The organism is Psychroserpens luteus (assembly GCF_015319355.1).
Lineage (GTDB): Bacteria > Bacteroidota > Bacteroidia > Flavobacteriales > Flavobacteriaceae > Psychroserpens > Psychroserpens luteus.
On sequence record NZ_JADILU010000006.1, the window covers coordinates 57672 to 115342 of the forward strand.

At 31.7% G+C, this 57671-nt stretch carries 50 protein-coding genes (2 of these 50 cut by a window edge); 40 read left to right on the plus strand and 10 right to left on the minus strand.

Annotated features, from left to right (window positions below):
• A protein-coding gene (locus IM744_RS14330) for a T9SS type A sorting domain-containing protein (protein ID WP_194508846.1) crosses the window boundary here: on the minus strand, positions 1-2308 show its beginning. Its footprint begins 2810 nt before the window's first position; only the first 2308 of its 5118 coding nucleotides appear in the window; it begins with the start codon at positions 2306-2308; its stop codon lies off the left edge, out of view.
• A 240-nt stretch (positions 2309-2548) separates the two neighbouring features.
• The gene (locus IM744_RS14335) at positions 2549-6091 is read right to left on the minus strand and encodes a T9SS type A sorting domain-containing protein (protein ID WP_194508847.1); all 3543 of its coding nucleotides are present in this window, start codon (positions 6089-6091) and stop codon (positions 2549-2551) included.
• Between the two features lie 329 nt (positions 6092-6420).
• Between IM744_RS14335 and wecB (IM744_RS14340) the strand changes: the two genes are divergently transcribed.
• The 40 genes from wecB (IM744_RS14340) (at position 6421) to IM744_RS14535 (ending at position 48620) form a co-directional block, all read left to right on the plus strand.
• Entirely contained in the window at positions 6421-7518 is a 1098-nt protein-coding gene (wecB, locus tag IM744_RS14340) for a non-hydrolyzing UDP-N-acetylglucosamine 2-epimerase (protein WP_194508848.1), read from the plus strand.
• 146 nt (positions 7519-7664) lie between these two features.
• Positions 7665-8855, plus strand: a complete 1191-nt coding sequence (locus IM744_RS14345; protein WP_194508849.1) for a UDP-N-acetylglucosamine 4,6-dehydratase — start codon at positions 7665-7667, stop codon at positions 8853-8855.
• Positions 8855-9997, plus strand: coding sequence for a LegC family aminotransferase (locus IM744_RS14350; RefSeq protein ID WP_194508850.1), 1143 nt, complete (start codon positions 8855-8857; stop codon positions 9995-9997). Before IM744_RS14345 ends, IM744_RS14350 begins: the two co-directional genes overlap by 1 nt.
• Positions 9987-10610 (plus strand): acetyltransferase, encoded by a 624-nt coding sequence (locus IM744_RS14355; protein WP_194508851.1) that lies wholly within the window; start codon positions 9987-9989, stop codon positions 10608-10610. Before IM744_RS14350 ends, IM744_RS14355 begins: the two co-directional genes overlap by 11 nt.
• Before the next feature lies 1 nt (position 10611).
• A complete protein-coding gene (neuB, locus tag IM744_RS14360; RefSeq protein ID WP_194508852.1) occupies positions 10612-11634 on the plus strand; it encodes an N-acetylneuraminate synthase in 1023 nt (340 codons plus the stop codon).
• Positions 11631-12734 carry a UDP-N-acetylglucosamine 2-epimerase gene (gene neuC, locus IM744_RS14365; RefSeq protein WP_194508853.1) on the plus strand — a complete coding sequence of 368 codons (1104 nt, stop codon included), beginning with the start codon at positions 11631-11633 and terminating at the stop codon, positions 12732-12734. The genes neuB and neuC overlap by 4 nt, the downstream gene beginning before the upstream one ends.
• Complete coding sequence (locus IM744_RS14370) at positions 12727-13773, plus strand: nucleotidyltransferase family protein (protein ID WP_194508854.1); 1047 nt, start codon at positions 12727-12729, stop codon at positions 13771-13773. Before neuC ends, IM744_RS14370 begins: the two co-directional genes overlap by 8 nt.
• A complete protein-coding gene (locus tag IM744_RS14375) occupies positions 13773-14465 on the plus strand; it encodes an acylneuraminate cytidylyltransferase family protein (RefSeq protein WP_241738336.1) in 693 nt (230 codons plus the stop codon). Before IM744_RS14370 ends, IM744_RS14375 begins: the two co-directional genes overlap by 1 nt.
• Before the next feature lie 500 nt (positions 14466-14965).
• On the plus strand, positions 14966-16015 hold the full coding sequence (rfbB, locus tag IM744_RS14380) for a dTDP-glucose 4,6-dehydratase (protein WP_194508855.1): 1050 nt from the start codon (positions 14966-14968) through the stop codon (positions 16013-16015).
• A 3-nt stretch (positions 16016-16018) separates the two neighbouring features.
• A complete protein-coding gene (rfbA, locus tag IM744_RS14385) occupies positions 16019-16897 on the plus strand; it encodes a glucose-1-phosphate thymidylyltransferase RfbA (RefSeq protein WP_194508856.1) in 879 nt (292 codons plus the stop codon).
• A 3-nt stretch (positions 16898-16900) separates the two neighbouring features.
• Positions 16901-17449, plus strand: coding sequence for a dTDP-4-dehydrorhamnose 3,5-epimerase (gene rfbC / locus IM744_RS14390; protein WP_194508857.1), 549 nt, complete (start codon positions 16901-16903; stop codon positions 17447-17449).
• Between the two features lie 253 nt (positions 17450-17702).
• Positions 17703-19103, plus strand: coding sequence for a nucleotide sugar dehydrogenase (locus tag IM744_RS14395; RefSeq protein ID WP_194508858.1), 1401 nt, complete (start codon positions 17703-17705; stop codon positions 19101-19103).
• Between the two features lie 159 nt (positions 19104-19262).
• Positions 19263-19439, plus strand: a complete 177-nt coding sequence (locus IM744_RS14400) for an NAD-dependent epimerase/dehydratase family protein (protein ID WP_206694502.1) — start codon at positions 19263-19265, stop codon at positions 19437-19439.
• A gap of 166 nt (positions 19440-19605) precedes the next feature.
• Positions 19606-21339 (plus strand): ABC transporter ATP-binding protein, encoded by a 1734-nt coding sequence (locus IM744_RS14405; RefSeq protein WP_194508859.1) that lies wholly within the window; start codon positions 19606-19608, stop codon positions 21337-21339.
• Positions 21340-21365: 26 nt separating this feature from the next.
• Positions 21366-21944 (plus strand): acyltransferase, encoded by a 579-nt coding sequence (locus IM744_RS14410; RefSeq protein ID WP_194508860.1) that lies wholly within the window; start codon positions 21366-21368, stop codon positions 21942-21944.
• Positions 21945-21946: 2 nt separating this feature from the next.
• Positions 21947-22672: a sulfotransferase family 2 domain-containing protein gene (locus IM744_RS14415; protein WP_194508861.1), complete on the plus strand. Its 726-nt coding sequence runs from the start codon at positions 21947-21949 to the stop codon at positions 22670-22672.
• Complete coding sequence (locus IM744_RS14420) at positions 22669-23592, plus strand: glycosyltransferase family 2 protein (RefSeq protein ID WP_194508862.1); 924 nt, start codon at positions 22669-22671, stop codon at positions 23590-23592. Before IM744_RS14415 ends, IM744_RS14420 begins: the two co-directional genes overlap by 4 nt.
• A 4-nt stretch (positions 23593-23596) precedes the next feature.
• Positions 23597-24571: a glycosyltransferase family 2 protein gene (locus IM744_RS14425; RefSeq protein WP_194508863.1), complete on the plus strand. Its 975-nt coding sequence runs from the start codon at positions 23597-23599 to the stop codon at positions 24569-24571.
• Positions 24564-25520, plus strand: coding sequence for a glycosyltransferase family 2 protein (locus IM744_RS14430; protein ID WP_194508864.1), 957 nt, complete (start codon positions 24564-24566; stop codon positions 25518-25520). Before IM744_RS14425 ends, IM744_RS14430 begins: the two co-directional genes overlap by 8 nt.
• Before the next feature lie 81 nt (positions 25521-25601).
• Positions 25602-26192, plus strand: coding sequence for an acyltransferase (locus IM744_RS14435; protein ID WP_206694503.1), 591 nt, complete (start codon positions 25602-25604; stop codon positions 26190-26192).
• Positions 26183-27073 carry a glycosyltransferase family 2 protein gene (locus IM744_RS14440; RefSeq protein WP_194508866.1) on the plus strand — a complete coding sequence of 297 codons (891 nt, stop codon included), beginning with the start codon at positions 26183-26185 and terminating at the stop codon, positions 27071-27073. The genes IM744_RS14435 and IM744_RS14440 overlap by 10 nt, the downstream gene beginning before the upstream one ends.
• On the plus strand, positions 27070-27819 hold the full coding sequence (locus tag IM744_RS20705) for an acyltransferase (protein ID WP_241738337.1): 750 nt from the start codon (positions 27070-27072) through the stop codon (positions 27817-27819). The genes IM744_RS14440 and IM744_RS20705 overlap by 4 nt, the downstream gene beginning before the upstream one ends.
• The gene (locus IM744_RS14450) at positions 27816-28502 is read left to right on the plus strand and encodes a CatB-related O-acetyltransferase (protein ID WP_194508867.1); all 687 of its coding nucleotides are present in this window, start codon (positions 27816-27818) and stop codon (positions 28500-28502) included. The genes IM744_RS20705 and IM744_RS14450 overlap by 4 nt, the downstream gene beginning before the upstream one ends.
• A 126-nt stretch (positions 28503-28628) precedes the next feature.
• Positions 28629-29615: a glycosyltransferase family 2 protein gene (locus IM744_RS14455; RefSeq protein WP_194508868.1), complete on the plus strand. Its 987-nt coding sequence runs from the start codon at positions 28629-28631 to the stop codon at positions 29613-29615.
• Entirely contained in the window at positions 29612-30727 is a 1116-nt protein-coding gene (gene wecB / locus IM744_RS14460; protein WP_194508869.1) for a non-hydrolyzing UDP-N-acetylglucosamine 2-epimerase, read from the plus strand. The genes IM744_RS14455 and wecB (IM744_RS14460) overlap by 4 nt, the downstream gene beginning before the upstream one ends.
• Before the next feature lie 17 nt (positions 30728-30744).
• The gene (locus IM744_RS14465) at positions 30745-31953 is read left to right on the plus strand and encodes a glycosyltransferase family protein (protein WP_194508870.1); all 1209 of its coding nucleotides are present in this window, start codon (positions 30745-30747) and stop codon (positions 31951-31953) included.
• Entirely contained in the window at positions 31943-33394 is a 1452-nt protein-coding gene (locus IM744_RS14470; RefSeq protein WP_194508871.1) for an MBOAT family O-acyltransferase, read from the plus strand. Before IM744_RS14465 ends, IM744_RS14470 begins: the two co-directional genes overlap by 11 nt.
• Positions 33395-33398: 4 nt before the next feature.
• Positions 33399-34328, plus strand: a complete 930-nt coding sequence (locus IM744_RS14475; protein ID WP_194508872.1) for a hypothetical protein — start codon at positions 33399-33401, stop codon at positions 34326-34328.
• Positions 34329-34653: 325 nt separating this feature from the next.
• Positions 34654-35649 carry an acyltransferase family protein gene (locus tag IM744_RS14480; protein ID WP_194508873.1) on the plus strand — a complete coding sequence of 332 codons (996 nt, stop codon included), beginning with the start codon at positions 34654-34656 and terminating at the stop codon, positions 35647-35649.
• A 7-nt stretch (positions 35650-35656) separates the two neighbouring features.
• Positions 35657-36943 (plus strand): glycosyltransferase family protein, encoded by a 1287-nt coding sequence (locus IM744_RS14485; protein ID WP_194508874.1) that lies wholly within the window; start codon positions 35657-35659, stop codon positions 36941-36943.
• A complete protein-coding gene (locus IM744_RS14490) occupies positions 36940-38112 on the plus strand; it encodes a glycosyltransferase family 4 protein (protein WP_194508875.1) in 1173 nt (390 codons plus the stop codon). Before IM744_RS14485 ends, IM744_RS14490 begins: the two co-directional genes overlap by 4 nt.
• Positions 38102-39253: a glycosyltransferase family 4 protein gene (locus IM744_RS14495; RefSeq protein ID WP_194508876.1), complete on the plus strand. Its 1152-nt coding sequence runs from the start codon at positions 38102-38104 to the stop codon at positions 39251-39253. Before IM744_RS14490 ends, IM744_RS14495 begins: the two co-directional genes overlap by 11 nt.
• Positions 39246-40679 (plus strand): hypothetical protein, encoded by a 1434-nt coding sequence (locus IM744_RS14500; RefSeq protein ID WP_194508877.1) that lies wholly within the window; start codon positions 39246-39248, stop codon positions 40677-40679. Before IM744_RS14495 ends, IM744_RS14500 begins: the two co-directional genes overlap by 8 nt.
• A complete protein-coding gene (locus IM744_RS14505; protein WP_194508878.1) occupies positions 40676-41668 on the plus strand; it encodes a glycosyltransferase family 4 protein in 993 nt (330 codons plus the stop codon). Before IM744_RS14500 ends, IM744_RS14505 begins: the two co-directional genes overlap by 4 nt.
• The gene (locus IM744_RS14510) at positions 41661-42800 is read left to right on the plus strand and encodes a glycosyltransferase (RefSeq protein ID WP_194508879.1); all 1140 of its coding nucleotides are present in this window, start codon (positions 41661-41663) and stop codon (positions 42798-42800) included. The genes IM744_RS14505 and IM744_RS14510 overlap by 8 nt, the downstream gene beginning before the upstream one ends.
• Before the next feature lie 8 nt (positions 42801-42808).
• Complete coding sequence (locus tag IM744_RS14515) at positions 42809-43354, plus strand: WcaF family extracellular polysaccharide biosynthesis acetyltransferase (RefSeq protein WP_194508880.1); 546 nt, start codon at positions 42809-42811, stop codon at positions 43352-43354.
• A 2-nt stretch (positions 43355-43356) separates the two neighbouring features.
• Complete coding sequence (locus IM744_RS14520; RefSeq protein WP_194508881.1) at positions 43357-44112, plus strand: glycosyltransferase family 2 protein; 756 nt, start codon at positions 43357-43359, stop codon at positions 44110-44112.
• 199 nt (positions 44113-44311) lie between these two features.
• The gene (locus IM744_RS14525; RefSeq protein ID WP_194508882.1) at positions 44312-45430 is read left to right on the plus strand and encodes an MraY family glycosyltransferase; all 1119 of its coding nucleotides are present in this window, start codon (positions 44312-44314) and stop codon (positions 45428-45430) included.
• A gap of 85 nt (positions 45431-45515) precedes the next feature.
• Positions 45516-46274: a polysaccharide biosynthesis/export family protein gene (locus tag IM744_RS14530; protein ID WP_194508883.1), complete on the plus strand. Its 759-nt coding sequence runs from the start codon at positions 45516-45518 to the stop codon at positions 46272-46274.
• Positions 46275-48620, plus strand: coding sequence for a GumC family protein (locus IM744_RS14535; protein WP_194508884.1), 2346 nt, complete (start codon positions 46275-46277; stop codon positions 48618-48620).
• On the opposite strand, the gene rpe is transcribed toward IM744_RS14535, so the two are convergent.
• The 8 genes from rpe to IM744_RS14575 form a co-directional block, all read right to left on the minus strand.
• Positions 48621-49283, minus strand: a complete 663-nt coding sequence (gene rpe / locus IM744_RS14540; RefSeq protein WP_194508885.1) for a ribulose-phosphate 3-epimerase — start codon at positions 49281-49283, stop codon at positions 48621-48623.
• 236 nt (positions 49284-49519) lie between these two features.
• A complete protein-coding gene (locus IM744_RS14545) occupies positions 49520-50383 on the minus strand; it encodes a sigma-70 family RNA polymerase sigma factor (RefSeq protein ID WP_194508886.1) in 864 nt (287 codons plus the stop codon).
• Between the two features lie 91 nt (positions 50384-50474).
• Positions 50475-50849 carry a hypothetical protein gene (locus IM744_RS14550; RefSeq protein ID WP_194508887.1) on the minus strand — a complete coding sequence of 125 codons (375 nt, stop codon included), beginning with the start codon at positions 50847-50849 and terminating at the stop codon, positions 50475-50477.
• 302 nt (positions 50850-51151) lie between these two features.
• On the minus strand, positions 51152-52600 hold the full coding sequence (locus IM744_RS14555) for a glycosyltransferase (protein WP_194508888.1): 1449 nt from the start codon (positions 52598-52600) through the stop codon (positions 51152-51154).
• A 227-nt stretch (positions 52601-52827) separates the two neighbouring features.
• Positions 52828-54027, minus strand: coding sequence for a glutamate-5-semialdehyde dehydrogenase (locus IM744_RS14560; RefSeq protein WP_194508889.1), 1200 nt, complete (start codon positions 54025-54027; stop codon positions 52828-52830).
• Positions 54028-54047: 20 nt separating this feature from the next.
• Positions 54048-54827, minus strand: coding sequence for a glutamate 5-kinase (proB, locus tag IM744_RS14565; RefSeq protein WP_194508890.1), 780 nt, complete (start codon positions 54825-54827; stop codon positions 54048-54050).
• Positions 54828-54830: 3 nt separating this feature from the next.
• On the minus strand, positions 54831-55637 hold the full coding sequence (gene proC, locus IM744_RS14570) for a pyrroline-5-carboxylate reductase (RefSeq protein ID WP_194508891.1): 807 nt from the start codon (positions 55635-55637) through the stop codon (positions 54831-54833).
• A 527-nt stretch (positions 55638-56164) separates the two neighbouring features.
• Positions 56165-57671, minus strand: the 3' portion of a protein-coding gene (locus IM744_RS14575; protein WP_194508892.1) for a polyribonucleotide nucleotidyltransferase. The gene runs 749 nt beyond the window's last position; 1507 of the gene's 2256 nt are visible here — the last part of the coding sequence; the start codon falls outside the window, past its right edge; the stop codon is at positions 56165-56167.

Sequence of the window (57671 nt, forward strand, 5' to 3'; positions counted from 1 at the left end):
CAATATCAAAAGTATTACTGTTTATAGTAGGATACAAATCATCATCAGCAGTTATCACTAATGCAGTACCAATTGCTGTGTGTGTTAAACCTGTAAATGTTGCAACACCATCAACAGGAGTTGCTGTTACAGGATTTCCTGTTAGTGTACCAGTAGAGGTTATTTCTATATCTAAATCGTAACTCGTGTCAATATTACCATTTATGTCAACAGCAGAGACAGTCACATCTGGTGTCATTATAGCATTAACAAAGGTGTTAGAAGGTTGTTGAGAAAAAACCAGTTCGGTTACATAAACATCTACAATAATATCATTACTAACAATATCGCCTAGTAAGAATGGATCCGCAAAACCAGAACCACTAATATTAGCAGCAAAACCATTTGAAGCAGAATCAATTTGAAACTGAATGACACTACTATCTACAATGTTTGTAGTATTTAAGTAAAACCCTAAAACAAATTCTAAAGACGTTCCATCTGTAATAGAGATAGGTGTCCCAAAGTCTAAAATAATCTCTGTATCTGTAATTGTTGTAGTTGGTGTGTAATCGACTAAATTCTCATCATATACAGTGATACCTTGGATGTGGTCTGACCAACCTGCGGTGTTATTTGGTCCAGGTACAAAACGCATCGTGGTAATGTTTGTAGGGAGTCCATCAGCTGTTCCTAGATCTACTACTTCAAATCCAAAAGCATCAAATGCAGTACCACTTGTAGTGCTACTTGCAGCAGTAATAGTTGTTGTTCCTAATTGAAATGTTGGGTCATAGACTTCAGTGTCTGAGTCATTTGGTGCTACACCTGCAGCAACTACAACATCATCTACAACAACACCACGTCCATAATTTCCAATTGCATCAAAAGCAATATAATAATCTGAACTTGGGTTAGGTAGTAAAACAGATTCTTGTGTCCAAGACCCTATTGAACTAGTAAATTCTTGTCCTGGAATAATTGTCCAAGTACCACCAGCAGACGTTTTATAATAAACTCTAAGTTCATCTTGATCACCACTCCAATCTACTTGAGCATGCCAAAAGGATAAAGTTGGGTTAGAAACACCAGATAAATTTAAAGCAGGAGAGATTAATTTAGTTTGGTCACCACCTGTATTATAAAACTGGGCATTGAATGATCCTGTGTTTGCAGAAAGCACATTGCTGTCTCCATCTGTATATATCCAATCTGTTGCTCCAGTTTCATATTCTTGAGACCAACAAGATGGTAATGCACCACCTTCAAACCCTTCAGTAAAAGGAAAAGAATTTACAGTTGTACAAGGTGTCATTGCATCTGCGCTTAAACCAATAGAATATTCTGTATTATCATAAGAGTAAGCTCTGTAATAATATGTTGTTCCTTCTGTTAATCCAGTATGATTAAAAACTGGGTCAGGATCTGCACCAAGACCAACGACTAAAATTTCATCATCACCAAAGAAATTCCCTACTGTTGGAGTTCCTGTTGGTGTATCAAAATTATTATCGGTATTAAATACGATTACGACATTATCTCCAGTAGCATTATTTCCTGGATCATTATCATCATAAGTTAAATCTATTTGTGTAGAAGAACTTGCATTTGCTGCTAAAGCATCTGGGTTTGCTGGACCAGAAACTACAATTGATTCAACTAAAACATCATCCATCCATAATAATCCAGCTCTAGTACTACTAAATTCAAAGCTTAGACCAAAAAAATTATTGAACGTATAATCATTATTTATTCCAGTACCTTGAGATACCAAATTATCAAAACCTCCATCTGTATCAATAAGTAATTCCCAATTACCTGCTGCTGTTCTTATAACTTTAATTCCTACTGTGTCATTTGCATCCCAATTAAATGTTGACGTTACAATAGCTCCATCTGCAGATCCATTAGTTACTTTCCATAAAGTTAAAATATCTGAAGTACCTGTTAGATTAACTCCAACAGCATAACCGTCAACTGAATTTGAGTTTATATTGAATTCATTAGCTGCGAGATATATCCAAAATTTATTTCCCCCAGAAGGATCCCAGTTTCCATTGGCTAAATTAAACTGCCAAGATGTATCTTGGTTTGCTATATCTAATGCTGAGGTATTATATGCAATATAACTAGATCCAGAAGTACCTGAAAGGTTATGTTTTAAAGATCTACTTCCTGTAATTGGATTAGTACTAGAATTTATCCAGTGAAATGCGCTTCCTTGTCCCCAACCGGATAAGTCTCCATCTTCAAAATCATCATCAATGACCTGCCCAAACCCTAAATTTCCTATTAAAAGAAGTACTAAAAATGCGTAAAAATGTTTCATGTGAAGAGGTAATATATAGTTAGTCGATTAAAATGTAAATATCTTGTTCGTTTTTATCTAATTAAAGGAGGCAAATATAGTAAAAGAAATTAATTAAGGTGTTTGCTCATATTAAGTTAGTATTAAGTCTGTTTTTTCAAATAATTAATACTAGTCTACATATTAACTCGTTATGATTTTACATAAAAAAAAGGCACACTTAAATAAGTGTGCCTTTTTTTAATATTTGTAATTATTAATCTAGTTAACAATCACTTTTTGCGATTTTTGAGATATCCCATTATTTAATTTTACAACATAAATTCCTGTTGTAAATCCAGAAATATCAATTTGATTAGAATTACTTCCAGAATCTAATTTTGATGTTAAGATCATGCGACCTTGAATGTCATAGATTTCAATCGTCGTATCATTATCAAGTGCTCCTTTTACGAATAATGTTTTAGGAGATTTCGTTGTATAAATTTGAATGGTTTCAAAGTTTTCTTCTGAAGTTGATAATGCTTCCGCAGAAAATCTAAGGAAAAACCGTCCTGTTCCTGATAAAACTGTATTAGGAGTGAAAATATAATTTGATGTGTTTAATAAAGTAAATGTATTCGTTACAGTATCTTCTAAATACACATCAACACCTTCTGGAATATTATGTTCTGAAATACTAATTGTCAATTGCTCACCTTGATTAGCATTAACTCCTAAAGGAATAGTCACGTCATTGATAGCATTGTAATTAACAGATTGTGCTCCTAAATTTAATCCAGCATTGTTTGATACTAAATGAGAAAAGATAGCAAATTCTGGTGCTTCACTTTGATAGAGACCAGAATCGTATCCAGAATCCATACCAAGTGTTGCATTATCATTAAAATATAGGTCTGTGTTAAATAGTGCATTCTCACGTGATAACTGAAGTTTTACATGAGCAAGATTATTAGTGCCATTTCTACCTACAATAAAGTCATCTGTTGTACCAATAGAACGAGAGTTAACATCAAAAGTAATTTCGCCACCACCAACTTTAGAAGCTACAAGGAATCCTTGACCTGGTGTTATTTTAGCAGTTGGGTTGGCATCAGAATAAGCTTGATTCCATATTGTAAACCCATCTAAAGCAGAGCCATCATAACCATAGACTCCAGAGTTTGTAATGCTAAACTCACTATTGTTATCAGATAAAAAATCTGAAAGTTTAATATATGAAGAGAACGGGTTACCTACCAAATTAAAATCGCTAGCACTTCCAACTGTTATTAGAGTTGTAACTGTTGACGTTAGTACATCACCTGTAAATTCAAAATTTGATCCAATAGCAGCAGTAGAAGCTGTTCTATATCCAATCCCAGCAGTAAGAGGCGTAGCATCGTCTGCAGTTGTAAAATTCGTATAAGTATTTGCATTATTATTAAATGGGCCAAATAAGTATGATGGGACTCCATCAATATTTCCTGACGGTAAATCTGAATTAGCAGTCCTAAATGCTAAAAATGTTTGACTAGGATTAGTAACAGGAGCAGCAATTAAATCATTTGCGCCAGTAGGAGAACCAGGATTTGCAAATTGGTTAACGTGACGATTGTAACTTACCTCACCTTGAACATCATTTGAAATTAATGAAGAGTAACTTGTAGAAACCGAATTCATCTCTAAAGTTCCTTTATTTATAATACTTGCATTAGTAACTAAAGATTGACCAGCAGATATTGATGTTGTACCTAGTGTATTAACATAGAAATTATTAGCTTGAATATTAGTTCCTATGATGTAAGTACCATCATATACATATACGTTATCTGTTCCTGTAGTATTAGAAGGTGGGTTTGGAGACCAACCATTATCTGCATAAAGTAAGCCATCAAAAAGACTAACTAAGCTAAAGTTGTCAAATCCAGAATAACCATCCAGACCATTATCTCTAATGCTTACTTCTAAGCCAATTGTGTTAACTGAATTTGGAATATCTAACCAAACCGTACCTTGACCATCTGTCGCTGTGAAATTTCCGTCTAGTAAAAACACATCTGCTTGAGCTACACCGTCATAAATAAGTGTGTATTTAGCATCATCATTATTGGCATTGTATCCAATTACTTGCCAGTCAAATGATAATTTGATATCAGCGTAAGCACTTATATCTATTGTAGTAAACGTTAATGTTGCAAAACCTGTAGTACCATTACCTTCATCATTTAAATCATTTTCTCCAAAAATATTATTTGAGAATGAATTATAATTTAATGGAGAAGCGCTAGCAATATCAATAACATCATAGTAACCATCAACTCCCCAACCATTATCAAACAAAGGCATAACATTTGATTCATAAGTCCATTCTGGAGTAGATCCATCAAAATCTTGAGAAGCGATTGTGATTAACGGTCCTTCTACTGTGAAAGCACTACTTGCTGCAGGAGATAGACTGCCTCCATAAACTAATAAGGTAGCTACGCTTTCTTTTTCGGTAAATACAATAGTGTTTAATGTTGCAAAACCATTAGTTATTGGATACATGATTAATGCTGGATCTAATGATCCTGCTGCGAGTACGTTTATGGTTCCATTAAAATCTAAATCCTGTACCTCATTTGCATCGGCAGCTTTAACAGTAGGAAAAGGTTTCATTATCTCAAACTGGTAGGTGTCTGTTGGACTTTGAATAAAAACATATTGTGTCGCAGTAACTTCAATTCTATTGTCATCACCTGCTATTGGTGTTTGAGCTCCTCCAGCATCATAAGCATTAAAAATTGAGCCACTTGTTTCATCTGCAACCGCAGAATTTATTATGATTTGAAATTGTTCATTATCAACAATCGTAGGCACATTAAATGTAGCATAGACGTCAAATGTTTTTGAACTATTATCTAGAGCAGAAAGTCCTGTGATTCCACTAAATATTGTGTTATCTGTAATAGTTGTGACTTCGGAAATGTTAGTTGATCCATCAAAAATCGCCATTGCAGCAAATAATGAACTATTATTTACTCCTAATTCTAAATCTGTTAGGATTGTAGGAAGAGCATCAGCATCTGATAATGTATTCCCACCATCTTGAATCGTAAATTCACCAATTTTAATAGCATTACCTGTAGTAAGACCAGAAGTTGCAGTAAAACCTGAGTATGCTATATTATCTGTTGGGTCAAAAGATGTCGCTATAATATTTGAATCTGTACTGTTAGCTGACGTTGAAGTAATGTTACCAATTAATCTAACTGCTGGAATTGCAATTCCAAAAGCACTCCAAGCGCTACGACCTTGCATACGTAGCCATCCTGCGTTTGTTGAAGAATTCCATGCATATAATCTAAATGTAATCGTTCCTGAAGCACCTGAGTTGATACTCAGTCCATTTATGTTAATATTTGTACTAGTGTCTGCAAGTAGAGTAGAAGACGCATCTACTGGAATTCCAGCAGTTGTAAAACCATCTAAACTATAAAATAATTGCCATTCTGCTGGGCCATCAGTATTACGCCTCAATCTCATATCAAGTTCTGTGACTTCAATGTCATAATTTGCGTTAGAAGATGTAGACCATTCAATATAGTCGTTGTTAGTAGCAGCATCTGCTTGAGTTGTTTGATCCCAATTTCTTGTGGAAAAGGCAGTTCCGGCTCTTTGAATAACACCAGATCCTCTAGATAATCCTACTGAGGATATTGAAGGATCATTACCTGTGGCAGTTGGTCCGGGACCATTAGTTCTGTCAATTGTTACAATAGTTTGGGCATAACCAAAAGATGTAAAAAGAATTGTAATTAGTAAAACGTAAATTTTTCTCATAATGTGAATTAATAAATAAAAATATTCCTACATTCTTATTAATGATATGTAATAAATAAAAATTTTGTAGATAGAGGGTTAGCAAAAATAAGGAAATGAAATGAGTTAGTTTAGCAAAAAATACTTAATTAGTAGCGGAATCCTTTGTTTGTAGGAATAATCTTTCTTTTTTAGGAAGATTTTACTATATTGTGTTAAATACTAGAGCAGTCTGCTTAGGTCAATTTAATTTATAGGATATATTTGTATGGAATTTTATGCTTGCTTTGGCTATAATTTGTAAAGCTGCTTTTTCAAAAAAAAATATAATTAATTTCAGTTTACTCTAGATGAAAAAACTATTAATAGTTGTTGGTACTCGACCAAATTATATAAAAGTCACACAATTTAAAAAGGTTGCCGAGAGTGACTATTCTAATCAATTTGATATTAAGATAGTGCATACTGGTCAGCATTTTGATAAATCAATGGCAGATGTGTTTTTTCAACAACTAGATATTTGGCCTGATTTCTTTTTAAATATCAAGCCAGCATCAGCAAACTCTCAAGTTGGTGAAATAATGATGAAATTAGAAAGTATCATTACTTCATTTCAACCAGATATGGTGCTAGTACCAGGAGATGTGAATTCTACATTAGCAGCAGCTTTGACTACCTATAAAATGGGAGTAAAACTTGGACACTTAGAAAGCGGACTGAGAAGTTTTGATCGTTCAATGCCTGAAGAGGTCAATAGAATACTAGTAGATGAGATTACAGATTATTATTTTGTAACCGAACAAAGTGGGATAGATAATCTTATCAAAGAAGGGAAGTCAAAAAATCAAATTCACTTTGTAGGCAATACAATGATTGATACTTTGTATGCCTTTGAAAAAGATATTGTTAATCAAGATTTATTAACTAAATATCATCTCAAAAAAAGAGATTATATTTTGATGACCATTCATAGACCAGCAACTGTAGATAACAAAAAAGGCTTAGAAGAATTGTTGTTACTTTTAAAACGTTTGTCAATTCACAAGCGTATTATTTTCCCAATGCATCCACGAACGTTTAAGAATATTAAATCTTATGGCTTAGAACAGGCTTTTAAAGCTATTGATAATTTAGTTATTGCAGAGCCCATGGATTATTTTAGTTTTCAGAATCTAATTCATAATAGTGCAATGGTTTTAACAGATAGTGGAGGTATACAAGAAGAAACAACCTATAAGCAAATCCCTTGTTTGACCTTGCGTCCAAATACTGAAAGACCTAGTACTATAGAAATAGGCTCAAATACATTACTAAATTTTGATCAAGACAAAATCTTAGAGATGGTTGAAAAAGTGATTTCTGGAGATTATAAGCAAGGAGAAATACCTCGTTTATGGGATGGAAAAGCAACTGAACGTGTTTTAGATGTGATTTCCAAAATAGAATAAGGCCTTTTTGTTGATTTAACTTATCTTTTTGTCTATAGAAAGTATGCCTTCACTCTTTTTAGCCTTGTCAAATTATTGTATTATTGTATTCTATATTATTACAAGCTGAATAGCAACTAATATTTAAAAAGCAATTATTATACTTTATGAGCGTACCACTAGCACTTATTGGTAGAAATAAAATGTTATTTACCAAAGATATTCAGTTTAACCAAGAAGAGTTATATGCTAAAGTATCGACGTCAAAGTTCCTAGTTTTAGGTGGCGCAGGTTCCATTGGTCAAGCTGTTGTCAAAGAAATATTTAAAAGAGACCCACTAAAATTACATGTTGTTGATATTAGCGAGAATAACCTCGTTGAGTTGGTAAGAGATATTCGAAGCTCATTTGGATATATTAAAGGTGATTTTAAAACATTTGCTTTAGATATAGGATCTGTTGAGTATGATGCTTTTATTGAGTATGATGGTCAATATGATTACATCTTAAATTTATCGGCTCTCAAACATGTAAGAAGTGAAAAAGATCCATTTACATTAATGCGAATGATTAATGTGAATATTTTCAATACAGATAAAACGATTCAACAATCTATAGATAATAAAGCAAAAAAATATTTTTGTGTATCCACAGATAAAGCTGCCAATCCAGTAAATATGATGGGAGCTTCAAAGCGCATTATGGAAATGTTTTTAATGCGAAGAAGTGAGCAAATTAATATTTCTACTGCAAGATTTGCAAATGTAGCATTTTCAGATGGGTCGTTACTGCACGGGTTCAATCAACGTATTCAAAAGAAACAACCTATTGTTGCGCCAAATGATATTAAACGCTATTTTGTTGTGCCTCAAGAGGCTGGGGAATTGTGTTTGTCTTCTTGTGTTTTAGGTGGAAATCGAGATATATTTTTCCCGAAATTAGAAGAATCCTTACACTTGATTTCTTTTGCAGATATTGCTGTTAAATATCTTGAAAATCTAGGTTATGAGCCTTATTTATGCGAAACCGAAGACGAAGCGAGAAAAGATATTGAAAAACATATTGCGAATAAAAAATGGCCTTGTTTATTTACTAAAAGTGATACAACAGGAGAAAAGGATTTTGAAGAATTTTTTACAGATTCTGAAGTCTTAGATATGGAACGTTTTAGTGGAATTGGCATCATTAAGAATGAACCAACTTATGATAATGATAAATTAAATTATTTTTCAGACACTATTGAGCAGCTAAAATCTAAGAAATCATGGAACAAAGATATGTTGGTGGATTTGTTTCATTATATGATACCAGATTTTGGCCATAAAGAAACAGGTAAATACTTAGATTCTAAAATGTAATGGGAAACTTTGACGACGTAACAGAGTACATCAAAGAATTATATGGAACGCGTGAATTTATACCATTACACGTGCCTAAATTCCGAGGAAAAGAAAAAGAATATTTAGAACGTTGCATTGATACAACGTTTGTCTCAAGTGTGGGGAAATTTGTAGATCAATTTGAAGATCAAATAGCTCAAATTTCTGGAACAAAAAAAGCGATTGCAGTCGTTAATGGAACTGCAGGTATACAAGTTGCTTTGCGTTTGGTAGGCGTTCAAGCAGGTGATGAGGTGTTAACTCAGGCGCTTACATTTGTTGCTACTGCTAACGCAATCATTTATAATAATGCACATCCTGTATTTTTAGATGTTGATTTAGATACGATGGGATTATCTCCTAAAGCAGTTTCTGCATTTTTAGAAGAATATGGTGAGTTAAGAGACGGAGTTTGCTACAATAAAAAGTCTGGAAGAAAGATAAGCGCATGTTTGCCAATGCATACTTTTGGTTTTCCAGTGCATTTAGATGAGCTGATTTCAGTTTGCAAAAAATGGAATATAAAAATAGTTGAAGATGCTGCCGAATCTCTTGGTAGTGAATACAAAGGGCAGCCTACGGGAAGCTTTGGAGAATTAGGTGTATTTTCATTCAACGGAAATAAAATTGTAACCTCTGGAGGAGGAGGAGCTATTGTTAGTAATTCTATTCCGCTTGCTGAAAAAGGGAAATACTTGACCACAACAGCAAAACAACCACATCCTTATGAGTATTTTCATGATGAGTTAGGTTATAATTATAGAATGCCCAATATTAATGCAGCTTTAGCTTGTGCGCAATTAGAACAGTTAGATGCATTTTTAGCTAAAAAGAGAGCAATTGCTAATTCTTATGCTGAGTTTTTCAATACCAAAGGCATAAAGTTTAGAACCGAATTACCAAACACAAAAGCCAACTATTGGTTGATGTGTGTTGAGCTTGAGAACAAAAAAGAAAGAGATGCCTATTTAGAACATACCAATAGTCAAGGTGTGATGACAAGACCAATTTGGCAATTGATGTTTAGATTGCCAATGTATGAGAACTTTCAAAAGGATAGTCAAAAAAATGCTATATTTCTAGAAAAACGAATTGTAAATATTCCAAGTAGTGTTAGATAATAAGATTGTTTTAGTTGGTTATTCAGGTCATGGATTGGTTGTTGCAGAAAGTGCAATGTCAAGTCAAATGAACTTACAGTTTTATACTGAAATGGAAGAAATGACTGTCAATCCTTTCGATTTAAGTTATCTAGGTTTTGAAAGTGACGATTCATTTTCTCATTGGGAAAAACCTTATGATTACATTTTGGGAATCGGTAACAATGCTATTCGGAAAAAAGTTGCCCAATTGATTTTGAGTAAGAACAAAAGACTTTTGAATGTGATTGATTCGTCTTCTAATATTTCCGAAGAAATTACAATAGGTCAAGGTAATTTTATTGCAAAAAATGCAACAGTGAATATTTTGACGCAAATTGGTGATTATTGTATTTTAAACACAGGTTGTATCGTAGACCATGAATGTCGTATTTCAAATGGTGTTCATATTGCTCCAGGAGCTGTGTTACTTGGTAATGTATCTGTTGGAGAGCAATCATTTATTGGTGCGAATGCAGTTGTCAAAGAAAATATAACAATAGGACGTAACGTCATTATTGGAGCTGGAAGTGTTGTGTTAAACGATGTCCCAGATAATTCAAGAATTGTTGGAAATCCAGGAAGAGCTATATAATATGAGTAAAGTTATTATTATTGCTGAAGCAGGTGTAAATCACAATGGAGATATAAATACTGCAAAACAGTTAATCGATGCAGCAGCTTTTGCTGAGGTAGATTATGTGAAGTTTCAAACGTTTAAAGCAGATACGATTGTTAGTCAGTCAGCTAAAAAAGCCGATTACCAATCCAAAAATACTGGAAATAGCGAGCAGTCTCAATACGAAATGCTTAAGCAATTAGAATTAAGTGAAAACGATCACGACGAGTTGATGGCATATTGTGATTTGAAGAATATTCAGTTTCTATCTAGTGCTTTTGATGTAGAAGGTGTTTCTTATTTGAATGATTTAGGATTGAACCTATTTAAAGTGCCAAGTGGCGAAATTACTAATTTTCCATATTTAAGAGCTATTGCACAAACTAAAAAACCTGTAGTTTTATCAACAGGAATGGCGAGTACAGGTGATATTGAATCTGCGATTAAAGTTTTGTTAGACTTCGGGACAAAAAAAGAACAACTCACTATATTACATTGTAATACCGAATACCCAACACCAATGAAAGATGTGAATCTTCATGCAATGAATAGTATTAAGACGCAATTTGGTGTTCAAGTTGGATATTCTGATCATACTTTAGGTATTGAGGTGCCTATTGCTGCAGTAGCTTTAGGAGCGCGAGTTATAGAAAAACATTTTACGCTCGATAATACACTACCCGGTCCAGATCATAAAGCATCTTTAGAACCAGAAGCTTTAAAAGAGATGGTTTTGTCAATTAGAAATATTGAAGAGGCTATTTCTGGAGATGGTATTAAACAACCTTCAGAGAGTGAACAAAAAAATAGGCCTATTGCACGTAAGAGCATCCATTTATCAAAAGATATTAAGAAGGGAACAGTGATTACAGAAGCTGATATGATTCCGCTACGTCCTGGGCATGGGATTTCTCCTATGGAATGGAATACGGTTTTAGGTAAGACGACAACTAGAGATTTAAAAAAACATGATTTACTAAATTGGGCAGATTTATCATGAAAATAGGTGTTTTAACAAGTTCTAGAGCAGATTATGGTATTTATGTACCATTACTTCGGAAATTGAAAACTGATGAATTTTTTCAACTAGAAATTATCGCTTTCGGAACTCATGTTTCAAAAACACATGGATACACATTAACAAATATTGAAACTGATGGCTATACTATTATTCATAAAATAGACTCATTAGAAGATGATGATAGTACAAAAGGCATTGCTAAATCATATGGTCAAACAGTTTTAAAATTTGCTGAGTTTTGGCAAAACAACACATTTGATTTAGTGTTTTGTTTAGGAGACCGTTTTGAAATGAGTGCAGCTGTGCAAGCAAGTATCCCCTTTGGTGTCAAGTTAGCGCACATTCATGGAGGCGAAACAACATTAGGTGCTATTGATAATATTTATCGTCACCAAATTACTCTGGCTTCACAATTACACTTTGTTTCTACATTAGATTATAAGAGAAAAGTAGCAGCTCTTACAGGAACTTTAGAAAATATATACGATGTTGGCGCATTGAGTTTGGATAATATTAAGAGCTATCAACCTATTGATAAAACTACCTTTTTAGAAAAATTTCAAATTAAAAATGAAGATTTTGCATTGGTAACATTTCATCCAGAAACGGTTGCTGTAGATTCAAATATGTCTTACGCAAAACATATGCGAGATGCTTTGGCAGAATTAAGTGAGACACTAAATATTGTGATTACGATGCCTAATGCAGATACGCTTGGTAGTGTATATCGTGAACAGTTGCATCAATTAAAATCGCAAATTCCAGACAAAATTCTACTGATTGAAAATTTTGGAAAAACGAATTATTTTTCAGCAATGTATTACGCTAAATTAATGATAGGTAATACCTCTAGTGGTATTATTGAAGCAGCATCTTTTGGTAAACATGTCATTAATGTAGGATCTAGACAAAAGGGTAGAGCGCATGGTGAGAATGTTTTTGATGTAGCTTTTGATTCAAAAAAGATAGTTGAAAAAACAAATGAAGTGCTTAAGTTGCCTAGTTTTGGCAATGAAAATATATATTACAAAGGAGAAACTGCAGATTCTATTATAAAAACAATAAAACAGTATGATTAATTACAAAGATCACTTAATAACTAGTGGTACATCCATTAGAGATGCACTAAAAAGGCTGGATCTTTTAGCTGGTGATGCTATCATATTTGTTGTTGATGAAGATGATAAATTAAAAGGTTCGTTAACTGATGGAGATGTGCGACGTGGTTTGTTGAAAGGTGTTACTATTGAAGAGCCTGTGAGTAAAATAATTCAGGATCACCCTAAATTCATTAAAAAAGGCTCAAGGGATATTTATCAAATTATTGAATATAGAAAACTAAATTTCAGAATTATACCTGTCATAGATGATAATGACAAAGTAATTAATGTATTGAATTTTAGGTATATGCGTTCGTATTTACCTATAGATGCAATCATTATGGCTGGAGGAAGAGGTCAGCGTTTAAGACCATTGACAGACAATACACCAAAGCCATTGTTAAAGGTTGGTGATAAATCTATAATGGAACACAATGTTGATAGGCTAGCATTATACGGAATTGATGATTTTTGGTTTTCAGTGAAATACCTGGGAGATCAAATTGTAGATTATTTCGGTGATGGAAAAGATAAAAATCGTTCTATTCATTATGTTTGGGAGGATGAACCAATGGGAACCATTGGATCTGTGTCAAAAATTGATAATTTAGAACATGAACACGTATTGGTCTCTAATTCTGATATTTTGACCAATCTTGATTACGAAGCCTTTTATTTAGATTTTCTAAGTAAAGATGCTGACTTTGCAGTAGTGACTATTCCTTACAATGTGAGTATTCCTTATGCTGTTTTAGAAACTTCTAATGGTCATGTTTTGGATTTTAAAGAGAAACCAACATATACCTATTATTCTAATGGTGGAATCTATTTAATGAAGCGTTCTATGTTAGATTATATTCCTAAAGGAGCACATTTTAATGCTACTGATTTAATGGAAAAACTAATTGCCGAAAAGAAAAAGGTCATATCTTATCCTTTAGTAGGCTATTGGCTTGATGTTGGTAAACATGAAGATTTTGAAAAAGCACAAAAAGATATTAATACTATAAAATTTTAATGTTGAAACCATTAATTGTCATACCAGCAAGAGGAGGTTCAAAAGGTGTTCCTGGTAAGAATATTAAATTGCTAAACGGAAAACCTTTAATTCATTATACAATAGAAGCTGCACAAGGTGTTTTTGAAAATCAATATATTTATGTGAGTACAGATTCTATAGCGATTAAACAGGTCGTAGAAGAAACAGGACTTAAAATTCCTTTTTTGAGACCAGAATATTTGGCAACAGATACAGCTAATTCAAGAGATGTTTTGCTTCATGCGTTAGAACAATTTGAATTAGTTAATCATATAGAACCTGATGTTATTATTTTATTACAGCCCACTTCGCCATTTCGAAATCAAAAACATATCAAAGAAGCTTTGAAATTATATTCTAACGATATAGATATGGTAGTTTCAGTTAAAGAAACTAGTGCCAATCCATATTATGTGTTGTTCGAAGAAGATGATAATAAATTTTTAAAAAAATCTAAGGATAGTAATGTTTTAAGACGACAAGATTTACCTAAAGTTTGGGAACTTAATGGCGCAATTTATATAATAAATCCTAAATCTATCAAAGATAAATTAATAGGAGAATTTAAAAAAGTCGTAAAATATCAAATGGATGATGTGACATCTATTGATATAGATACACCATTAGATTGGGAGTTTGCAGAATTTATAGCTCGCAAAAACTCGTTTTAAATCTGTTTTAAAATGTTAACATCTGAAAAAAAATAGGTTATATTTTATTATCTAAAACTCAATTATTGCTCATTGAGTAGACTGTTTTAGTTTATGGAATTTAATTCACAGCAGTATTTTAGTTTTTATAGATGGTAGGGGTTTACAAAAAAATCAACCTATAAATATATTAATTGTTTGATCTTATGTCCTGATACAGAAAGGCACAGTATTATAGAAATAGGTCTCAATACATTATTTAAGTATAAAGTTATAATTGACTTTTTTATTGGATGATAAAAAATGATTCTTCTTTATAAGACTTTTGATTTAAAAGCGATTAAGCTTCAATAATTTATTTTTATAATTAGATTTGCAAAAAAAATAAGTTTAAAAGTTGATTCTAATTAAATAAAGGTATTTTAAAATTTGTCTTTATTTAGAATTAATATAGAGCCTCACAGTTCGTGAATTTATAAATAGCACTATTATTTAGATAAGAATTAATTATATAGTTAAAAATGAGTAAAAAAATTATTATTACTGGCGGAGCAGGTTTTATTGGTTCTCATGTTGTAAGATTGTTTGTAAATAAGTATCCTGAATATGAAATTATAAATTTAGATAGTCTTACTTATGCAGGAAATCTTCATAACTTGAAAGACTTAGAAAGTAATGAAAATTATAAGTTTATTAAAGGAGATATCACAGATGAAAGCTTCGTCAACGATTTGTTTAGTAAAGTTAAACCAGATGGCGTTATTCATTTAGCTGCGGAATCTCATGTAGATCGTTCAATTACTGATCCATTAGCCTTTGCAAAGACTAATGTTTTAGGAACAATGATTTTGCTTAATGCTTTTAAGAATTTGTGGAGTGATAACTGGGAAAATAAAATATTCTATCATATAAGTACAGATGAGGTTTATGGTTCATTGGGTAAGGAAGGTTTGTTTTTGGAAACCACACCTTATAGTCCAAATTCTCCTTATTCAGCATCTAAAGCTAGTTCAGATCATTTTGTGAGAGCTTATGGTGAAACTTACAATTTACCCTATGTAATATCTAATTGCTCTAATAATTATGGGTCTTATCAATTCCCTGAGAAATTGATTCCATTATTTATCAATAATATTATTAATAATAAGTCTTTACCAGTTTATGGAGACGGTAATTATACTAGAGATTGGTTATATGTAGTAGATCACGCTATTGCAATTGACTTAATTTTTCATAAAGGAGTTTTAACAGAAACCTATAATATAGGTGGTTTTAATGAATGGAAAAATATTGATTTGGTAAAGTTGTTATGTCAACAAATGGATATTAAGTTAAATCGAAAACAAGGTACAAGTGAAAAGCTTATAACTTATGTTAAAGATCGTCCAGGTCATGATTTGCGATATGCGATTGATGCATCAAAAATTAATAAAGCATTAGGATGGGAGCCAAGTGTTACTTTTGAAGAAGGATTATCTAAGACTATTGATTGGTATTTAGAAAATAATGAATGGTTAGATAATGTGAATTCTAGTGCTTATAAAAACTATTATAAAGAACAATACAAATAAGATATGAAAGGCATTATACTTGCAGGTGGTTCAGGAACGAGATTATACCCATTAACCAAGGGGACATCTAAACAGTTATTACCAATACACGATAAACCTATGATTTACTATCCTTTGTCTGTTCTAATGTTAGCAGGTATTAAGGATGTTTTGATTATATCAACACCAATAGATTTACCAAGATTTGAGATTTTACTTGGTGATGGTTCAGATTTAGGGATGAAATTCAGTTATGTAGAACAACCTTCTCCTGATGGTTTAGCGCAGGCTTTTATTTTAGGGGAAGATTTTATCGGGACAGATGATGTTTGTTTAGTATTGGGAGATAACATATTTTACGGTCATGGATTAAATAAATTATTAGCCAAATCGATTCGTAATGTAACTGAACATAAAAAAGCTACTGTTTTTGGTTATTATGTAAAAGATCCTGAGCGTTATGGTGTAGTAGAGTTTGATAAAAAACAAAATGTTATAAGTATTGAAGAAAAACCAGAACTACCTAAGAGTCATTATGCTGTTGTAGGTCTGTATTTTTATCCTAATAGTGTTATTGATATTGCAAAAACTATAAAACCAAGCCATAGAGGAGAACTAGAGATTACAACTGTAAATCAGACTTACCTTAAAAATGAAAATCTAAAAGTTTTACTTATGGGTCGAGGATTTGCTTGGTTAGATACAGGTACCCATGATAGTCTCTTAGAGGCGTCAAACTATATTCAAACCATAGAAAATAGACAAGGATTAAAAGTAGCATGTTTAGAAGAAATTGCTTTTGAAATGGGCTATATTAATAAAAGTCAACTATTAGAACTTGCAGAGCCTCTAAAGAAGAACGGTTATGGACAATATTTAATTGAACGAGCTAATGAATTATAATTTATGAAATTTTTAAGAACAGAAATACCTGATGTTATTATATGTAAGCCAGATGTTTATGGTGATGATCGTGGGTTTTTTATGGAGACATTTCGAGAAGATAAGTTAACTGATTTTCTAGGTTATAAAATTGATTTTTGTCAAGATAACGAGTCAAAATCTACTTTTGGTGTTTTACGAGGTTTGCATTATCAGCTTCCACCATTTGCACAAACAAAACTGGTACGAGTAATTGAAGGTAGTGTGTTAGATGTTGCAGTAGATATTAGAAAAGATTCACCTACATTTGGTAAGCATGTTAGTGTAGAACTTACAGGAGAAAATAAAAAGCAATTGTTAATACCTAAGGGATTTGCCCATGGGTTCTTAGTGCTTAGTGATACCGCTCAATTTGCATATAAAGTGGATAACTATTACAGCCCAGAGCACGATAGAGGTATCGCATATGATGCACAAGAATTAAATATAGATTGGAAATTGCCTGTAGATAAATTAAAATTGTCATTAAAAGACAATCGACAATTATCATTTGATGAAGCAGATTTTTTTTGAAATGAATCCTAATTCAATATGAATGCGATTTTTCAAACAATAGAAATTACCATATTAGATTATCTCTAATATTTTAGACTGTTTTAAATAATGTGATTAGTTTTGCACTCTAAGTAATTGAAATTTTAGAAAAATCAAATAATCTTATAAGTGATGTGTTTATTATTTATTAGGTGTTGAACTTGAATTAATTAAAATAACATAAGTAAATTTCTTAAATCGTTAAGAAGTAAAAATATAATTTAGTTAGAAAATGCAAAAAATAAAAAACATTTGCTGTATTGGTGCTGGATATGTTGGTGGTCCAACTATGGCAGTCATTGCTCAAAAGTGCCCAGACATTAATGTTACGGTTGTAGATATTAATGAACAAAGAATAAATTCATGGAATGATCCTGATTTTTCAAAAATCCCAATATATGAACCAGGTTTAGCAGATGTAGTTAAGGATTCTAGAGATAGAAACTTGTTTTTCTCTACAGATGTTGATGCTGCAATAGAGAAAGCAGATATTATTTTTATTTCAGTAAATACACCTACTAAAACTTATGGTATTGGTAAGGGAATGGCAGCCGATTTAAAATGGATAGAACTTTGTGCACGACAAATAGCTAGAGTTTCAGTCACAGATAAAATTGTTGTAGAGAAGTCTACATTGCCAGTAAGAACAGCAAATGCACTAAAAAGTATTTTAGAAAATACAGGTAATGGTGTTAAATTTCAAATTTTATCAAATCCTGAATTCCTTGCAGAAGGTACTGCTGTAGCCGATTTAATGGCTCCAGATCGTGTGTTAATTGGAGGAGATGTAGCTACAAAAGAAGGAAGAACTGCGATACAAACCTTAGTCGATATTTATGCCAATTGGGTTGATAAAGACCGTATTTTGACAACCAACGTGTGGTCATCAGAGTTATCTAAACTTACAGCTAATGCTTTTCTTGCCCAAAGAGTCTCGAGTATAAATGCAATGAGCGAGCTTTGTGAAAAAACGGGTGCAGATGTTAATGAGGTAGCTCGTGCTATAGGTATGGACTCACGCATTGGGTCTAAATTTTTAAAATCGTCTGTTGGTTTTGGAGGATCTTGCTTTCAAAAAGATATTCTTAATTTAGTTTATATCTCAAAATCACTAGGGTTGAATGAGGTTGCAGATTATTGGGAACAAGTGGTCATTATGAATGATCATCAAAAGAATCGTTTTGCTGCTAACATCGTGAAAACATTATTCAATACGGTTTCTGGCAAAAAGATAACATTTTTGGGATGGGCATTTAAAAAAGATACTAATGATACAAGAGAATCGGCAGCGATTCATGTAGCAGATTTCTTGCTCAAGGAACATGCAAACATAGTGGTTTATGATCCAAAGGTGACTGCAGATCAAATTTATAAAGATTTGGATTATCTTGAAGGTAATGATTTAGAAACTATAAAAAAATTATTAACTGTTGAGACCGATCCATATAAGGCTTGTGAAAACTCACACGCTATTGCGGTTTTGACAGAGTGGGACGAGTTTAAAACTTACAATTGGCAGTCTATTTATGACAATATGTTGAAACCTGCTTCTGTATTTGATGGGCGAAATATATTGGATTTAGATAAATTAAAAGCTATAGGATTTAATGTGGATGGTATTGGGAAGCCTTAAGCAGATAATTATTATAACCTGATTAACTTTTGTTGTAACTATTAATTAATATAGGAAGATAATCATTTTGTAGACTAGATAAATCAATAAAGTCATGTGTAAAGCATATAAATGCATAGAATTTAAGAATTGAGATTTATCTTTAAAAAACCACTTAAAATGAAAAAAACAATCTTAGTTACAGGAGCTACTAGATTCATAGGTTTTCATCTTGCAAAGCAGTTATTAAATATGGGGTATAATGTTATTGGTTTTGATAATATTAAGGATTACTATGATGTTAATTTAAAATATACGAGATTAAATTTGTTAGGAATTGAAAGTTCTGATGCCTAACAAAACTTAAAAATATGTGATAGTAGTATTTTTTTATCTAAAATGCGATTTATCAAAATGGATTTGGAAGATCGAAATTATTAAAAGTATGGTTTTGATAATTTTAAAACGTTATAGGAGTCATCTTTGTTATCAATAGAATTTAGGATTTTTAATTTAAAAATAAATGAAAATATTATATAAAACCATTAGATTTATATTAGAGATTTTACCTTCAAAGGATAAAAGAAAATTAATTATAGTTGCTTGTTTACTTTTTTTAAATTCAATACTTGAATTGATTGGGCTAGGCGCACTTTTGCCTGTGTTTTCTGTTTTATTAGAAGATAATGTTTTGGAAACTAATAGTTTTTTAAAAGGAATATATGATATATTTCATTTAACAGATGAAAATCAACTCATAGTGCTTTTATCTGTTTTATTGTTAATTGTCATATTACTTAAGAACGTAGTAGGTTTATTAATTATAAAATATAATTCTACATTTGCATTAAGTCTTTCCAAGGATTTCGCTTTAAAATTACACGAAATTTACTACAGAAAAGGATTTTCTTTTTTTAAAACAACAAATTCAAATGTGGTTGTGCGTAATATTAGAACAGCGACAGCTCAATTTTCACAATTTCAAGTACTAGGGACATTGAATTTTTTAAATGAAATCATAGTATTGAGTTTTATTGTTTTTTTTATTGCGCTTTATAATTTTCAAATATTATTATTACTTATAGTAACGGTTATACCTCCTTTTTTAATTTTTTATACTTGGGTAAGGAAAAAGTCTATTGAGCTAGGAACAGTAAGTAATAAGCTAACCCCAATATTGGGTAAAAACATGTTTCAAAGTATTTTCGGTTTTGTGGATGTTAAAATTATGGGAGCAGAACATGATTTTAGAAATAAGATTAAAGATAATTTAGAAGAATTAGTTGAAGCCGATATAAAAACAACAGTTTATAACTTAGCGCCTACTCGAGTTATCGAAACATCTCTAATGTTGGCCATAGCTATCATTATTTCTTTTGGTGTTTACCTATTGCCCTCAAAAATTGAACTTTTAAAATTATTAGGACTTTTTGCTGTTGCAGGTTACCGCATTATGCCATCCATAAATAGAATGATGATAGCTATTAATGGTTTAAATAGATCACATTGGATTTTTGACGTTTTAGAGCCATTAAAAAAAGAATCAAAAATAATAGAGCCTATTAAAGAAGACCGCATCACATTTAATAATCATTTAAAGTTAGAAGATGTTAGTTTTATATATCCTGGATCTGATACACCTGTTTTTGAACATGTTAATCTAACCATAAAAAAGGGTGAAGTCATTGGGTTAATGGGACCATCTGGTGCAGGAAAAACAACTCTAATGAATATTCTACTAGGTTTTCTTACACCAACAGAAGGAAAGTACTTCATTGATAATACCCTATTAGATGAAACCCATATTAAATCTTTTTATAATAAAATAGGCTATGTGCAACAACAAGTATATCTAATAGACGGTACTATTGCAGAAAATGTGGCATTTGGTTGTAAACATGAAGAAGTAAACCAGGTTAAGTTGCTAGATGTGCTGAAGAAAGCTAATTTATTAGATATGATAAATAGTTTACCTGCAGGTATAAATGAAATTATTGGTGAGAATGGAACCAAATTATCAGGAGGACAAAAACAACGACTAGGAATTGCCAGAGCATTATATTTTGAATCAGATATAATCTTTTTAGATGAGGCTACTTCTGCATTAGATTCTAAAACAGAAAAGGACATTACAGATTCTATTCAATCATTGTCAGATGGAGAATTAACAATTGTTATTATAGCTCATAGAATGAGTACTTTAGCATATTGTGACCGTATAATAGAGGTTAGTGAAAAAGGGCTTATTTTAAAGTAAGTTTAGTCATAAAAAAAAGCATATAAATGATTTCCTATTTTAAGTATAAGTTGTTCAAGTTTCTAAATGGACTTGAGAATCAATATTCAGAAAAATATTTTTTAGAAAAAAACAAGGCCTTTTTTACATTATCAGAAAATGCTAAAATTTCTCATAAAGCTACTATAAGTCCATTCCATTGGATTAATAATGGGAAATTACACATTGTATTAAAAAAGAATGCTAGAATAAAAGAGGATGTATTAATACAAGGTAGTGCAAAAATAATTTTAGGAGAAAATTCTTTTATAGGTCAATATTCAACAATAGGAGCTAATCAATCTATAATTATAGGGGATAACGTTATGATTGCTCAAGCAGTTTCTATTAGAGATACGGATCATACTTTTAGCAATTTAGTTGAACCAATGCTAAATCAAGGTATTAACACAGCTGCAGTTATGATAAAAGATAATGTTTGGATTGGTTATGGTGCAGTGATTACTAAAGGAGTAACCATAGAATCAGGAGCAATAATTGCAGCGAATGCAGTGGTAACCAAAAATGTTCCAGAAAACACAATTGTAGGAGGAGTACCTGCGCGAATAATAAAAAAGAGAGAATAAAAATGGGGTTAAAAGAAATATATCAAAGTGTTTTCCCTGAAAATATAAGAGAAAAAATAGCAAGGTTAAGAGGTCCTAAAAAAGTAGCAAGAGAAGAAACCGAAAATAAACTTGTACAGGGCATTAGTTATTTTAAAGAAAATAAAATTCTTTTTATTCACATCCCAAAAGCAGCTGGTATTTCTGTCTATAAGGGACTCTTTAATAGAGATTCATTTGGACATACAAGTCTTGCCTTTTACCAAGATAATATGTCTGAAATTGAGTTTAAAGAATGTTTTAAATTCACGTTTGTAAGAAATCCTTATGATAGGTTGCATTCTGCATACTATTACTTAAAAAAAGGAGGGAGAGGTAAAACTTATGATAAAATGTATTTCGAAATACTTAAAGAATATTCATCATTTGAAGATTTTATATTAAATGGTTTAAAAAGTAAAGAAGTGGCTACTATTCAACACTTTTGTACACAAACAAGTTATTTAGTTGATTTAAATGATGAAATAAAGATGGATTTTATTGGTCGTTTTGAGAATCTAAATATAGACTACAACGAATTGCGAGATATCATAGGTATAGGAACGGATTTAACATTAGAAAACAAAAATGAAGTTAAAAAGAATGTGGATATACATTCAGAATTTTCTACAGATATGATTAAAGTTGTTAATAAATTTTATCAAGAAGATTTTGAAAATTTCAATTATAAAATGAAAAATGTTTTATGAAAGTCTACGTCATAATAGTAACATATAACGGTGCACCTTGGATTGATAAATGCTTAGGTTCACTTAGAAATTCTACCATTCCTCTTAATGTTTTAGTTATAGATAATAATTCTGCAGATAATAGTAGAGATTTAATCACTCAAAACTTCCCTGAAGTTGAACTTATCTTATCTCCGGAAAATTTGGGTTTTGGTCGAGCAAATAACATAGGCTTAAAAAGAGTAAAAGATGATAAAGCCAATTTTGCCTTTCTTCTTAATCAAGATGCATGGATAGAACCTAATACTATCGAAATTTTAGTTAATAATGCAAACAAGGATAAAACTTTTGGAATATTAAGCCCGGTGCATTTGGATGGTTCGGGTAATAGTTTAGATTTTAATTTTAGTAAGTACTTATCGCCAGAGTTTACAAATGATTTTTTATCAGATGCTTATGTGAACAACTTAAAGGCTATTTATTCTTCAAAATTCGCAAATGCAGCTGCTTGGTTAATTTCTCTTGAATGTGTTGAAAAATTGGGTGGTTTTGATCCTATTTTTCCACATTATGGAGAAGATGATGACTATTTGAATAGATTATTTTTTGTTAACTTTAAGTTAGGAATTGTTCCTAGTGCAAAAATTTGTCATGACCGTATAAATAAACCTTGGGCTGAAATGCAGTTTAACCTTAAGCGTAAAGTGATAAATAATATAGGTTTTCTTAAAAATCCTAAATCTAGTTTAAGAAGTAATTTGTTAATTCTTTTAAAACAACATTTTGATGTTTTAACATCTGACTTATTGTTCTTTAAGTTTAAAAAATTTAAAGTTGACTTTATCGCCATATTGAAAACCCTTCTTTATTTGAGACGTGTTAAAAAAGCACGGAAACGTATTTACGTAGAGTTGTTAGATTTGAATTTGAACCAAAACTAACATTATGTCCAAAGTTTCTATAATAATCCCTAATTTTAACAGGGCAACTTATTTAAAACAAGCAGTGTCTTCTGTTTTAAAGCAGACCTATGTAGATTGGGAAGTTCTTATTGTAGATGATGGTAGTTCTGACGATTCTAAACAGACCATTCTAGATTTTAAAGATAATCGTATACATTGGATTGAACGTAATGGAGATTTAAAAGGCGCTTCCGTATGTCGTAATATTGGTGTAAATGAGGCACAGGGTAGTTATATTATATTTTTAGATTCTGATGATATGCTAGCCAAACATTGTTTGGAACAACGCGTGTCTATTTTAAAATTAAACCCTAATCTAGATTTTGCAGTATTTAAAATGCAGTTTTTTAAAGAGCAACCTGGAGATGATCTTCGCATTTGGAATATAGATACTAGAGAAGATGTTCTTCAACGTTTTTTAAATCTAGATACTGTTTGGCAAACGACTGGACCTATATGGAGAAAAGAGACTTTAAAAACGATAGGCTGTTTTAATCCAGTATTACAATGTTGGCAGGATATAGATATTCATATTAAAGCCTTGTCTTTTTCGTTAAAATATAAAATATATTATGATATGCCTGCGGATTGTTGGTATAGAAAAGATTCAGAAAACTCAATTAGTCAATCTAGTACAAATTCATTAGTTAAATTACAAAGTAAGAGAATCCTTTTAGAATGGGTTAAATCAAATAATATTTTAAACTCATATAGTCACTTAAACATGGTGATTCATATACTTGTTAGTGCGATCAATGGATATCAATATAAATTTTTCTTTAATTTATATAATGAGAACAAAACAAAAATGCCTGTTAAATTACGACATAGTATTTTAAAAATGGCCTTAATTAAATTTAGTAGAAGTACAAAACTAAAATCAATACAATCCATATACAATAGAGTTAAAGAAAGTTTAGTATCTAATAATAGTACAATAGGAAAATATAATGCGTAATAATAAAGAGATAAAAATATCTGTTGTAGTTCCTGTTAAAAATGGGATGGATACATTGCCTAGATTTATTGAAGGGATCCAGAAGCAATCACTATTGTCTAGTTGCGAGGTTGTAATTATTGATTCCGGGAGTGATGATGGTTCTGTAGAGTACTTGAAAACTTTTGACTTCATAAAAGTCATTTCTATAGATCCTAAAACCTTCAACCATGGTGCTACGCGTAATTTAGGTGTAACACACTGTAATGGAGAATTTGTGTTAATGACGGTTCAAGATGCTTGGACAACAGATACTAAATTTTTAGAACGCATGGTTGATCATTTTAAAGATGTATCAGTTATGGGAGTTTGTGGGCAACAAGTGATACCACATCATAAAGACAAAAATCCACACGAGTGGTTTAGACCACAATCTAAAGGCAGTGCTAAAAAAGTTAAATTTAAAACAAAAGAAGCATTTTTAACATTGTCACCAAAAGAGCAACGCCTATCTTGTGGATGGGACGATGTCGTTGCCATGTATAGAAAACAAGCCTTGGTAGATTTGCCTTTTCAACCCTTAGTATTTGGTGAAGATATGTTATGGGCAAAAATGGCTTTAGAGAAAGGGTATGCTTTGGTGTACGATAGTACAGTTAGAGTATTTCATTATCATTTTCAATTTCCTGAATATACCTACAAACGGGTTTTAATTTCTAAGTTTTTTATATATAAGTGTTTTAACTATTTTGATGCCCGAACATACAATTATAAAGACTATATTTTAATAGTTTATAGAAACTTTAAATGGAATTGTGCACCAAAATGGATACTCCATAATTTTAATATAATAACGAATCATAGAAAGGCAACTCATACTTTAGGGAGTGCAATTAAAAATAATAAAATAGAAGCATTAGAAACCGAATTAGCTTTGAATATCCCACAGGGAAGCCAAAATAAAATTTAATTATAAGATATGATCTTAAATAAATATATTTATGTAATTAAGAAAATAAATTTTAAAACACTCTATTTTAATTTCAAGTACTTGCCATTTAAAGACGCTATCAAGCTTCCTGTTTTTCTTTCAAGGCATGTCTGTTTAAAAAAAACAGAGGGTAATGTGATTATTAAGTCTAAAATAAGAACAGGAATGATAAAAATAGGTTTTGGGGATGTTAGTATTTTTGATAATAAAAAAAGCAGAACTATTTTGAAAATTACGGGTAAAATTATATTTAACGGGAATACAGATATCGGTCATGGATCACGCTTATCTATTAGTGGTATTTTAGAATTGGGGAATAACTTTAATATAACTGCAGAATCATCAATAATATCCGCAAAAAATATAAAATTTGGAGATAATGTTTTAATGTCATGGGAATGTTTACTTATGGATAGTGATTTACATATAATTAAAGATGAAAAAGGTAATGTAATCAATAGCTCAAAACCAATTATTATTGGTAATAACGTATGGATTGGATGTAGGTGTACACTTTTGAAGGGAACTATAATATCTGATGGATCAATTATAGGAGCCGGATCGATTATATCTAATGATATTTCAAATAATTCGGGCCTCTTTGTCGGTAGTCCACCAAGGTTGATTAAAAAAAATATAACATGGAATTAAAGAAGAATAAAGAAACTGAATTAGTTTCTGTCTTAATGACTGTTTACAATCGTGAAAAATATATAGCAGAAGCTATCGAGAGTATTATAAATAGCACGTATAAAAACTGGGAACTTATCATTGTAGATGATCAATCTAAAGATAACTCTGTAGCTATAGCAAAATCATACCAGGCTAAAGATGATAGAATTAAGGTGTATGTCAATGAAATAAATTTAGGAGATTACCCAAATAGAAACCAAGCTGCATCTTATGCAAAAGGGAAATACCTTAAATATGTAGATGCCGATGATATGATTTATCCTCACGGTTTAGAGCAATTGGTCTATTATATAGAACAATTTCCAGAGGCAGGTTATGGCTTGTGTTCCTTACCACAAGATAAATTGCAACAATTTCCATTTCAATTAAGTGCAAAAGATGCATACCAAAGGCATTATTTTCAACAGCCATTATTTCATAAAGCACCCTTGTCATCTATTATAAAACGAGAAGCGTTTGAGACTATTGGTGGTTTTTCAGGAAAACAACACTTAGGGGATTTTGAAATGTGGCATATGTTATCAAATAAATATAATGTGGTTTTAATGCCTCAAGGTATTGTTTGGTATCGAGAGCACGATGATCAGCAAATGAACGACAACAGAACAGACCCGTTTGTACCATTTAAGTATATACTATTGGCTGAAGAGTTATTAAAAAGTGATAAATGCCCTTTAAAAGGATTAGATCAAGAAAAGGCTATTCAAAAAGTTAGAAAGCAACAATCTAATGCTATATTGTCTGCAATGAAGCACCATTCTATATCTAAAGCGATAGAAATGAAGACAAAAAATGGCATGTCGTTTTATACTATTTTAAAAAATAAATTCAAAAAATGAAGGCGATTATTTTACTGATAAAATTTATAATCAAAAAATGGGTTAGAAAAGCATATTGGCTTTTTAGACTGACTAAGGTGAGTTTTGGAAAATCCCCAGATGTTTCTTTTCCATTTTCAATTGAAGGTAAAGGAAAAATAGCTGCCAGTGATTTTTTTAAATCGGCCACTAATATTTCTCTAGGGGCTGGGGTTAATGCTAGTTTAAAATTTGGCAATAAAAATACGTTGGAGAAAGATGTTAAAATTCTAGTAGGAGAGAATTGTAATTTAGAGATTGGGAATGATTTTCTAATTGGTCAAGGCACGCGCTTGTTTGTTCAAAATGATTGGAAATTTCATAATAATACAAGTATAAATTCGTATTGTTCTGTGTTTTCTAGGGAGAGTAATTTTAAAGGTAAACTAGAAATGCTCAATAATTCACATATTGCTGATTATTGTATTATAGATGTCTCAGATGATATATTGATTGGAGAAAACGTGGCAATTGGTCCTAACTGTACATTTTATACACATGATCATGAATATCATCAGATGGATAAAGCAGCTTGGAATGGAGATATCATAACCGGTAAAATTGTAATAGGATCTGATAGTTGGTTAGGTTCTAATGTTACAGTGTTGCCAGGTGTGACAATTGGTAAACACGTAGTGGTTGCAGCAGGTTCAGTAGTAACCAAAGATTTAAATGATAATTGTGTTTACGCTGGTGTGCCTGCAAAAAAAATTAAAACTATAGAATGAACGCCATTAAGAATTATATAGCTCAACGTATACAAAGTCTGTTATTGACTAAAAATCATACACCAGTAGGACATACAATAAAGTATCCTGAGAATTCAAGTGTATTTGGTAATAAGTTTGATGGAAATGTGATTATTGGAGCGCATAGTAAAATTATGAGGAGTGAATTTTATGGCAACATTAAAATTGGCAATCATACCGCATTAAATGGTCCTAATCTAAATATTTATGCTGGTGATGGTGAAGTAGAAATTGGTAATTTTTGTTCTATTGCTAGAAATGTTTCGATTCAATTAGATGGCCATAATTATAAGAAAATAACGAGTTATCAAATATTTAAGAATTTCTTTGATTCAGAAAATGACTCGGAACTTGTGAGAACAGGCAATATGAAAATTGGAAACGATGTTTGGATTGGAGCTAACGCTATGATTTATGGTGGTGTTACTATCGGAAATGGTGCTGTGATTGGTTCTAATAGTTTTGTAAATAAAAATGTACCTCCATTTTCTATTGTTGTTGGTTCACCTGCAAAAGTTATTAATTATCGTTTTGATGATGAGGTTATAGATATGTTACAACAATTAAGCTGGTGGAATTGGGATGAAGACACCCTAAGAAAGAATCGATTTTTATTTGAAAACGAGTTAACAAAAGATTTATTAGAAAAAGTGCAACTATAACATGTCTTATGTTATAAAATCGTTTATAATTCTCTGGATTTAATGGATTCCTCAGTAGATATTAGTATAAATAAGTAGAATCTAAAATGACATACCGATACAATTCTGAAAAGCATATAAAAAAATATGACTACAAATAAAGTTTCCATAATCATACCGTGTTATAATGCACTCCCATTTATAAAGGAAACTTTAGACTGTGTTTTTAACCAAACCTATAAAAACATAGAAGTTATTATTGTAGATGATGGTTCTACAGATGGCACATTAGAGTTTTTGAAAACGTTAAGTAGCCCAAATTTAATTGTTAAACCAAATTCAGGTAAAGGTGCTTGTGCTGCTCGTAATTATGGTTTTAAATTATCTTCAGGCGCGTATTTACAATTTTTAGATGCTGATGATTTATTAAGTCTTGATAAAATTGAAAAGCAGGTTAATGATTTAGACCTGCTCTCAAATCATGTTTCAGTATGCAGTACAGCTCATTTTTATCATGAGCCAGAACATGGCATAATAACAGATCACGACTTCTTGTATTCTACAGAGAGCCCTAAAGATTTTTTAATAAACCTTTATGGAGCCAATGGTAAAGATTATAATATGGTGCAAACTAGTGCGTGGTTAACGCCTAGAGCGGTTATTGAAAAAGCAGGCCTCTGGGACGAGACGTTATCTAAAGATCAAGATGGGGAGTTCTTTTGTCGTGTTGTAGTTAATGCCCAAGGGGTAAGTTACCAACCTGAGGTTAAAAATTACTATAGAAAACATGTTGCAGGCGAAAATATAGCCAATCAAAAACAAAGGAGGCATTTAGAAAGTCAATTTAGAGCAATAGAATCAAAATTAAATCAATTAAAAATTTTAGAAAATACGGTAGCCTATAAAAATGCGTTTGCACTTCAATATAAACTTTTGGCTATTGATGCATACCCAGAATTTAAAGATATTTACAAAATGGCCATTACCAATTCAAAGGCATTAGGAGGTAGTAGTTATGAGCCTGTTTTAGGTGGTAACATTATTGAAATTGTAAAAGTTACCTTTGGGTGGAAAAAAGCAAAAATATTTAAATTATTTTTACACCAAATTAAGGATTTAATTAAATCAAAATGACAGTGACTTTAAAAACTAAAAAACTACTTATCGTTGTTGGTACAAGACCAAATTACATTAAAGTAACACAGTTTAAAAAAGTAGCACAGCAACAATTCGCTGGACAGTTTGATATTAAAATTGTACATACAGGTCAACATTTTGATAAATCAATGGCAGATGTGTTTTTTCAGCAATTAGATATTTGGCCAGATTATTTTTTAAATATTTCACAAGCATCACCAAATACTCAAATGGGTGAAATTATGATTCGTTTAGAGAAAGTGATTTCAGAAGAATTTAAACCAGATATTATTTTAGTGCCAGGTGATGTCAATTCTACCCTTGCTGCAGCATTAACAGCTTATAAACTTGGTATTACGCTAGGACATTTAGAAAGCGGATTGAGAAGTTTGGATCGCTCAATGCCTGAAGAAGTGAATCGTATCTTAGTTGATGAAATCTCAGATTTTTATTTCGTCACAGAGCAAAGCGGTATAGATAACCTTCTTCAAGAAGGTAAAGCGAAAGAAAAAATTCATCTGATTGGTAATACCATGATTGACACACTTGTTGCTTTCAAAGACGATATCGCTTCTAAAAACATGTTAGATTCTAATAGTTTAACTAAAGATGAGTTTATTTTAATGACGATTCATCGTCCAGCTACTGTAGATAATAAAAATGGATTAGAAGGTTTATTGTCATTATTAAAGGACATGCCTAAAGACGCAACTATCGTATTCCCAATCCATCCAAGAACTTTAAATAACATCAAAAAGTTTGATTTAGAAACTGAATTTGAAACATTAAAGAACTTGAAATTATTAGCACCTCAAGATTATTTTAGTTTTCAGAATTTAATCCATAATTGCAAAATGGTATTGACAGATAGTGGAGGGATTCAAGAAGAAACAACATTTAAACAAAAACCATGTTTAACTTTACGACCAAATACCGAACGTCCTAGCACATTAACCATAGGTTCTAATACCTTGTTGAATTTTGACAAGCAAGACATTCTTGAAAAAATCAATGAGATTCAAACTGGGACTTACAAAGAAGGTCAAATTCCACCGCTTTGGGATGGACAAGCAACACAACGTATTTTAGAAATCATAGCTAATAATTAAAGTTAAAGACACACCATTTGAAAACTATTTGCATTTTTACCCAATCACCATTAGTAGCTGCACCTCGTGTTGTTAAAGAAGCTAATGTGTATGCTCAAACTGGACATAGAGTTATTGTTTATAGTCTATGGTATGATGCACAAATATTAGAAAAAGACCGTAAGCTATTACACAAATCGATAAGCTATAAAGCAGGTGTGGATTTATTAAATTATGGAGGTTTCATTTCTAAATATATTAGAGTTAAACGTAAATTGGCACGTTTATTTGTCAAACATACAGGTGTAAGTACAGTTGCTGCATTAGGTTACGATTTTACATCCTATTTAGAGAAATTGTTAGTAGAAGATGCAGACTTGTATATTGGTCATGAAGAAATGAGTATGGCATTATGTAGAGCTCTAATAACAAAAGGAAAAATTGTTGCTTTTGATTTTGAAGATTGGCATAGTAAGGATTTATTACCTCAAGATCGATTATATCGACCTATTAGATTGTTAGAAAATTTAGAATATTTTTTACTTACCAAAGCAAAATACACATATACAACATCAAAAGCTTTGGCTAATAGTATGGCAAATAATTATGACGCAATTAGTCCTAAGGTTGTGTATAATAGTTTTCTGTCTTCAGACCGTAAGACTATAGATCAATTATCAAAAGATAGACTTCATCACACCAAGCCATCATTGTATTGGTTTTCTCAGGTCATTAGTGAAGGACGAGGTTTAGAATTACTTTGTGAAGCACTACATTTAACAACAACACCTTTAGAGTTGCATCTTAGAGGTCGCATCTTAGAAACATATCACAAGAAGCTAAAATCACTGTTACCATCACACGTGTCATTACATATACATGAAGTGGTACCTGCTCAAGAGTTAATCTCTAGAATAGCAGAACACGATATAGGGATTGCTTTTGAAGAAACGACTCCAGAGAGTAGAGACTATACCATAACTAATAAAGTATTTCATTACCTACAAGCTGGGATTGCCATTTTGGCAACCAATACGAAAGGGCAAGCCGAAATAAAAGCGTTAGCACCTGAGGCAGTTTGCTTGATGGATAGAGATCCACAACACATAGCAGCAACTATAGAAATGTTGTTAACACAGCCTCAAAAGTTAAAAGATATGAAAGCAGCAAGCTGGCAAGCGGGACAAGAAATTTTTGCTTTTGAAAACGAAGCGCTTAAATTAAATGAATTTGTAGATGCTATTTAATTCTCTAGATTTTGCGATTTTCTTGCCTATAGTTTTTGTGCTCTATTGGTTTGTTTTTAATAAAAACTTAAAGGTGCAAAATGCATTAGTTCTTGTGGCGAGTTATGTGTTTTATGGATGGTGGGATTGGCGCTTTTTAGGGTTAATAGCATTCAGTACTTTGGTAGATTATACCATAGGTATCTTGTTGTCTAAAGAACATGCAATAACAAAACGAAAGTTATTATTAATTGCTAGTGTTACCATAAATCTTGGGTTTTTAGGTTTTTTTAAATATTATAATTTCTTTCTAGAGAATTTTGTTGATGCTTTTTCGTTCTTCGGAACTCAAATTAGTGCAAGCTCTTTAGAAATTGTGCTTCCGGTAGGAATTAGTTTTTACACCTTCCAGACCATGAGTTACACGATTGACATTTACAGAAAAAAATTAGAGCCTACTAAAGATTTTATAGCTTTTGGTGCTTTTGTTAGCTTTTTTCCGCAGTTAGTTGCTGGACCAATAGAAAGAGCTTCAAATTTATTACCTCAATTCTACAAACAAAGAGTGTTCAAGTATCATGATGCTGTAAACGGTTTAAGACAAATATTATGGGGACTTTTTAAAAAGATGGTAATCGCAGATAACTGTGCGTATTACGTTAATATGATTTTCAATGATTCACAAGATTATTCAGGTAGTACACTTATATTGGGTGCTGTTTTTTTTGCGTTTCAAATTTATGGAGATTTTTCTGGTTACTCAGATATAGCGATTGGTACTTCAAGGTTGTTTGGGTTTAATCTTATGAAAAATTTTGCTTTCCCATATTTCTCAAGAGATATCGCAGAGTTTTGGAGGAGATGGCATATTTCATTATCTACTTGGTTTAGGGATTATTTGTATATCCCTTTAGGAGGTAGCAAAGGGAGTAAATTAAAACAATTGCGAAATGTATTTATCATTTTTATAGTAAGTGGCTTTTGGCATGGTGCAAATTGGACTTTTATTGTTTGGGGATTCTTAAACGCTCTTTTTTTTCTGCCCTTACTATTGTCAAATAAAAATAGGCAAAATATAGATATTGTTGCAAAAGGGAAAATTTTTCCAACGATAAGAGAAACCATAAGCATTTTAGTTACATTTTCTATTACTGTATTTGCTTGGATTTTTTTTAGAGCAAATAACATATCCCATGCTATATCAATAATAGATGAAATATTTTCGAAAAGCACACTCTCTATCCCAAGTTTTTATGCAATGGGTAGGGCTTCTAGTCTTATTGTTTTATTATTATTTTTTCTATTCTTTGAATGGCTAGGGCGTGAACATGAATACGCTATTGAAAAAATAGGTTTAAAATACCCAAGGATAGTTAGATGGTTGTTCTATTCTTTTGTTTTATTTTTGATTGCAATGTATATGCAAACCGAAGAAACACCTTTCATTTATTTTCAATTTTAATGTTTTGAAAAAGTTACTAAAATCAATAGTATTATTTATTCCGCTCTCAATATTAGTTTATATAATATTGATTTGCTTTTGGGGAACATTACTTCCTGAATTTATGTCGCCAAACATAGGTTTTTTAAAAGGTTCATATGGACATACCTATTCTAGACTCAAAGAAGTAAAAGATTTTAAAAAAGTAGATGTTTTATTTTTGGGGTCTTCTCATACATATCGAGGTTTTGATACACGTCTATTAAAAAGTGAAGGTTTATCTTCTTTTAATCTTGGAACCAGTTCTCAAACACCAATCCAAACAAATGTCTTGCTAAAAAGGTATTTAGAGAAATTAAATCCAAAAGTTGTAATATACGAAGTGTATCCTAAAAGTTTTGAGATTGATGGAGTGGAATCTGGTTTAGATATAATTGCGAATGATAAAAGTGATTTTGCCAATGTTGAAATGGCGCTTAAATTGAAAAACATTAAAATAATGAATAGTTCAGTTTATTATTATTTCAATGAATTTAATACACCAAAGTTTAGTGAAAAAGAAACTATAGGCAGTGATACTTATATTTCTGGAGGTTTTGTTGAGCATACTCCAGCAAATTTTAGAATTATAGATCACAATTCAGAACGCATAGAAATTAACAAGAAACAATTAAAACAATTTGAAGAAAATATTAAGATGCTTTACGATAAAAAGATAAAAGTGTATTTGGTTCAAGCTCCAGTTACATCTAAATACTATAAAGCAATCACTAATAATAAAGAAATCGATTCAATCTTTTCGAGATATGAAGATTACTTCAATTTTAATAACCTTATTACTTTGAGTGATTCCTTGCATTTTATAGATAAAGATCATCTAAACCAAAAAGGTGTTTTAGAATTTAATAGTGAACTTTTAAAAAGGATATCACTGAAAAAATTAGAGAAATTATAAAAAAAATTATTCTTGTTGTATCAAATTCAACTTCTGTAAATGTAGCAGATATACATCAAGTTCGTTAAAGCCTATCCTGTTTTGAGTAGTTTGGTGGCAATCAGCCATATTTTATGTTGATCCAACTATGTAAAAATAGCTAAGACAAATTATTTCGTAATTCACTATCTTAAAAATAAAAAGATATGAAAAGCAGTAAGTTTACAAGCATGACAATAGATTTTAATTTTAAAAAAAAAGGAGTACTTAAATTAAATGGACTTGTAAAAGCGATGTAATACTCGCGATTTTGTTATTGTTTCATTTTTAATAAAATATATAATTTGTGAATCTTCCAAAACAAGAAAAGCAATACTTACCAATTATCGTAGTGCTTAGAGGTTTGGCAGCTTTGGCAGTGTGCATGTTTCATTTTACTAAAGAATTCGTGAACGAAGATGGCTTGGTAAGAGCAGTTTTTAGAAATGGTTGGATGGGAGTTGAGGTGTTTTTCGTTATTTCAGGATTTGTGATTCCGTTTTCTTTGTTAGGAACCTCTTTTAGGTTTTATCACTATTTCAAGTTCATGAAAAAGCGGTTTATAAGAATAGAACCTGCTTATCTTATTTCTGTTGTATTGGTGGTGATCTTAAGCTATGCTGCCAGTCAAACTCCAGGATTTGCTGGTGAACCATTTAAAATGTCTATTGGTTTGCTCATACAACATATACTTTACTTGGTAGAGTTTTTTAATAATACATGGCTTAATCCAGTATATTGGACCCTTGAGGTAGAATTTCACTTTTATTTAATTATTGGTTTGCTTATCGCTCTATGGAATCTCAAAAAACGATGGCTAACTATAGCCTCCATTATAGGTTTATTTTCAGTGTCTTTTATAAATCAAGATGTAATTACCTTTTTTAAATATACAGATATTTTTGTTTTAGGTATATTGACAGCCTTCTATAAAAAGGAACAGTTAGGGCTAAAACCATATATAGCTTCACTTTTAATAGTGAGTTTTGTAGTTTATGATAGTCATGGGATTATCATTTCATTATTAACACTTGCAACTGCTACTTTAATTTCTTTCGCTAGTTCCTACGGAAATGTAAAAAGCTTGATTTTTTTAGGAAACATATCCTATTCATTGTATTTATTACATGTGCCTATTGGAGTAAAAATAGTCAATTTAAGTAAACGATTAGACTTAAACGAAACATCTAAATATGGAGTTATTTTAGTTGCCTTAAGTTTTAGTATTTTTGCAGCCTGGTTATTTTATAAATATATAGAAAAACCTTCACATCAATGGGCAAAAAAAGTAAAGTTTAATTAATATCGTGATGAAAAAAGTTCTTATTGTTTCTCCACATTTTCCTCCTATAAATGCAGCAGATATGCATCGCGTTCGTCAAAGCTTGCCCTATTTTGAGCAATTTGGTTGGGAGCCAACGGTACTTTGTGTTGATCCTAACTATGTAGAAATGGCTAGGGATGAACTGCTTTTAGAGTCGCTTCCAGAAGCTGTTAAAGTTCATATGGTTAAAGCTTTTTCTACGACCTATACACGTAAATTGGGATTAGGTAATTTAGGATTGAGAGCATTTTTACAGTTATTTAAAGCGGGTAATACACTTTTAAAAGCAGATGCTTACGATCTCGTCTATTTTAGTACAACCATGTTTGCATCTATGCCATTAGGACGTTTATGGAAAAAGAAGTTTAAAGTGCCTTTCACCATTGACATGCAAGATCCATGGCGTAACGACTATTACTTGACAGTGCCTAAAGAAGAGCAACCACCAAAATTCTGGTTTGCATATAACTTAGATAAATATCTCGAGCGTTTCACAATGCCTAAAGTTGATGGGTTAATTGCAGTATCTAATGGGTATATTGAGATGCTTAAATCACGATATCCTAAAATAAAGAATATCCCAGCAAAAACACTAACGTTTGGAGCAGCTGTTAAGGATTTTGAATTTATTAATTCGAGAACTATTAGGCCTTCGGTTGTATTAGATCAAAATAAGACAAACTTCATTTATATTGGTCGTGGTGGTCATGATATGGCAAAAAGTTTGAGTGTTATTTTTGAGGCATTTAAAAATGGTTTAGAGAAATATGAGAATTTTAAACGGTTTAAGTTTTGGTTTATTGGGACAAGTTATGCGCCAGATGGACAAGGTGAGCAAACCATAAAACCTATTGCAACGCAGTTTGGTGTTGGAAACTATGTTGAAGAAATAACAGATAGAAAACCGTATTTTGAAGTGTTGACGCTTTTAAAGTCTGCAGATGTCATTGTAATACCAGGATCTGAAGATGCCAATTATACAGCATCAAAATTATATCCTAATCTGTTGGCAAAAAAACCTTTATTATGTGTGTTTCACTCTAATAGTAGTGTGGTACGTATTGTTAAAGATTTAAATGCAGGAGAAGTTGTATTGTTTGATCAAAAATTAGCAGTGGATGAGTGTTTAGAACATATGGAGAAGATTGTAGACCAATTGCCTAATGCACCAGAGACGAACTGGGAGAAATTTCAACCTTTTACTGCGGAATCAATGACTAAAGTGCAATGTGATTTTTTTAATGAAGTATTAAAATCGTATCAGGCATCATGAAAAAACTAGCTATTGTCTCTACACATCCAATTCAATATAACGCACCATGGTTTAAGCTTTTGGCGCAAAGACAAAATATTGATATTAAGGTGTTCTATACGTGGTCTCAAGCAGCAACTACAGTAGAAGATAAAACATTTGGTAAACAAATTGAATGGGATATTCCATTACTTGAAGGTTACAACTATGAATTTGTGGAGAATACCGCAAAGAAACCTGGTGTTCATCATTTTTTAGGGATTAATTGTCCAGAATTAGTAAACAGTATAAAGGCTTATAAGCCTGATACTGTTTTAGTATTTGGATGGAATTTTAAAAGTCATCTTAAAACATTGCGATATTTTAAAGGTAAAATTCCTGTATGGTTTAGAGGCGATTCTACTTTGCTTGATGAGGTTCCAGGTGTAAAGACGAAACTAAGACGTTTAGTATTATCTTGGATTTACAAGCACGTCGATACAGCATTATTCGTCGGTGATGCAAATAAAGCTTATTTTTTAAAACATGGTTTGAAAGAAGAACAATTAGCTTATGTGCCTCATGCTATAGATAATGAGCGCTTTAATGATAATGAATCAAATCAATACGAACAAAAAGCAGCGCAGTGGAGAACAGATTTAGGGTTTTTTAATAAAGATATAGTTGTTTTATTTGCTGGGAAATTTGAGTCAAAAAAGCAACCTGAATTTTTAATGAATGCCATCATTGAAGCCAATAAGAATAGTAAGAAATCCTTGAAATTAGTAATGGTGGGTGACGGACCTTTGGTAAAAGAGCTTAAGCAACAAGCTAGCACTTATGATTTCATTACCTTTGTTCCCTTTCAAAATCAAACAAAAATGCCAATCGTATATCGTTTAGGGAATGTATTTTGTTTACCATCTAAAGGTCCAGGAGAAACTTGGGGTTTAGCAGTCAATGAAGCATCATCATGCACTAGACCTGTTATCGTTAGTGATAAGGTAGGGTGCGCTGAAGATATTTTAAATAAGGGTAAAAACGGTTGGGTATTTAGGCATGATAATGAAAACGAACTTATAAAAATATTAGAATCACTAACTCAAGAGCGCTTACAAATTGCAGGTAGAAATGCGGAGCAATCTATAAAGAGCTGGAGCTTTGAAGCTATAGTCTCTAATATTGAATCACAATTAACCGATGGCAAATAAGAAAATTTTAGCACTTTTTGGTAACGTTGCCTTTTATGGGCAAGAACGTGCCAATCTTCAAGTATTTGAACTATTGAAGGATTCTGGATACGATTTACTTTTAGCGGTTAATGACCTTGGTTTTCAATGGCACTTGCAGCCAGAAGTAGAGGCTAGAGGTTTAAATTATAAAAAAATACGCTTTTCATGGAATTTAAAAAAGACCTTTAAGTTCAAGGTGCTAAAATCTTATCTTCTTAATATTCCAAAGTCTAATTATCAATTATATAAAGCAATTAAATCGTATCAGCCAGATTATATACACGTATGTAACGATACTCATGTTATGACTTTGCTACCAGTATTGTTACGCAATAAAACAAAATTAATTTATAGACTTGGAGATAAACCGTCTGGACATTTGTCTAAACTACATAGTTATTTATGGAAACGCTTCATTATCCCCAGAGTTGATGCCTTTGTGTGCATCTCAAAATTTGTAGCTAGCGAGTTAATTAAATTAGGGTGTCCTGAAGATAAGATTACAATTATTTATAATTTTCCTCCAAAACGAGTCATTGAAAATGTAGATGAGCATTTACCAACACGTGATTCGTCAGTTATCACTTTTACATTTATAGGGCAATTATCTAAAGATAAAGGGATAGACCTTTTACTCAATGCTTTTATTAAGTATGTAGAACAGTATCCAAACTGCAGATTGTTAATAGCAGGAAGTGTAAAGCAAAATCCAGATTTTACAAGAGTACTTATGGATCAAGTATCAAAAGAAAATTTAGAAGATAAAGTGTTGTTTCTTGATCAAATTAAACAAATAGATAAACTTTTCAGTATTACAGATGTTAATGTGATACCATCAGTATATGAAGAGCCACTGTCTAATGTCATTGTTGAGGCTAAGGCTAATTCAAAAACATCAATTGTATTTGCATCAGGTGGTTTACCAGAATTGGTGAGTCATAAAACCAATGGCTATATTATATCTGAAAAAACAGTAGATTCATTGATTAAAGCAATGGCATACTATTGCGATAATCAAACGCTTATCAAAGAGCATGGAAAATCTGCTTTTGAGAGTATTGAAGAATTGGAGATCTCATATTCTAGGTTTAAACATAAATGGATGAAGGTTTATGAATGAGACTTTAATACATCCATATTCAGGATCTAGTAGTTTTTTTAAACGATTGACACCATACATAGTTCTATTAGGAATTACGTTGATCATTTTTTCATTTCTTGGAGCTAGAGATTTTATAGCAGTCCCGTCTATTATTGTGTTATTTTTTATTTGTAAATGGTTTGCAACAGATAATTATCCACCAGTATTGATGATAGCATTTGCTTATCAATGGCTTCAGGTTAGTATTAAACCTATTTATGCAACTTTTACAATGCAAAGCCTTAAGGATGTAGCTGAGTTTCCAGATCATATCATTAAGTCTTATTTACTCTCGTGTTTAGCACTGTTGGCTTTGGGTTTTGGTGTGTATACCATGTTAAAGGAAATTAAAATTTATCCTAATAGAATACTACACTATTTATTGAGTTTAGATACAAAAAAAACACTAATTACTTACCTCTTATTTTCAGTGTTTGCTACAGTTTTATATGGTCTTCGATTTAAAATACCTGGCCTTTTTCAAGGTATTGTCGCACTGGGTTATATTAAGTGGACACTCTTTTTCTTCATGTTCTATTCGGCATTAAAACAAAATCAATACCGGTCGTTACTATACATTATTATTTTATTTGAATTTATCTCGGGTTTCGCCTCCTATTTTGCAGATTTTAAAACCATAGTTTTTATGGTACTCATATCCTATTTAGCATTATATCAAATAAGACATAAACAGTTTTTCGGTTTAATAATTGCGTTTGTGATTTTTGGATATATAGGTGTTATTTGGACGAGTGTGAAATTTGATTATCGGGAGTTTATAAGTGAGGACGCAGGTCAACAAGTTGTGACTGTAAGTGATGGTGAAGCTTTGAGTTACTTGGTTGATAATGTAGGTAATATTTCAGATGAACAATTAGCTTTGGGTTTTAGAGCGATGATTGATCGTATATCATATATTGATTATTTCTCATCTTGTATGGCTTATGTACCAAATGTTTTACCACATGAAGATGGGAAATTAACGAAAGATGCTATTATGCATGTTCTAGTGCCTCGTTTATTTAATCCTAATAAAGCAGCGATTGATGATTCACAGCATTTAACTAAATATACAGGTGTGTTTTACGCAGATGCTTCAATGGGTGTGTCTTTTGCTCTAGGTTATGTTGCTGACTTTTATATCGATTTTGGTCCGTTTTGGATGTTAGTTGCGCTTTTTTTCTTTGGGCTATTTATTGGATATATCATTAGATCTATTTATAGAACATCTTTAAATTCTTTTTGGGGAATGGCTATTATGCTTCCTTTATTTATACTCCTCTATAAATATGAAAATGCCCTCATTAAATTTTTTGGAAACCTGATTGTATTTTGGATTGTAGCGACCTTATTTAATAAGTATGTGTGCTCTAAAATTGATAGCTATTTAAAACGACAAGTATGAGAGTAACCTATTTTTTTAGAAAACCATACCAAGACTATTTTAGTATAGAAAATGTATTCAAGATAGTGCAACAAGCATTGCCTAAGGAGATTGTGGTTAATAATTACCATCTAAAATTTTATAGCACTGGAGTGATAACGAGGTTGAAAAGTTGTTTTGAAGTCTTAAGACATCAAGGTGATATCAATCACATTACAGGCGATATTCATTATGTTAGCTATTTTTTACCTAAAAAGCGTACGGTATTAACCATACATGATTTAGCTCCATTAGAAAATAGTACAGGATTAAAACATGCAATTTTGAAATTTTTTTGGTACCAATTGCCAATAAAATCTGTAGCCTATGTTACTGTGATTTCTAATTATACTAAAAAGGCGTTGTTAGATATTATTGATGTAAATCCAGATAAAATTAAAGTTATTCACAACCCTTTTGCTGCACAGTTAACATTTCAGCCTAAAAAAGAAATGCCAGAAGTGCCCGTTTTATTGCAAATAGGAACAGCTTATAACAAAAATTTAGAAGGTTTAATTCAAGCTATTGGAGATTTAACTGTAGAGCTCGTAATTATTGGTAAATTGTCAATAGAACAAATTACATTGTTAGAATCTGCTTCCTTAAATTATAGTAATGCACATGATTTAGAGTATGATGAGGTGGTGGCTTATTATGAAAAAGCAGACCTTGTGTGTTTTGCATCGTTTTATGAAGGTTTTGGATTACCTATTTTAGAAGCTCAGGCTATTGGTCGTCCAGTGATTACGTCAAATAGATGTGCAATGCCAGAAGTTGCAGGTGATAGCGCTATTTTAATTGATCCGTTAGATATTCAGGCGTATCGCAATGCTATAAAATCTGTATTGTCAAACTCTGAAGAGCGCAAAGCGCTAGTAGATAAAGGGATTATAAATACACAACGATTTACAGCATCTCAGATTGCTGAGCAATATGTAGAACTTTATAAATCTCTTGATAATCATGTCTAAACGTAAAACTGTTTTAGCTTTTATAGATTGGTACAGACCTGGTTACAAAGCAGGAGGAACAATTACTGCATTTGGTAATTTTGTAGACTATTTAGAAGACGATATAGACTTTAAAATTGTAACTAGAAATATTGATTATGCAGATCATCAACCCTATGCTTCTATTCCTCCTGGCAAATGGGTTAAGAGTAGTAATAGTTCTTGTTATTACATGTCTCAATCTGAGGTGTCAATTAAAAATATTAAGAATATAATTGCCAATACAGATTATGATTTTTTATATGTAAATGGTATGTTTTCTCCGTTTTTTTCCATTTTACCTGTTTTATTTTCAAAAGGAAAAAATACGATTGTGAATCCGCATGGCATGTTATCAACCCAAGCCTTTAGCGTTAAGCCATTAAAAAAGAAAATGTTTCTATCTGTTTTTAATGCGTTGAAAATTTATAAGAATACGACATTTCATGCTGCAAATGAAGAAGAAGCTGTTATGATAAGTGATAGGGTAAAAAGGAGTAAGGCTGTTAAAATAGCAAATCAATTTCCTAGAAAATTAAAAAACATATCAATTAAAAATAGTAGTAAAAACAATCCTATACGTCTAATTAATGTAGCAAGAATTTCTATTGAAAAAGGCACATTGATTATGATAGAGGCACTAAGTGTTTTTAAAACAGAAGTTGTTTTAGATATTTTTGGGCCTGTTTATGATCATGAGTATTGGGAAAAATGTCAAATAGCAATCCAACACTTGCCTAATCATATTACAGTTAATTATAAAGGGGTAGTAGAAAGCGAACTTGTATTGGATACTTTAAAGGCATACGATTTTTTTATATTACTTTCGGAAGGAGAAAACTTTGGGCATTCTATTTTAGAAGCGCTTTCTGTGGGTTGTCCTGTTATCATTTCTGATAAAACACCATGGACAAACTTAAAATCTAAAGGAATTGGTTGGGATTTAAATGTAAAGGACATTAATAGAATTTCAGATGTGTTTTCTGAAATTTCTAACATGAGTCAAGAAGATTATAATCACATGGTAAATCAATCATTTTCCTTTGCACAGCGTTTTTCCGAAGATCAAGAGCTACTCAATCAAAACAAAAACTTATTTTTGATAACTCATTAACAAACTAATTGAAAACAGATTTATCTACATATAACAACAATTGGTATCAACCAGGTTCTCGATTTAAACGACTAACATGGTACTATGTTAACGAACTTTTTTTTAAAAGTAGCCTGTTTCCAATATCAGGACTAAAGGTTTCATTACTGCGCTTATTTGGAGCAAAAATAGGAACAGGTGTCATCATAAAACCAAATGTAAATATTAAATATCCTTGGAAATTATCAATTGATGATTATTGTTGGATTGGAGAATCAGTATGGATAGATAATTTAGACAACGTCACGATTGGGTCAAACGTCTGTTTGTCGCAAGGTGCTTTTTTACTCTGCGGAAATCATAATTATAAATTAAAATCCTTCGATTTAATCGTTAAACCAATCGTATTAAAACAAGGTGCTTGGATAGGTGCAAAAAGTATTGTTGGACCAGGAGTAACAGTTTATGATCATGCAATTTTAGCTGTAGGCTCCACAACAAGTATAGATTTAGAAGCTTATGGTATTTATAGAGGTAATCCTGCCATAAAAGTAAAACAACGAGAGATTAATTGATTATGAAAATTTCTATAATTACTGCGACTTATAATAGCGAGAAAACGCTTGAGGTTTGCATGTCATCTGTTATTAATCAAGCTTATGACAATATTGAATATATTATTATCGACGGAAACTCTAAAGACAAGACTAAATCTATCATTAAAGCAGCTGCAGATAAATATGAGTATATCAAATGGGTCTCAGAACCTGATAAAGGGATTTATGATGCATTAAATAAAGGTGTTGAATTAGCAACAGGAGATGTAGTAGGTTTTGTGCATTCTGATGACTATCTAGCCAATGACTCTATCATTGCTGATATTGTAACAAGTTTTAAAACACAAAATGTAGAAGGTGTCTATGGTGATTTACATTATGTGTCTTTTGAAAATCCCAATATTATTGTTAGAAACTGGATTAGCCAACCTTTTAAAGCAAAATTATTGAGTAGAGGTTGGATGCCTGCACACCCAACATTATTTTTAAAACGTCAAGTTTATTTAGATAAAGGGCTATTTGACTTAAATTACAAAATAGCTGCAGACTATGATTTCATTTTAAGAGTTTTCAAAACAGAGCTTTATAATTTTTATTATCTTCCAAAAACCATAACCAAAATGAGAGTTGGAGGAGCAAGTAATAGAAGTTTGAAAAGTATCATTCAAAAAACTAAAGAAGATTATAAAGCTTCAAAAACAAATGGACTCAACTTTCCTTTAAAAGTTGTCTTGAGTAAAAATTTATCTAAAATTCCTCAATGGTTTAAAAAGTAGACCTTTTTCAAACTTAACCTTATTTTAATAGTTGAATCTTATAGTTTTTAAAGACTCAATAGTAACTTTGTTTAATGAGTAGATTAGAGGACTTTGTAGGGTTTTTAACCGATTTTTTATAAATAATCAGACTTTCAAACTATATTTGTGCGGTTATAAAGAAACAATAAAACTATTTTATTGCTTTTAAACTATTGAAATGATAAAAGAATTACTTGAAAATTTTAATCCTATAGACCACTTAGAACTATGGTTACTAGGAGCTGCATTTATAGCAATGTTAGTTTCAATGAGTACATTTCCAGCGATTTTTAATATTTCTGAAGCAAAACATCTTATGGATGAACCTGGTGAGAGAAGTATCCATTCAAAAAAAACGCCAACACTTGGAGGTGTTGGTCTTTATATTAGTTTAGTGGTTGTTATCACATTAATTGGAGGCCTCTTAGATACAAAAATATTGATGCTTATTTTAGGGAGTTTAACGATACTTTTTTTCTTAGGTCTTAAAGATGATTTGCTTATTCTCTCTCCAAGAAAAAAATTATTTGGACAGGTGCTTGCAGCAATGGTTTTGATTGTTTTTACAGATACGAGAATATTGGGGCTTTCTGGTTTACTTGGTGTCACTATAATGCCTTACTGGATTTCTGTTGGTTTTACCTTGTTTGTATATATTTTAATTATTAACGCCTACAACCTTATTGATGGTGTTGATGGATTGGCAGGATCTTTAGCACTTATAGCCTCTGGAGCATTTGCTTTTATAGCTGTTAAGATAAAAGATATTACCATGGCAACCACAGCTGTGGCAACAATAGGAGCATTAATCCCTTTTTTAAGATTAAACTTATCAAAAAACAAAAAAATCTTTATGGGTGATACAGGCTCTATGCTTGTTGGGTTTTTAGTGGCTTTTTACTCTGTTAGGTTCATTGGTTCTACACAAAGTAATCCAACATCAATGTTTTTTAATTCTGCTCCAGTAATGGTATTGTCTATTGTGTTTTTTCCTTTGTTAGATACCTTTAGGATTTTTATTATTAGACTTTTTATTTTGAAAAAAAGCCCGTTTTCAGCAGATAAAAATCATCTTCATCATCGGTTTTTAGAATTAGGTTTTTCTCACATGCAAACAACTTGCTATATTGTTATTTTAAATATAATCTTGATCACTTTCACTTATACGATTAGGTATATGGACATTCATTTTCAGTTTGCTTTATTAATAATTGTAGGTGTCATATTATACTCTTCACTATTTGTCTACAATTGGCTGGTAGTTAATAAATGGCTACCTAAGTTTCTTAGACTCTAAATAGTACCTTTTTTTTAATTTGGTATTAACTTTTGTCAATCTTTTAATTGCGATTATATTTGCACGTGTTTTAATGCAAAAGTAAATGAGAAAAATTCTAATTATAGGTGTGCTTTTTTTAATATTGAGCTCATGTGCTACTAAGAAAGAAATATTATATCTTCAAGATTCCGCTGATTATGATAATACAGCGTTAACGTATTCAATCCCGAAAATTCAACCCAATGATATTTTAAAAATTGAAGTGGGTGCATTGATTGAGGAGTCTGCATTACCATACAATAAATCTAATGGAAGCATTGGAGGACAGAGTATTGAGCTCATGCAGTTAGAAGGCTATATAGTCTCACAAAATCATACAATAAACTACCCAGTGTTAGGTCTTGTTTCTACAGAGAATATGACTATTAATGAATTAGAAGAGCGTATTAAAAAAATGCTTGTAGATGGAGGTCATCTTAAAGCGCCAACAGTTAATATTAGATTGGTTAACGCTAAAGTAACTATTCTAGGAGAAGTTAATAGTCCAGGCGTTTATAATTTTACGGAACAGAATATAAGTTTATTACAGGCCTTGGGTTATGCCTCAGATTTAACTATTAATGGAAAACGAGAAGATATAAAACTCATAAGAGAATCAGACGGTAATCGAACTATAACCCATATTGATTTAACTTCGGCAGAGTTTTTGAACAGTGAGTTTAATCAAATAAGACCGAATGATATTATTATTGTAGACCCTAATGGGCCTAAAGTAAAAAGTGCAGGTTTTGTAGGTAATACAGCTACATTTATCTCTGTAATATCAATCCTCCTAACAACTGTTGTTTTAATAACAAGATAAATGGCTAATCAAGAATATAATATTTCACCACCCAGAAAAAGTGATCAAGGTGAAACCATAAAATTAGAAATCAGAAAGTATTTTAGATACTGGTATTGGTTTGCGCTCGGTATAGTACTGGCATTTATAGGTGCTAATCTATATTTGAGATATACACCAAAAATATATAGCACTTCTGCGAAAATTAAGATATTAAATAAAACTAAAGGTCTGGAGTTACCATCTTCAGCATTTATTTTTAATAGATCTAACATTAATTTAGAAAATGAAATTGAAATTCTAAAATCTTATCGAATCATTGAAGATGTTGCTAAGAAGTTAGATTTAACAATGGAATACTATGAGGAAGGAAATGTTTTAACAACAGAGATAGATAAATTCCCCTTTGAGGTTACTAAAACAATTAGTAATGACAGTATTAATTCTTATAAGCAGTACAGGATAGTAATTAAAGATAATTCATTTGAAATCAGCGAAGGAAATCTTGAAATATCAACAAAAATCCCAAACTTTAACTCATATAATGTAGAGCATAATTTACCATTTGAGGTGAAAGTAAATGATAAAGGGGCAATGAAGCGTTTAAAAGGGAAAACCTATATATTGAATTTTATTCCTGTTTCTAGTGCAACAAAAAAATTAAAAGGATCGGTTGGCGTAAGTATGCTAGGTAAAGGTAGTGATTTACTCAGTTTAAATCATACAAGTCAAAGTAGATATAGATCAGAGAAAACGCTCAATGCGCTCATTGAGGTGTTTAATGAAGATGGAATTACAGATAGACAACAAATTTCTAAGCGTACCATAGATTTTATTGATGAGCGGTTTAAATTCTTGGCAGAAGAGTTAGATTCTATTGAAGTAGGTATTAAAGATTTTAAAAAATCTAATAATATTATCAATATAGAATCTGATGCAGAATTAGGATTGTCACAGAGAACAATGTCTGAGGATCAGGTGTTTGAAATTGAAAATCAATTGGTGATATCAGATCTAATGAAAAAAACGTTAGTTTCGGAAAGCTCAAATACAGAGTTGCTTCCTGCTAATATTGGTTTAAGCGATGCAAACATTAACGTGTTGATTAATCAACATAATGATTTAGTTTCAGAAAGAGATAAATTAATTACAAGTGCTGGGGAGAATAATCCAACAGTGAAAATATTAGACTCAAAGCTTCAAAACGTACAATCTAATATTAAAGCATCATTATCTGCCTACAATACCCAACTTAAGGCTACTAAGTCACAAATGGTAGGTCGCAATCAAAAGTATGCATACCAGGTTGCTAGTTTACCACTAAAAGAAAAGTTATTACGCTCTAGAGAGCGTCAACAAGCCATAAAACAAAGTTTATACCTCTTTTTGTTACAAAAACGAGAAGAAGCAGCCATTAATTTAGCGATTACAGAACCATCTATAAAAGTTGTAGAATATGCTTTATCTGGAGGAGGACCAATTTCACCTAACTCCAGAAGTATATATATGATGGCTTTGCTTGGTGGATTATTCTTACCATTTGGAGCTATCTATACTAAAAACCTTTTAGATACTAAAATTAAAGGAAAGGATGATGTCACTTCTAGGGTTGGAAATATCCCGATTCTTGCAGAGCTCCCAAAAATTAAGAAAGACAAAAATCTAGTTTTTGATAATCCTACAGATCGTTCTGTTCAATCAGAAGCATTTAGAATATTGAGTGCAAATGTCAATTATATAATACCTACAGGTGACAATGATTTAGGTAAAGTTATTTATTGCACATCTACCATAAAAGGAGAAGGAAAGACTTACGTAGGTATTAATTTATCTTTAGCTTTATCAAGTATCAATAAAAAAGTACTTTTAGTAGGAGCAGATTTAAGAAACCCACAGATACATACGTATATTTCACAAGATAAAAACCGTCCAGGCTTATCTAATTATCTGCATGATGAATCAATTGATTGGAAAAACCTAATTATCAAAGGTTTTGAAAGGCATGTGAATCATGAGATATTATTGTCTGGTGATATTCCGCCAAATCCAACTCAATTACTTACAAATGGTAGATTTGAAAAATTACTCGATGAAGCTAAACATCTTTATGATTATATCATTATTGATACTGCACCAACTATTTTAGTGACAGATACATTATTAATCTCTAAATATGCAGATGCTACAATTTACTTAGTAAGAGCAGAACATACCGAGAAAAACCTATTAGACTTCTCTAAAAGCTTATCAGACTCTGGTAAGATTAAGAATATGGCTTACGTTATAAATGGAGTAGGAGCAAGTAGATCGTACGGTTATTCATACAACTACGGTTATGGATATGGTTATGGAAGTAGTGAAGACTAATTAACTATTAGCTAATGCTTTTAAACGTTTAATAGTTTCAGTTTGGTTATCATTTTTAAAAACATGGCTACCAGCTACAAATACATCTGCACCAGCTTCTACTAGTTGTTTGATGTTTTTGTCTGTAACTCCACCATCTATTTCTATTTTAGTGTCTAAACCTTGTGCGTTAATCATAGCTCGTAACTTTTTGACACGTTTGTAGGTGATGTCCTCAAATTTTTGTCCGCCAAAACCAGGATTGATAGACATTAAAAGAACCATATAACATTCTGGTAAAATATCCTCAAGTACACACAAAGGTGTTGTTAAATTAAGAACGATACCTGCTTTACACCCAGCATCTTTAATTTGTCTTAAGGTTCTATGTAGGTGTACCGTAGATTCATAATGAACTGTAATGATATTGGCACCAACTTTTGCAAATTCTTCAATATAACGCTCAGGTTTTTCTATCATTAAATGCACATCAAATGGTTTTGTTGCATATTTCTTCATTGCTGCAATAACAGGGAATCCATAAGAAATATTAGGAACAAAATGTCCATCCATAACATCAATATGAAACCAATCTGCTTCACTGTTATTTACCATTTCTACATCACGTTGGAGGTTGCCAAAATCGGCAGCTAGCATTGAAGGTGCAATTAATTTCTGAGCCATTATGTTATGTTGATTTATTTCTGTCAAAGGTAATTAAAAAATCAAGTTTCTTCAAGTGTAAATCATTAGATAAAAACATGTGGCCAGCCAATTTCCGAAGAGAGAAGTTAGAAAGGGGTATAAATGAGTGAACCCAGAGTAATCAGCTCTGGGTTCTTTCATCAATCAAAAAACGAACAGTTATGTTTTGTAACTGTTGTTGTCGTAATTTAGTCGTAATTTATTAAAAAAAATTACTAACCTAAATATGTTTTTAATATTTTACTTCGTGATGTATGTTTTAGTCTACGAATGGCTTTTTCTTTAATCTGTCTTACTCGCTCACGAGTTAATTCGAACGTTTCTCCAATTTCTTCTAGAGTCATCGGATGTTGATTTCCAAGACCAAAATATAATCTAATCACATCTGCTTCACGAGGCGTTAGCGTTTCTAGTGCACGTTCAATTTCTGTACGTAAAGATTCATGTAATAAATCTCTATCAGGATTTGGAGACTCACCACTACGCAATACATCGTAAAGGTTAGAATCTTCTCCTTGAACCAAAGGTGCATCCATAGAGACATGACGTCCAGAATTTTTAATAGACTCCTTAACATCGTTAATAGTCATGTCTAATTCTTTAGCAATCTCCTCTGCACTTGGCGGACGCTCATGACTTTGCTCTAAAAAAGCAAACGTCTTATTAATTTTATTAATAGATCCAATCTTATTTAATGGTAAACGTACAATACGCGATTGTTCAGCTAATGCTTGAAGAATCGATTGACGAATCCACCATACAGCATAAGATATGAATTTAAATCCACGAGTTTCATCAAAACGTTGCGCAGCTTTAATTAAACCTAAATTACCTTCATTAATTAAATCTGGTAATGTCAAGCCTTGATTTTGGTACTGTTTAGCAACAGAAACTACGAAACGTAAATTTGCTTTAGTTAATTTCTCTAATGCTAATTGATCTCCTGCTTTGATTCGTTGAGCTAATTCAACTTCTTCATCTGCGGTAATTAAATCAACCTTTCCAATTTCTTGTAAATATTTATCTAAAGACGCGGTTTCTCTATTAGTAACCTGCTTTGTAATCTTAAGTTGTCTCATTTAATTATATGCTTTTAATTTGGGTAAATGTAATTTACTACATAGTTATACGTAACAAGTACATAAAATGTTACAAGAAAAGTGAAATAAATTAAATTTTGATTAGTTTTTTATTGTTAAGGTTAATATCGTCAAGCATTTCTTCGGTAAATTTATAATGACCTCTTGTAGTTATTAATCTGAAATGTGATGACTTTAAGGCTGTTAGCGTATTAAGAAATAACCACTTAGATTTTAAGAGCTTTGGCTTTTCACTTTTTAAACTAATATCAAAATAATGTTTTGTACCTTCTTTTGTAGCTACAATATCTGGTGTTATAGAAATATCACTCCCTTTTTTTGAATAAGATTTAGGGGTTTCGTAACCCTCAGTATCTGCTTTGATGTTTTCAAAACCGTGTTGTTCTAAATACGTTACTGAATCTTCTAAAATGTCTTTATATTTTTCCTTGTCTTCATGTATCATAGCTAATAATGTACTGAAAATCTGTGAAATATGCAATATTTGGACTAGAATTATTTTAAAACCTATAATCAATACCTTTACTTATTGAGAAAATGTATGGTGTATAATCAATATTTGAGGTTATAGGCTCTTATTGATAGTTCAAGTTAGATTCTAGGTTGATATAAAATCAGTCAAACAATTTATACTCTATACCTAATCCAAAATTTAAAGATACATTATCACCATACTCTAAATTAATTGGGTTTTCAGAACTTTGATCTTTTAACATAAAATAGCTTATTCCACCTGTAAGAAAAATATTACTTAGTTTCAACTATATCACGAGTTAACCAACCTCTTCTACTTGCAGTTGCTATTGCATAAGGTGTGATCCAAAATAATCCAAACGTATAGAGAATACTATAAGAATATGCCCAAATAGATTCTGAAATTTTATAACGATTAGAGTAGAAAATTACCGAAAAACTAGAAAGAATTAAGATGCTCATAAACGTTGATCCTAAAAATAATAAAGGATGTGTTGCTACAAAAAATAGCATGATTAAAAGAAACGGATAACTCATTAACATTTCTAAAAATTGAGTAATGAACAATAAACGTATACCCGATTTTTTGCCTTTTCTAAAGTCTGTAAATATATATTTAGCCATTTCAAGGTTTTCACGAACATTACTTCGTCCCCATCTAATGAACATTTTATAGAGTCCTGTATATTCTTCAGGTACGTTAGTGTAAGCAACCGCGTTTTTTTGAAATAGTACGTGCTTGCCTTGTTTTAAAATCATATTGGTCATGGCACGATCTTCTCCTATGTCTGATGGTTTTCCCATAAACGTTTGGTTGATCCATTCTGGTAAACAGTTATGAACTGCAGAACTTCGGTAAGCTGCTAAAGCTCCAGGTGTGCATAATACTGAGTTAAGGCTACTTTCTGCAGATCGTACAAATTCAAAACTTAGCACAAAACTAACGTCCAACATCTTTGGAAGCATTGCTTTTTTGTTATTTAAAACCCTAATGTTTCCTGCAACTGCGCCACAATCTTTATTAGTAACAAATGGACTTACCAAATGTCTCAACGTGTCTTTATTAACAATAGAATCACTATCTACAGTGACAAATATATCTCCCAACCCTAAATTGAAACCTCTATAAAGTGCATGACGTTTGCCTTGGTTTTCTGGTTGCTGTAAAATAACTAGACGATCTCCTAGTTGCTTTTTAGCTTTTTGCATCCATTCCCAAGTATCATCTACACTACCATCATCAATAGATAAAAGTTCTATTTTGTCTTGCGGATAATCACTATCTGCCAAACTCATCAACGTATCCCAAACTTGCTTGCCTTCATTGTAAGCAGGTACAATAATAGTAACCGATGGTAGTTCTTCGTCTGTAACAGAATCTATGGGTTTGTATTTAAAAAATTTATAGAGCATAAATACAAATAAACATGCTTTATATATGACTAAACTCGTAGTGATAACTATAAATACGGTTCCCCAAAATGAGGTTAAACGTACTGTGTTGAGTAAATCGAAATCCCCACGAAATACACTGAAAAAATAAATTCCAATTCCCATTAATGCAAACGAACTGAAAAGAACCGATAGATTAAGTCGTATCTCACTGTCGTTTATATCAACATTAAAACGGTTGAAAAAAGAATTTAAGTTGTTTGAAAATTTACTATTTTTTTGGTCAGTAGCTGATTCTACTGTTGCACGAGTGATTTTTTTAGAGTTCATGTAGTGATCTAGATGTTTGAATAGTTGCGTTTCTAGATTTACGTTTAGTCTTTGTGTTTAGATTTTTTTTAATATTTATTTATGATTGTAAGTTGAGTTTTAACATTTCTGAAGAAAAAAATATAAAAAACCTCAAATAAAATTGCTTCTATTTGAGGTTTAATTTTTGATTAAAAGATATTACCTTAAGTGTATTAAAACTTGGTTTACTAACGCAGCCAAATTACTTAAACCCTTACTTGCCCATCTCCATAAACATAATATTTATTAGTGACCAATTGATTTAAACCTAAAGGACCACGATGGTGCAATTTGTCTGTGCTAATTGCTAATTCTGCACCAACTCCCATTTGGCCTCCATCTGTAAATCGAGTAGAGGCATTATGATAAACAGCTGCACTATCAACGTTGTGCATAAAGTTCATAGCTTCATCGTTATGCTCTGTAATAATTACTGCGGAATGTTTCCCTGAATATTTATTGATGAGCTCTATAGCGTCATCTAAGCAGTTGACTTGACCAATTAGTAATTTCAATGCTAAAAATTCTTCATACCAAATATCATTATCTGAAACGGTTTCTTTTTTTGATAAAACGTCAGATACTTTATCGTCAACAATAATTTCAACTTTATGTTTTTCTAATTTTTCTTGAAGCATTTTAAGCTTCATTTCATATTCCGGAAGGTTTTTATTAATTAAGACTTTATCTAAAGCATTACAACCCGAAATTTTATCTGTTTTTGCATTAATGATAACATTTACTGCTTTGCTCCAATCTGCATGTTCAGAAACGTATAAAAAATTATTTCCTCGTCCGCTTACTAATACTGCACAAGTAGCGTGAGTTTTAACAAATTTAATTAGTTGTTCTCCACCACGTGGCACAATTAAATCTATAGGTTCAGTTGGGTTTTTAAGAAATGCTTGGGTTTCTTCACGTTTTAAGTGTAGAAGTTTAATCCAATCTTTAGATAACCCGTTTTCTTCAAGAGCTTCATGCCAGCATTTTTCTAAAATAAGGTTACTGTTCAAAGCTTCTTTTCCGCCTTTCAATAAAATCTTATTATTTGCCTTAAAGGCTAAAACTGAGGCTTCAATTGTGACATCAGGACGAGATTCGTAGATGATAAGAATCGTACCAAATGGAGCAGTGGTATTCACGATATTAAGCCCGTTTTTTAAAGTTCTATTCGTTAGTTCTTGTCCAACGGGATCATCCTGTAGCATTACCGCTTTAACCGCTTCAATCATCTCATCAACTTTTTTGTCATTGACGATTAGACGTTCATAAAGTGCTTGGTCTTCTTTTTGAAAAGCATCTAAATCTTTTTTATTGGCTTCAATAATATGTTGTCGTTCTCTGCCTAAAATCTTAAGCATTGATTTTAAAACATTATTTTTTATTTCTGTATTTAAAAGTTTCATCGATTTTCTAATTTTTTAGATTAGGCACTAATGAATTTTGTACCTACCTTTTTATTATTAATAATATCTACTATAACATTTTCGCGTTTACCATTTGCGATGTATGTTGGGATGTCTTTACGAGCAGTTCCTTTTGCGATTCTAAGTTTAGAAGCCATGCCACCACGACCTTCACCTTCTTTTTTGTTAGATGCACAAACGTATTTTTCTACATTCTGATTGGTTTTGACTTCAGACAATTTTATTGAATTTTTGTCATCTGGATGACCTGTATAAAGTCCATCAGTGTCTGATAAAATAATTAATCGATCTACATCTAATAATTCGGCAACTAAACTTGCAAGCTCATCATTATCAGAAAACATTGACATTGTTAAAGACACAGCATCATCTTCATTAGCAATAGGTATGATACCTTCAGACAACAAGCCTTCATAGCAATTAATCATGTTCTCACGATGTTTTCCTATATCAAAATCTCTTTTGGTAGCTAAAACCTGAGCACATCGCATTCCATAATCATGAAAAAGACTATAATAATGGCGCATCATTCTTGGTTGTCCTACCGAAGAATAGACCTGACGTCTAATTGAAGAATCTTTTATTTTTGTGTCTCCTAAGATTTCTTTTCCTGCAATTGCAGAGCCAGAAGAGACTAAAATAACCATGATTCCACGTTCGTATAATTCTGAAATCTGTCGTACCAATTCCCTAAGAATAGGTCCTAATATTCTATTGTCTTTATTTGTTAATACGTTGGTTCCTACTTTTACAACCACACGTTTAATATCATCTTCCATAATTTATTTTTCTTTTCCTAATTCTACAGCTCTATCAAAAGCAGCATAAGCTGCATCTTGTATGAGTTGCTTTACATTATTGTCGTCTAAAGAGTCTATTGCAGCTTGAGTTGTACCTCCTTTTGATGATACTTTGTCTATCCAACTTTCTGGTGATATATTTGATTGGTTGAATAATTCTATAGCGCCTTCAAACGTATTGCTTACTAGTACTTTTGAATCGTAGTCTGAAAACCCCATTTTTAGTGCAGCTTCTAACATAGATTGCATAAAATAAAACACATAAGCAGGTCCACTCCCTGAAATACCTGTAGAGGCATCTATAAATTTCTCTGAACTAACATGTATAGATGTACCTGTGGTATCTAATAAGTGTCTCACCATTAAAAGTTCTACTCTAGATGTAGCTTCTGCTCCTGTATAAGAAGTTACGCCTTTACCAACTTTTGCAGGTAGGTTTGGCATTGTTCTAACAACTTTTTTAACTTTTAGACCATCTTGAATGGTATTTATAGTCACACCAGCCATGAGTGATACAAAAATTTGCTCTTTATTTACTAATGGTAACATTTCTTTGAATAGAACCTCAGAGTGATAAGGTTTTACTGCTAAAAACACGATGTCTGATTGAGGTAAAACATCTGCTAAAGAGGTGTAAACATCAAATTTAGATTCTTGTTTAAGCGTTTCAATTTTATTTGGATCTGTATCATAGATTTTTAATTTTTGTTTGCCCAATAAAGAAGAATCTGCCATTCCTTCTGAATAGGTTAAGCCCATGTTTCCGGCTCCAATTACTAATACTTTCATAATTTATTTAGATTAAAATTTTAACTGTCAGTTTAGTACAATAGCCTCAATTACTATGCGAGTGTGCCAAAATGAAAAGTTGATTTGAAGAATTTCGATGTTCTAAGGAATTTGTTGTAATAATTGTCATATTGGAAACATATTGAGGTATTAGTTAACGATATGGGAATTTAGAAAATTCTAAAACGGACTAACTGTGACAAGCTGTCGGTGACAAATAGTTTGATTCTCGTTATTACAAAGCAATTTTTGCTCTTTGTTTTTGAGTATTTCATATTTATATGATACTATGCGAATAATAAGGAGTGAGGATAAGCTAATAATATAATTCTATCTGAGGTTTTCTATTTGCGCTTTATTATTCAGAAACAAGTTGAGAATATTTGATATTTTTATTAGAGTTAATAGATCAATTATAAAATACATAATTGATGAATTTTTTAAGTTTTCAATTTGAAATTGATAAAAAACAGAAACCCTAAACAGAAGTTTCTGTTTAGGGTTTTAATATATAAAGAAATTAGAAATTAATCTTCTTTCTTATCTTCTCTAGGTTTGCGATCATCACGACGGTTATCACGTCCACGATTATCTCTTCCTCTATTGTTATCACGTCCACCAGAACGTTTATCATCTCTTGGTGGTCTTGCTACATAACCTTCTGGTTTTGGTAACAATGCTTTACGAGATACTTTCTCTTTACGTGTTCTTGGGTCTTGTCCAAAATACTTCACATCGAATACGTCTCCCATGTTTACAACATCGGTTACATTTTCTGTACGTTCCCAAGCTAATTCAGAAACATGTAATAATACTTCGTTTCCTGGTGCATCCATATACTCAACAACAGCTCCAAAATCTAACATCTTGATTACTTTTACTTCGTATACGCTACCAACAGTAGGCTTAAATAAGATAGCATCTATTTTTGCCATTACAGCTTCGATACCTTTTTTACCAACACCTAATATTTCAACAATACCTTCTTCAGTAACTGGGTCTTCGTTAATAACGATAGTCGTCTCAGTTTCTTTTTGCATTTCCTGAATCACTTTTCCACCAGGTCCAATTAAGGCTCCAATAAATTCATTAGGAACACGTCTTGTTACCATTGTAGGAGCATGCTCTTTTACATCAGTATTTGGTGTAGCAATGGTATCCGTCAATTTCTCTAAAATATGTAAACGACCAGCGCGAGCTTGTTGTAAAGCATTTACTAGAATTTCATAAGAAAGACCTTTTACTTTAATATCCATTTGGCAAGCAGTAATACCATCTGCAGTACCAGTGACTTTAAAATCCATATCTCCTAAATGATCTTCATCACCTAAAATATCAGATAATACAGCATATTTTCCAGAATCTGCATCAGAAATTAATCCCATTGCAATACCAGAAACTGGCTTAGTCATTTGAACTCCAGCATCCATTAATGCCATTGTACCAGAACAAACTGTTGCCATAGAAGACGAACCGTTAGATTCTAATACTTCCGAAACCACTCTTACTGTATAAGGGCAATCTGCAGGAATCATTCCTTTTAATGCACGTTGTGCTAAGTTACCATGTCCAACTTCTCTACGAGATGTTCCACGAATTGGTCTAGCTTCACCTGTACAAAAAGGAGGGAAGTTATAATGTAAATAGAAACGCTCTTCACCTTCTTTAGATGGCATATCTATTTGATTTGCATCTCTAGATGTTCCTAAAGTTACGGTTGCTAAAGCTTGTGTTTCTCCACGAGTAAAGATTGCAGAACCATGTGTAGATGGTAAGTAATCTACTTCACACCAGATAGGTCTAATCTCGTCAGTCTTACGACCATCTAAACGTAAACCTTCATTTAAGGTTAAATCTCTAATCGCAGATTTTTCAGCTTTACGGTAATAATCAGAAACTAAACCACCATAATCTGCTAATTCTTCTTCAGAAAAAGTAGCTTTAATATCTTCTTTTATTTGTTGAAAAGCAGCACTTCTTTCATGTTTAGCAGATCCAGCTTTTGCAATAGCATAAACTTTATCATAAGCCATG

What these genes read in the sequence shown, in the direction of transcription:
- IM744_RS14545 (WP_194508886.1), bottom strand. Translation starts at nt 50,383, where the DNA reads ATGAGACAACTTAAGATTACAAAGCAGGTTACTAATAGAGAAACCGCG.
- IM744_RS14505 (WP_194508878.1), top strand. Translation starts at nt 40,676, where the DNA reads ATGAGAGTAACCTATTTTTTTAGAAAACCATACCAAGACTATTTTAGT.
- IM744_RS14400 (WP_206694502.1), top strand. Translation starts at nt 19,263, where the DNA reads ATGAAAAAAACAATCTTAGTTACAGGAGCTACTAGATTCATAGGTTTT.
- rpe (WP_194508885.1), bottom strand. Translation starts at nt 49,283, where the DNA reads ATGGCTCAGAAATTAATTGCACCTTCAATGCTAGCTGCCGATTTTGGC.
- IM744_RS14455 (WP_194508868.1), top strand. Translation starts at nt 28,629, where the DNA reads ATGACTACAAATAAAGTTTCCATAATCATACCGTGTTATAATGCACTC.
- IM744_RS14555 (WP_194508888.1), bottom strand. Translation starts at nt 52,600, where the DNA reads ATGAACTCTAAAAAAATCACTCGTGCAACAGTAGAATCAGCTACTGAC.
- IM744_RS14415 (WP_194508861.1), top strand. Translation starts at nt 21,947, where the DNA reads ATGGGGTTAAAAGAAATATATCAAAGTGTTTTCCCTGAAAATATAAGA.
- IM744_RS14430 (WP_194508864.1), top strand. Translation starts at nt 24,564, where the DNA reads ATGCGTAATAATAAAGAGATAAAAATATCTGTTGTAGTTCCTGTTAAA.
- IM744_RS14420 (WP_194508862.1), top strand. Translation starts at nt 22,669, where the DNA reads ATGAAAGTCTACGTCATAATAGTAACATATAACGGTGCACCTTGGATT.
- IM744_RS14410 (WP_194508860.1), top strand. Translation starts at nt 21,366, where the DNA reads ATGATTTCCTATTTTAAGTATAAGTTGTTCAAGTTTCTAAATGGACTT.
- wecB (WP_194508869.1), top strand. Translation starts at nt 29,612, where the DNA reads ATGACAGTGACTTTAAAAACTAAAAAACTACTTATCGTTGTTGGTACA.
- rfbA (WP_194508856.1), top strand. Translation starts at nt 16,019, where the DNA reads ATGAAAGGCATTATACTTGCAGGTGGTTCAGGAACGAGATTATACCCA.
- IM744_RS14500 (WP_194508877.1), top strand. Translation starts at nt 39,246, where the DNA reads ATGAATGAGACTTTAATACATCCATATTCAGGATCTAGTAGTTTTTTT.
- IM744_RS14485 (WP_194508874.1), top strand. Translation starts at nt 35,657, where the DNA reads ATGAAAAAAGTTCTTATTGTTTCTCCACATTTTCCTCCTATAAATGCA.
- proB (WP_194508890.1), bottom strand. Translation starts at nt 54,827, where the DNA reads ATGGAAGATGATATTAAACGTGTGGTTGTAAAAGTAGGAACCAACGTA.
- IM744_RS14510 (WP_194508879.1), top strand. Translation starts at nt 41,661, where the DNA reads ATGTCTAAACGTAAAACTGTTTTAGCTTTTATAGATTGGTACAGACCT.
- IM744_RS14550 (WP_194508887.1), bottom strand. Translation starts at nt 50,849, where the DNA reads ATGATACATGAAGACAAGGAAAAATATAAAGACATTTTAGAAGATTCA.
- IM744_RS14405 (WP_194508859.1), top strand. Translation starts at nt 19,606, where the DNA reads ATGAAAATATTATATAAAACCATTAGATTTATATTAGAGATTTTACCT.
- neuB (WP_194508852.1), top strand. Translation starts at nt 10,612, where the DNA reads ATGAGTAAAGTTATTATTATTGCTGAAGCAGGTGTAAATCACAATGGA.
- IM744_RS14535 (WP_194508884.1), top strand. Translation starts at nt 46,275, where the DNA reads ATGGCTAATCAAGAATATAATATTTCACCACCCAGAAAAAGTGATCAA.
- IM744_RS14335 (WP_194508847.1), bottom strand. Translation starts at nt 6,091, where the DNA reads ATGAGAAAAATTTACGTTTTACTAATTACAATTCTTTTTACATCTTTT.
- IM744_RS14525 (WP_194508882.1), top strand. Translation starts at nt 44,312, where the DNA reads ATGATAAAAGAATTACTTGAAAATTTTAATCCTATAGACCACTTAGAA.
- IM744_RS14495 (WP_194508876.1), top strand. Translation starts at nt 38,102, where the DNA reads ATGGCAAATAAGAAAATTTTAGCACTTTTTGGTAACGTTGCCTTTTAT.
- IM744_RS14425 (WP_194508863.1), top strand. Translation starts at nt 23,597, where the DNA reads ATGTCCAAAGTTTCTATAATAATCCCTAATTTTAACAGGGCAACTTAT.
- proC (WP_194508891.1), bottom strand. Translation starts at nt 55,637, where the DNA reads ATGAAAGTATTAGTAATTGGAGCCGGAAACATGGGCTTAACCTATTCA.
- IM744_RS14440 (WP_194508866.1), top strand. Translation starts at nt 26,183, where the DNA reads ATGGAATTAAAGAAGAATAAAGAAACTGAATTAGTTTCTGTCTTAATG.
- IM744_RS14490 (WP_194508875.1), top strand. Translation starts at nt 36,940, where the DNA reads ATGAAAAAACTAGCTATTGTCTCTACACATCCAATTCAATATAACGCA.
- IM744_RS14530 (WP_194508883.1), top strand. Translation starts at nt 45,516, where the DNA reads ATGAGAAAAATTCTAATTATAGGTGTGCTTTTTTTAATATTGAGCTCA.
- IM744_RS20705 (WP_241738337.1), top strand. Translation starts at nt 27,070, where the DNA reads ATGAAGGCGATTATTTTACTGATAAAATTTATAATCAAAAAATGGGTT.
- IM744_RS14350 (WP_194508850.1), top strand. Translation starts at nt 8,855, where the DNA reads ATGGGAAACTTTGACGACGTAACAGAGTACATCAAAGAATTATATGGA.
- IM744_RS14395 (WP_194508858.1), top strand. Translation starts at nt 17,703, where the DNA reads ATGCAAAAAATAAAAAACATTTGCTGTATTGGTGCTGGATATGTTGGT.
- rfbB (WP_194508855.1), top strand. Translation starts at nt 14,966, where the DNA reads ATGAGTAAAAAAATTATTATTACTGGCGGAGCAGGTTTTATTGGTTCT.
- IM744_RS14375 (WP_241738336.1), top strand. Translation starts at nt 13,773, where the DNA reads ATGTTGAAACCATTAATTGTCATACCAGCAAGAGGAGGTTCAAAAGGT.
- IM744_RS14450 (WP_194508867.1), top strand. Translation starts at nt 27,816, where the DNA reads ATGAACGCCATTAAGAATTATATAGCTCAACGTATACAAAGTCTGTTA.
- rfbC (WP_194508857.1), top strand. Translation starts at nt 16,901, where the DNA reads ATGAAATTTTTAAGAACAGAAATACCTGATGTTATTATATGTAAGCCA.
- IM744_RS14520 (WP_194508881.1), top strand. Translation starts at nt 43,357, where the DNA reads ATGAAAATTTCTATAATTACTGCGACTTATAATAGCGAGAAAACGCTT.
- IM744_RS14560 (WP_194508889.1), bottom strand. Translation starts at nt 54,027, where the DNA reads ATGAAACTTTTAAATACAGAAATAAAAAATAATGTTTTAAAATCAATG.
- neuC (WP_194508853.1), top strand. Translation starts at nt 11,631, where the DNA reads ATGAAAATAGGTGTTTTAACAAGTTCTAGAGCAGATTATGGTATTTAT.
- IM744_RS14345 (WP_194508849.1), top strand. Translation starts at nt 7,665, where the DNA reads ATGAGCGTACCACTAGCACTTATTGGTAGAAATAAAATGTTATTTACC.
- IM744_RS14370 (WP_194508854.1), top strand. Translation starts at nt 12,727, where the DNA reads ATGATTAATTACAAAGATCACTTAATAACTAGTGGTACATCCATTAGA.
- IM744_RS14470 (WP_194508871.1), top strand. Translation starts at nt 31,943, where the DNA reads ATGCTATTTAATTCTCTAGATTTTGCGATTTTCTTGCCTATAGTTTTT.
- wecB (WP_194508848.1), top strand. Translation starts at nt 6,421, where the DNA reads ATGAAAAAACTATTAATAGTTGTTGGTACTCGACCAAATTATATAAAA.